The organism is Stenotrophomonas sp. Sm6012 (assembly GCF_030985895.1).
Lineage (GTDB): Bacteria > Pseudomonadota > Gammaproteobacteria > Xanthomonadales > Xanthomonadaceae > Stenotrophomonas > Stenotrophomonas forensis.
The window spans coordinates 56,760-113,533 of record NZ_JAPTFX010000001.1; the positions used below are offsets into that span (position 1 = coordinate 56,760).

The following is a 56,774-nucleotide window of genomic DNA, read 5'->3' on the forward strand; positions in this document are numbered from 1 at the left end:
ATGGCATCGCGCCGGACGGCACGGTGGACTGGCCGGCCGCCGGCATCGTTCGTGCGCTACGCGAGGCCGCCGCGCAGTTGGCCGTCGAGGGCTGGACACCGATCGCCGCCGCTGGCCGCTGGATCGCGGACCGGCATCCCGAGCAGCTTCCAGCCAATTACGGCTGCAGCAGTTGGCGGCAGGTGGTGCACGAGTGCCGCATGTTCGAGCTTCGCTACCGTGAGGTGGAGGGGCAACGGGCCGCCTGGTACAGACCTCGCGAGGCATAGCCCCGCGACGCGGTCTCACCTCCGCGCGAGTCGCGAACGACTCCGCCGAGCTATCCCCAGGGGATAGCCGGCACACACAGCCTTCCGCGCAGAACAAACCGGGCGCGCATGGGCTGCGGTTTGTTGACTGACAGCCTTCCGGCCGATGCCGATACTGGCGACTCGCCCCTTCACCGCGAGTCGCTCTCATGGCCAACGAACGCACAGAACCCCTGCAACTGAATCTCGGATCGCTGCGCAGCGCGATGTCGCTGACGCTGCACACGCACCACGCTTCGCGCATCTGGCACGGCCGTGCGCCGACCGAGGGGCGCCCCGGCATCATCGGTCTCAACGGCTTCATCGGCGCCATGAACAAGATGAAGCGCGGCGCCGAGCAGGACGACCCGTACTCGGACTCGTGGATGTTGCGGATCGAGGACAAGCTCGCCGACACCAAGACCCGTCTGCAGACCCTGCGCGAACAGGTGGATCAGGCCTTGGCCGACGTGCCAGCGGCGCTGTCCCTGGGCGAGAACATGAACGTGCAGCCGGTGAAGCTGCCGCTGTTCGTGAACGCCCAGCTCGGTTTCATGGCGGTGTATCTGCTGGCCGACTACGACGACCTGGCACGCAAGCTCATCCTGGCGCACCACACGGCGCTGATCGACCGCAGCACCTTGGAGCGCTGGCTCAATGATGGTGCGCACGCGCTGCGCAGCCTGTTCTCGCTGGCCCAGCAGTACCGCTACTCGGGCACGACGCGCGACGACTTCGCGGCGAAGAACGCGGCGGCGCGAGCGGCGCTGGAGAAGTTCGGCGAGTTGCCGCAGGACGTGCTGGAAGGCACGCGCCGCTCGCGCTTCGCGCCACCCATCGCGCGGCGGTCGAACAAGCCCGGCACGCCGCCTGCTGCGCCTGCCATCGTGCCCGATGCGCAGGCTCCCACGGGTGGCGCAGCCGATGGTGCCGCGGGCGATGAGGGTGCTGGCGCATGACAGCATCGCCCCCTATCAGCCACTCCACGCGCTTCGTGGCGCTGGAACAGGCGGACTTCCAGCGGCTGGAACACGCAGGCTACCTAAAAGGCCTTTTACAGCCTTTTAAGGGTAAGGGGAGTCTGGAGACCTGGGCCAGCCAGTGCGCAGCGCTGCGCGACGACGTGATTGGCCTGGCGCAGCGGCGCGTGCTGCCCCAGGCGCGCGCCTATCCATTCAGTCTGCTCGACGTGCAACTGGCCCAGCAGGCCACTGGCGCAGGGACGACCTTCCTGCGCTGGCGCAACCTCGACCGTTCCTCCATGGGCGTGGCGTTGTGGGAGGCCCTGCTGGCCAACCCCGCGACGCCGGCCTCGCTGATCGACGATCTGTACGCGATCGAACTGCAGCGCATCGTGCTGAACATGCAGATCAGCCTGACCCACAGCATCGCCCGCCAAGCCCTGGAATGCGCCAACAAGGCCGCGCAGGCCGAAGCGGCTTACCTGCGGCGCGTCCACGGGCATACCGCATCCGTTCCACCCACCACCAAGGAGTCTCCATGAGCACGCACTTCGTCGGCGAGGGCAACATCGGTTCTGCGCCGGACTACCGCGAATTTCCGAACGGCAACGACGAGCCACGCCGGCTGCTTCGCCTGAACGTCTACTTCGACAACCCGATCCCGAAGAAGGACGGCGAGTACGAAGATCGCGGCGGCTTCTGGGCGCCCGTGGAGCTGTGGCACCGCGACGCCGAGCACTGGAAGACGCTATACCAGAAAGGCATGCGGGTGCTGGTCGAGGGCCGCACCGTGCGCGACGAATGGGAGGACGCCGACGAGAACGAGCGCGTGACGTTCAAGGTCGAGGCGCGGCGCGTGGGCATCCTGCCGTACCGCATCGATTCGGTGGCGCTCAGCACCAAGCCGGCCGGCGGACAGTAATTCGCCCATCGCCGTTCCCCCGAGGGCGACTGTAGCAACCGTCATACGCCCGCGATGCACCAGCGAGCTATCCCAAGGGGATAGCTCCAAGGTCGTCCACGGAGTTCCAGCCGCCCTCCCGAAACGACGCTCTTGCTGTGCCAGCTCCTACGATCTATGCACACCGCTGCGGCAACGAACCGCCTGCCGATCACAAAGCGGTGTCTGCATCAATCGACTTCCTTGCTGCCGGCATCTCCTGGCCCCGCCAAGCTGACGCCCATCCGATGAACCGCACATTTCCAAGGAGGCTTCATGCGCCTTTTCCTGTGCGAGAAGCCGTCCCAGGGCAAGGACATCGCCCGTGTGCTGGGTGCCGGTCAACGCGGCAACGGCTGCTACAGCGGCGCGGGTGTCGTCGTGACCTGGTGCATCGGTCATCTGGTAGAGGCGGTTCCGCCCGAAGGCTACGGCGAGCAATACAAGCGCTGGGCCATCGAGCAACTGCCCATTCTTCCTGAGCGTTGGCGTGTCGAGCCCAAGGCGGCGACCGCAGCGCAATTCAAGGTCGTGCAGCAGCTCGTCGCCAAGGCGGGCGAGCTGGTGATAGCGACCGACGCCGACCGCGAGGGCGAGATGATCGCCCGCGAGATCATCGACCTGTGCGGCTACCGCGGGCCGATTCAGCGCCTGTGGCTGTCGGCGCTCAACGATGCGTCGATCCGCAAAGCGCTGGGTGCGCTCAAGCCGTCCGCCGAGACGCTGCCGCTGTATTTCTCCGCACTCGCCCGATCGCGCGCCGACTGGCTGATCGGCATGAACCTGAGCCGGCTGTTTACGCTTCTAGGTCGGCAGGCCGGCTACACCGGCGTGCTGTCGGTGGGGCGCGTGCAGACGCCGACGCTGAAGTTGGTCGTGGATCGTGATCGCGAGATCGCGCGATTCGTCTCCATGCCGTATTGGGCCGTGGATGTGCTGCTATCCCATGCCGGCCGGTCCTTCACCGCGAGCTGGATACCGCCCGAAGGCAGCACGGATGCAGCGGGTCGCTGCCTTCAGCAGCCGGTGGCGCAGCAGGCTGCGGATCGCATTCGCGCGGCACGCGATGCGCAGGTCGTGTCGGTGGACACCGAGCGCGTGCGCGAGGCACCGCCGCTGCCATTCGATCTGGGCACCTTGCAGGAAGTGTGTTCGCGTCAGCTCGGCCTCGATGTGCAGGAGACGCTGGACATCGCGCAGGCGCTGTACGAGACGCACAAGGCGACGACCTATCCGCGCAGCGACTCGGGATATCTGCCCGAAAGCATGCTCGCGGAAGTGCCGGCGGTGCTCGATGCACTGCTCGCCACCGATCCCAGCCTGCGGCCCTTGATCGGCCAGCTCGACCGCAACCAGCGTTCGCGCGCCTGGAACGACGGCAAGGTGTCGGCTCACCACGGCATCATCCCGACGCTGGAGCCCGCCAACCTGTCGGCCATGAACGAGAAGGAACTGGCCGTCTACCGGCTGATCCGCGCTCATTACCTCGCGCAGTTCCTCCCGCACCATGAGTTCGACCGGACGGTAGCGCAGTTCTCGTGCGGCAGTCAGTCGCTGGCGGCCGTGGGCAAGCAGATCGCCGTCACCGGCTGGCGCGAGGTGCTGGCGACGCCGGGGCCGGACGATGCCGACGGCGAGGATGCGCAGCGCAGCCAGGTGCTGCCGGCGCTGCATGCGGGCCTGTCCTGCCCGGTCGGCAAGGTGGATCTCAAGGCGCTGAAGACGCTGCCGCCCAAGCCCTACACGCAGGGCGAGCTGATCAAGGCCATGAAGACTGTCGCCAAGTTCGTGACCGACCCGCGGCTGAAACAGAAGCTGCGAGATACCACCGGCATCGGCACCGAGGCGACACGCGCCAACATCATCAACGGTCTGATCGGTCGCGGCTACCTGGTCAAGAAAGGCCGCGCCGTCCGCGCTTCCGACGCGGCATTCACGCTCATCGACGCGGTGCCCTCGGCCATCGCCGACCCCGGCACCACGGCGGTGTGGGAGCAGGCGCTGGACATGATCGAGGCCGGCCAGATGGCGCTGGACACCTTCATCGAGAAGCAGTCCGTGTGGGTCGGCCAGCTCGTGCAGCAGTACCGCGGCGCAACGCTCTCGCTCAAGCTGCCGCCGGCGCCGGCCTGCCCGCAGTGCGGCGCACCGATGCAGCAGCGCACGGGCAAGAGCGGCGCGTTCTGGTCCTGTTCGCGCTACCCGGACTGCAAGGGCACGTTGCCGATCGAGTCCCCGACGGGCCGGCGCAGCGCACCGCGCAAGCGGCGCGCTGCCTCCAAGGCGTCCTGATCCTCGCTTCCCCCTGCCGCGCCGGCCACTTCACTGGCGGCGAGGCAAACGTCCCGCACCGCGCGGGACTCCAAAGCGCGCGTCTCCTTCTGCAACGGTGTGCGCGCCCCGTCTGCCCGCCGTCGGGCGACGGGGCGAGAAGGTCATTGCTCCACGAATCGCGCCCGCCGCCATTCCCTTGATCGGTGTGCCTTGCCTCGGTCACGAGGGGCTTCCTGACGCCTTGCCGCCGCGCGAGCCGTGAGGAGGCCCCTTGGGCCGAGGGTATTCCGTGCCGGTGCCCGCCGGCGAAACATCGGGCTCCCTTTGTGTGTGGATGCACGCCAGAGGTTTCCGGCCCCAGCCACGAAACGGGCCGGGTGCGATTGCTGACGCAGCGAACGGCTTTGACGACGGCCTGCGCTGACGCAGCCCACAGGTGGTTTTCCATTCTCTTCAGCCGAAGGCCCGTGTGGCCTTCGGCGCCCTGGTCTTTGCCTTGTCCCGTGACGCGGGCCATTGCCCTAAAGCGGGCCGTCCGCGATTCGGTTTTCCCTGCGACGGCAGCCATGCTTCGCGCCCATCCTCACGCCATGCGTTGCTGACAGTCGTCAGCGGCATGCCCTGGCAGTCTCGGTCTTCAAGACTGCAACGCGGTTCGCCGCGTCGACCGATCCAGTCCGCTTCGCATCGCCCACCGCGGACGCTCGCCGGCCTGGCGACGATGCACTTTTCTCAACCACCCGAGGGGAACCCCATCCCCTGCGGGATGCGTGCTCCCCGACCCACCAAGGAGCACGGCATGTCTGAACCTTCCGCATCTTCCTCTGCAACCGCAGTGCGCAGTGGTGCGCTGGCGCTGACCTGGACCGGCAAGCGTTTGCCGCTACAGGTGCTGCGCAGCGCGGCCGGCCACTACATCGGCACACAAGACGACGAAGGACCGGTATCGCGGGAGTCCGTCGAGTATTTCCCGACCCACCTCGCAGCACAGCGCGCCCTGGATACCCATGCCTGGACACAGCGCGCTCACCCCTGATTCCCACCCTTCAAGGAGTTCTCTCATGAATCTGTCTTTACCCGAAGACGTGCTCGATCAGATGGCGCTGGAACAGGCGCACTTCGACGCTGCACCGCAGGCCTTCTTCGAGGCCTGGAAGCGCGGCGCGCAGATCGCCGGCCACGAGTGGTTCGGCGACGGCACACGCGAAGGTCTGCAGCGTGCCACCACCAAGTGGGACCTGCGGCCCAACATGCTGATGCTCAACGACGCCCTGGGCGTGCTGAGCAGCGGTCAACGCATGTTCCTGTCCGCGATGGTGAGCTTCTACAACTCCCGCGAGGGCGGCGCGATGCTCAAGCGTTGCGGCTTCGAGGGGCTGTCCGACTTCGGCGGCCTCGATCTGGAACGGCGCCAGGTCATCGCTGACCTCACGCTGCACTACAACGGCTGGTGAGCCGCGCCTGGCAACCCACCGTCTTTTCATCCCACCCCACGAGGGACATGCGTCCTCGTTCGGGGCCATGTCCCTCCTTCTTTTCGCAGGAGCGGCCATGTCCCGAATCACCATCTTCCACTGACCTGCACCGCCCGGCACCAGGGCGGCCCGACGCCGCGGCCGGCTGACCGGTTGCCACTTCATCCACTCGCTGGGGTTCAATCCCCGGCAGGGGATTGCCTCGGCCATCCTCTGCTGGAGGAATCCCATGTCCCATTCCAACAATCCCTTCGCCCGCGGCTACGATGGCCTGTCCGTGCAGCGGCTGCTGGCGATTTCCTACGACGACGACTGCCCGCTGAGCTACCTGCCGCTGCACGTCTCGCAGTCGCACCTGCCGGACAGCCAGGTCGAGCGCCATGCCTGCGTCTTCTGCGACGACTTCGCGCTGATCACCGAGGGCCAGAACGTGCCGCCCGAGCTGGACGCGCAGTGCCCCAGCCACGGTATCGCCCGAAACCTCGTCTACGCCGTCATGGCCGAAGAAGCCGGCCAGCCGCTGCACGTCGGCGATACCTACTCCGAGGAAGCCGCGCGCGAGGTGGTACGCCGCCTGCGCTTCGAGACCGGGTTCTACAGCCGTGCCTGGGAAATCAGTTCGGCGCACATCACCGAGGAGGCCGGTCGCTTCCTCGCCGAACTGGCGGACATCGCCACGCCGAGCGGTTTTCTGTTCGTGGCCTTCCGCATTCCCTACAGCCCGGCGGTCGGCGTGAAGCTGATCGCCACGCCCTGGACGGATGCGAACCTGCAGCATGTCGAGGGCATCACCGCCGAAGAGCTGCGGCAGGAGCACCGGGCCAAGGGCGTGCCGGAGTCCCTCGTGGAAGTGTTGCACCTGGCTGCGCTCGCCGACGTTCGCATGTTGGTGTTCGATGCCGACGCGCCAGTGCTGGACGGGCTGACGCTCTACGACGACGAGTAACCCGCAACCCATTCGAGCCCCCACGTCGGGGCTCTTCTTTTTCGCGGAACGCGGTGCCGGCGCATTGCCGATTCCCAACGGACGGTCGCCGCCATGTGCCGCACGCTGGCCGCATGTTCGCTGGCGTTGCCGGCAGCATGCCCAGGCAGTCGAGACCTTCAAGACTGCGGCGCGGTTCGCCGTGCTGGTTGCTTCGTTCTCCGGGCGCACCCGCGTCCATCCACCTCACCCTCAAGGGACAGACCTCCCTTGCGGGCGGGAGTCCCTTGGTTGCCACAAGGAGTCTCCCCATGGATACCCAAGCCATCCGCGCACAGATGCCGACGCTCGTTGTCGGTCATGTGCCTTCCAACGTCCGTTCGTTCAAATTCAACATCTTCGACGGCCAGCCCAAGGTTTCGACGCTGGGCTTTCACATCGACCCGAAGCCTTTCGAGGGCAAGGTCATCGCCACCACCGACGAGGCCATCGTCGTCAAGACGGGACGAGCCGAGTTCGCGGTGCTCGATCGCACGCTCGTGACCGAAGTGCCCGACGAGGGCGCCAAGGTGCAGGTCGAACCCTATGTCAGACGCCGCTTCGACGGTCAGCGGGCGGACACGCCCGAGGAGCAGACCGAGTTCACCGCCGACGGCCAGCCCTACACGGTGAAGCGGTTCGTGCTCGGGTCCGCACCGGCGAAGCTGCCGATCCCCGAGCCGCGCTGCCCCGAGCTGCAGGAACTGGTCGACCAACTGGAGCAGTTGCCCGCTCCCGACGGTTTCCGGCGCGTCACCCACATGCTGGTGGATGCCGGCGCGCGGGACATCACCTGGGTCGATCCGCTGCCCGCCGACATCATCCGCACGCCGCCGGCCATCGGCTTCACCGTCGCCACGACGAAGTTCCAGGGTCGCGTCACCGTGCTGTATGAGCGTGGCCTCGACCTCTACGCGGTGGAGCTGCACCGCGACGGCGAGCTGGTCGAACGGGTCGATGAGGTGTTCTTCGACACCCTCGGCGAGACGCTGGAACGGCTGATCGACGACGGGAGTTGGCGGCGCATCCGCGTGCAGTGCCTGTCGTGTCGTAAGGCTATCCGGCACTGATCTCACAGCAGCTTCCCGCCCTCGCGGCGGGAAGCCTCTTTTCCTGCCCCCTGGAGATCACACCCATGACTGTTCGATTCAAAGGCACGGAGCTGCGGCCCGTGCTCGCCGAAGCGGTGGCGAATCAATGCCGCGTCATCCTGGTCAAGGATCAGGGCGTGTACTTCCTGGCCGAGTGCGGCGAGCGCCGACCCGATGGTCGCCAGAAGACCATCGCCTATGCCGCTGGCTGCAACCCGGATGTCGATGCCTTCGATGACTGGTGGGAGCTGGCGCGCGCCGAGTTCGGTGGCGACGACTTCGGCGAGTTCTTCGATCCGCAGGAGGGCGTGTTTGCGCGCATCCTGCGCAGCGAGGACGACCTCGACGTGTCCGCCTCCGCGACACACCTATCGCTGCAGGCGGTTCCTCCCACGCCCAGCGGTAACTGACCGCCCATCCCTGGCCCCCGCTCCGGGGGCCTCTTTCTTCCCGGCAATGCGGACAGCCGCGAGTGCCGATTGCCGCTCGCCTGCGCGCCGTCCCGGCGCGACGCTTCCGGCCATGTTCCGCTGACGTCCGTCAGCGACATGCCCAGGCAGCCACGATCTTCAAGGCTGCGACGCGGTTCCGACCGTGTAGATCACCCCAGTTCGCACCGGCATCCATGCGCGAACGGCCATCGGTTCTCGATGGCGATGCCACCAAGCTGTTCCTTCAACCCACGCGGGGGTTCCACACCTTCCCCGCCTGGGTCGGGTGTGTCTCCGCCTCATTGTTCTCAGGAGATTCACCATGACCACTTCCACCGACAAGTCCTACTTCGATCTGCACATCACCGGCCTCGGGTATCTCAATCGCATCCGCGAAGTGAAGCCCAAGAAAGGCGATGCGTTCCTGGCCTGCGACATCGCGGCCCTGAACGGTCCCAGCGATGACGTCTCGTACGTGCGTTTCGACACGCGCGTATCGGGATCGGAAGCGCAGCACCTGGTGCGCCGCTGCATTCAGGCGGTCGACGCCGAGAAGAAGGTGATGATCGGCTTCCGCCTGGGCGACCTGTGGACCGACACCTTCACCTACTCCAAGGGCAAGCGTGCCGGCGAGCAGGGGGTGAGCCTCAAGGCCCGCCTGCTGTTCGTCAGTTGGATCAAGGTCGACGGCAAGCTCGTCTACAAGGCCGAACCCAAGCCGACCGAGACCGACGAGCGGGACCCGGAAGTCCCTGTGACGTCCGACGCGCCCGCCGCGCAGCAAGCCTCGGCACCGGAGCCTTCCAAGCCCCTCGCCGATGCTGCCGACGACGCTGCCGATGCCCCCGCATTGGCCGTTGCCGAGTCGTTCTGATCCGCAAGGCCCCATCCCCGGGGCCTTGTCTTCTCTTCGTCAGCAGGAGACCTTCATGATCACCATCCCCGGCCAACTGGCCATCAAGACCATCCACGGCAGGAACGGCGACTTCAACGTCGGCCGCCTGGCGACCTCGATCGGCGAGTTCGTCGTGAAGAACGCCGAGCTCGATCAGTACCGCGAGGGCAAGTACGACGGTGATTTCGTCATCGTCGAGATTCGCCCCTCCACGTACAACGCCAACGGCCGCATGGTCATCGAGATCCGCGCCCATCTGGGCGGGATGACGCTGTCCAACATCGACGCCCTAAGCCGCGACGAAGCCCGCCGGCTGAGTCCGCAGGAAGTCGATCCGATCGACGAGGAAGCGCAGGCGCCCGTGCCGGCAACGCCCCCGGCCAAGCCGAAGGCGAAGCCGCGCAGTCCGCGCGATCCCCTGGTCGATACCACGCCGTTCGGCAGCGAACCGGCTCCCGTGTCCGCTGCGGCCTCGGCCGAGGCAGACGACGCGGCGCTGTTCGGTGCCTTGTGGCCCCTGGGCGAGACCGTGAAGCTCGATGCGACCGTGGATCGTCGTGTGCTGCGTCAGCAGCGAGACCGTCTCGACAAGCTGGGCTACGAGTTCGCTCCGTTGTCCCAGGACTGGCACCTCAAAGCTGCCTGATCCATCCGCCGCCTTGCGCGGCATACCGCCGCCCGCCGGGGTTCTCCCCCGACGGGGAGGGCTCCGGCCTTTTCTTCAAGGAGACCCTCATGGGCTGGACCTTCGTTCGTCAGACGCGCGATCAGATGATCCGCGAGCTGCTCGCTCCGCAGGCGTCCGAACGCGCTTGCTGCGAAGTCATCGACCACACGCTGGACGGCGACGTTCTGTGGACCGTGGTTCGCGTCACCGCCAGGCAGGCGGGCGTCATGGGCCTCGCGGCCGGTGAGTCCATCTGCTACATCGGCTGCCATCTGCTGGAAAGCGCGGGCCTCGAGTGGGGCTACAAGTCCCTCGATGAGTCCGTGCATCCGTACTACTACTCGTGCCCGCTGCGCTATCTCGACATGGCGCCGGTGCAAAGCCCCGAGTGGCGCGAGCGGGTTCACCGCTTCCACGCGGGCCGCGCTGTCTAGCGGCACGCATCTTCCTTCACCCAACCGGGGCGAGCATGGCCCCGCGGGCTGTGGTTGCTCCTTCATTTCCAAGAGGACATCACCATGCCTGCACCTTCTTCCACGAAACCGCTGTACCGCATCGACGAATGCCCCGACCTCATGGCCGACGGTTGCGTCGGTGACGAGCAGGACAATCTCGTCTTTCTGTCGATCTGGGCGCGCGACACCGCCGTTCAGGAGTTCCTCGCCCGCCTGACCCTCAGCCGGGATGAACAGGGACTGGATCAGTTCCACGTCATCACCGAGCAGGGCGCATCCATCCCGGTCTTCGTCGGCAACGTCGAGAACCTAGAAAAGCGCATCACCCGCGCCTATCGGCGAACGCTGTTCGGTTCGCTGACGAATGTGTGGCTGTTCGATCGTCGCTGCGTGAAGCCAGACAAGGCCAACGCCAGCGCGCTGGCGCTTCTGCCCAGGGATTCCGCTCACCGGCTCGACCGGCTGTGGACGCTGGTGCAGGACACCTGCCCGCTGCCACTGCTCGACCACTGGCGCGACACCGTGCTGGAGCTGTTGCAGACACGGCGGATGCTGACCGGTCTCCCCTTGGCCCTCGGGCCGCTGGAAGGGCATCGGCTGGCCCTCGATGTCCCGGCGCTGACGAAGGCGTTGGGCGAGCTGATCCGCAACGGCACCCTCGGCGCCACGCAGTACGAACTGGCCGCGAACGCACCGCTTCGGCGTGTGGCGTGAGCCATCCCAACGGGCATGCGCGCCGCGCGTGCCCGCCTTCCCTCATCCATCATCAGGAGTAATCCATGGCACTCATGTTTCCGCGCCTGGCGCGCAATTTCATCCGTAACGGCTACTTCCCCACCGACGAGCCGACGCTGGAGCGGGCCTTGTCCGCACTGGCGCCGTCTCCCGGCTCCATGTCCATCCTCGATCCCTGCGCCGGCGAAGGCGTGGCGATTGCCGAAGCGGCCCACGCCCTCGGGCGCGAGCAGGTCCAGGCCTTCGCCGTCGAGTACGACGCCGAGCGGGCCCGCCACGCACGGCAACTGGTCGATCGCTGCATCCACGGCGACTTGATGGACATGCTGATCTCGCGCCAGTCCTTCGGGCTGTTGTGGCTGAACCCGCCGTATGGCGACCTGAGCAAGGACGTGAACGGCAACATCGGCTATCAGGGCCAAGGCCGTGCGCGGCTGGAAAAGCTGTTCTATCAGCGCGCGCTGCCGCTGCTGCAGTACGGCGGCGTGCTGATCTTCGTCGTGCCGTCCTACGTGCTCGACGCCGAGCTGGTCGGATGGCTGACGCGCCACTTTGCCGACCTGCGCATCTACCGTGCGGTCGAAACGCAGTTCAAGCAGGTGGTGATCTTCGGTCGCAGGATTCGTCAACGCGACCAGGCATCGGATTCGGTCAAGGCCACCCGCGGTCTGCTGCTGCAGATCGGACAGGGCGACGCCGAAGCCGAGGAACTGCCGCTCGAATGGCCGTTCCTGCCGTACACCGTCCCTGCCAGCCCGGCCGAGCCTGAGCACTTCTATCGCGTGACGATGGAGCCCGAGCAGTTCGCCGATGAAGTCGGCCGGCTGCAAGGACTCTGGCCGGCGCTCGATACCCACCTGGGCGCCGCGCAGCAATCGCTGCGTCCGCCCGCGCGGGCCTTGTCGCACTGGCATCTCGCCCTGGCCTTGGCCGCAGGCGCGATCTCCGGCGTGGTGACGTCCAAGAGCGGGCGCGTGCTCGTCGTCAAAGGTGATACCCACAAGGAGAAGATGCTCCAGACGGAGTACACCGAGCGCGACGACGGCTCCGTGGCCGAGACGCGCATCCTCACCGACAAGTTCGTGCCGGTCATTCGTGCATGGGACTTGACGCTGGGCTCGCCCACGTGGGGCGAAGTGCTGACTATCCGCTGATCGCTGTTCCCTGACGGTTCACCGTCGCTTTCATCCACCCACCGGGGTCACGTTGCCCCGATGGGGTGCCGTGGCCCCATCTTCCAGAAGGAGATACCACCATGGCACTCGCAGTCCTCAACCTCGCGTCCCAAGCACGCTTTTCGCCCGGGCAGGTGGTCATGACCGCCGGCGTCGACGAGCTGGTCCGACAAGGCCGGCTCAACCCCACGCCGTACCTGCGCCGCCATCTTCATGGCGAATGGGGCGACCTGAGCGACAGCGATCGGCGGCAGAACGACGCCGCGCTGAAGTCCGGCGAGGATCGTCTGTTCTCGTCCTACCAGGTCACGCGCGACCTGAAGCTCTGGATCATCACCGAATGGGATCGCAGCGTCACGACGCTGCTGCTGCCCAGCGAATACTGATCCGCATCCAGCGGTCTCGCGCCGCTTCATTCTTCCCACCCCGGGGCATGTCACCGCCCCGTGGGGGAGGTGCATGCCCCATTTCTTTGGAGCATCACCATGTCCATCGTTCTCGAAACCGTTCCCTCTACCGCTGATGACGCGCCTGTGCAGGGCGACCTGCTCGAAGCGGCCGCTTCACCCCTCACGCTCAGCCTGCAGGACTTCGTATCGGAGTTCGGCGACGAACTGCTCGATTCGCTCAACCGCGCCAATCCTCCGGTCTACACCGGCCAGGTGCGGGTGCATCGGCAACTGATCCTCGCCGCGCTCAAGCGCAAGCTGTTCCCGGCGCAAGCCGATGTGGTCCATGCCGTCACCGAGCTGTTGGTCGATCGTGGCGAACGCGCCGCGATCGTCAATGGCGAGATGGGCTGCGGCAAGACGACGGTGGGTATTGCCACCGCCGCCGTACTCAATGCCGAAGGCTACCGCCGTACCTTGGTTCTGTCTCCGCCGCACCTGGTCTACAAGTGGCGGCGCGAAATCCAGGAGACGGTGGCCGGCGCCAAGGTCTGGGTGCTCAATGGCCCGGACACGCTGGTCAAGCTGCTGAAACTGCGCGAGCAGTTGGGCGTGCCGGCGCAGGGCCAGGAGTTCTTCGTCCTGGGCCGCGTGCGGATGCGGATGGGGTTCCACTGGAAACCTGTCTTCGTTCGCCGGCGCACGCCTCACGGCGACGTGGGGGCCTGCCCAGATTGCGGGCATGTCATCACCGACCTCGACGGCGAGCCGATCAACCCGGTCGAACTCGAAGCCGAGGAGTCCCGCCGCAAGTGCAGCCACTGCCGTGCACCGCTGTGGTCGTTGATCCGTCCGAGAGGCCTGTCCGCCAGCGACCAGTCCTCGACCGTGCTCAAGGCACTGAAGCGTATTCCAACCATCGGGGAAGTCACCGCGCAGAAGCTGATGCAAAAGTTCGGTGACGCCTTCCTCGCGTCGATGCTCGGGGACAACATCCACGAGTTCATCAACCTGATGGATGGCAACGGCGAGCTGGTCTTCTCGGACCGGCAAGCCCATCGCATGGAACGTGCGATGGCCAACATGGAGTTCGGCTTCGGCGAGGGCGGCTACCAGCCGTCCGAGTTCATCAAGAGGCAGCTTCCCCAAGGCACGTTCGACCTGCTCATCGCCGACGAGGCGCATGAGTACAAGAACGGCGGTTCCGCACAGGGCCAGGCCATGGGGGTGTTGTCGGCCAAGGCGCGCAAGACGCTGCTGCTCACCGGCACGCTGATGGGCGGCTACGGCGACGACCTGTTCCACCTGCTGTTCCGAGCCCTGCCGGGGCGGATGATCGAAGACGGCTACCGGCCGACGAAGAGCGGCAGCATGACGTCGGCCGCGATGGCGTTCATGCGCGATCACGGTGTCTTGAAGGACATCTATTCCGAGAGCACTGGCACGGCGCACAAGACGGCCAAGGGCACCAAGGTATCGGTGCGCACGGTCAAGGCGCCGGGCTTCGGTCCGAAGGGCGTGCTGCGTTGCGTCCTGCCGTTCACGGTCTTCCTCAAGTTGAAGGACATCGGTGGCAACGTGCTGCCGCCCTACGACGAGGAGTTCCGCGAAGTCGCGATGGACACGGCGCAGGCCGCGGCCTACCGCGATCTGGCGGGTCGGCTGACCCAGGAGCTGAAGCAGGCCCTGGCGAAGCGCGACACGACGCTGCTTGGTGTAGTCCTCAACGTGCTGCTGGCCTGGCCGGACTGCTGCTTCCGGTCGGAAACCGTGGTGCATCCGCGCACGCGCAACACCTTGGCGTTCGTTCCGGCTCAGTTCAACGAGCTGGAGGTGATGCCCAAGGAACGCGAGCTGATCGAGATCTGCAAGCAGGAGAAGGCAGAAGGGCGCAAGACCCTGGTCTATTCGGTCTACACCGGCACGCGCGACACCACGTCGCGTTTGAAGGTGCTGCTGGAGCAGGAAGGCTTCAAGGTGGCGGTACTGCGCGCGAGCGTGGATGCCTCCCGCCGCGAAGACTGGATCGCCGAGCAGTTGGACCGCGGCATCGACGTGCTCATCACCAATCCCGAGCTGGTGAAAACCGGCCTGGACTTGCTGGAGTTCCCGACCATCGTGTTCCTCCAGTCCGGCTACAACGTGTATTCGTTGCAGCAGGCCGCCCGGCGCTCATGGCGCATCGGCCAGAAGCAGCCGGTGCGCGTGATCTACCTCGGCTACGCCAACTCCTCGCAGATGACCTGCCTGGGGTTGATGGCCCGGAAGATCATGGTGTCGCAGAGCACGTCGGGCGACGTGCCCGAGTCCGGACTCGATGTCCTGAACCAGGACGGCGACTCGGTGGAGGTGGCACTGGCACGGCAGCTTGTCACGGTCTGATCCATGTGCTCATGCCGGCGGCCCCTCGGGGTCGCCGGCTTCCTTCCACGGCCCTTCGGGGCCGTTTTTCTTGGGCGTATGACAGTCCATGGCGCCGCCCTCCATGTATTCGGGCGGGCGTCAGTGCGTTTTGTTTGCTGCCCGCAGGCCAAGCGGCGGCGATGGTGAGCGCTCCGTGTTCCAGGGAAGCGCCCTCCATGCAACCATCCATCCGCGCTGTTCACCGCCTGGCCCTCGCCGCTGGCTTGCTGGCCGGCAGCCTGTTCGCCGTCGGCTGCGCCACGACCGCCGCGCCGTCTGCGCCAGCGGTGCCGGCCGCATCGCCAACCGCCGTCGCGCCGGAGCCGGGTTTCGTTCCGGTGGCCCGCTACGGCCGCTACACCCTGGTCGAGCTGGTGCCGGAACCTGCGCAGCGTGATCTCTTGCAACAGGCGGTGGAGGTCTCGATTCCGCCCATGCTCGATGCCAGCGTGGGCGATGCCATGCGCCATGTGCTCCTGCGCTCGGGCTACCGGCTCTGCGATGCGCCCGAGGCCGCCGCGCTCTACGCGCTGCTGCTGCCCGCCGCACACCTGCGCCTGGGCCCGCTGATGCTGCGCGATGCCTTGCTGACCCTTGCCGGCCCCGCCTGGGAGCTGTCGGTCGATGACGTGACCCGCCAAGTCTGCTTCAGCCGGCACGGTGCTCCCGCCTTCCTTTCCGCCAACCCGCCCGGCACCGCCACGTCCGTGCCGGACGCAGATCGGCCCGAGGAGATGCAGCCATGACCTTTCCCCAAGCGCCATCCGAGCGCAATTCCCGCACGCGCTGGCTCAAGATCGCCGCGGCCTTCTGGCTGCTGCTCATCAGTGCTGTAGCACTCATCAACAGCGTCGGCCTGTCGCGGCTCGCCGAACAGACCCAGAGCAGCGCACAGGATGCGCAGGTCAAGGCGCTGGGCCTGCGCGTGGCCGATCTCGAACGACAGGCCGATGCGGACAAGCGCCGGCCGGCGCCGATCAGCCAGGCCGAATTCGCCAACGGGCGGCAGGCGCTGGACGAACGGATGACGCGCCTCGAAGAGGCCGACGAGGCGAGGGCCCTGGCCGTCGACCTGCAGACGCTGCAGGCGCGCGTGAACGGAATCCAAACCCGCCTGGAGAAGACCAGGCAGGTGGCATCCGCCGCTCGCCCGCACGCTCCGCTTGCGACGAAGCCCAAGGTGCCGGAGCCGCCGTTCCGGGTGCTCGGCGTGGAGCTGCGCGGAGGCGAGCGCTTTCTGTCGATCACCTCCACCGCCGCGGACTCGCTCGCGGGCGCCCGGCTGCTGCGCGAGGGCGATGCCGAGGGCGGCTGGCAACTGCGGTCTATCGAGGCGCAGGCGGGCGTGTTCCAGGTGAACGGCCAGACGCAGCGCGTCGCGGTGCCGTAGGAGGTGTCATGACCCCCACGCTCACTTCGTTCGCTGCCCCCCGGGGGGGCTTCAGCCTCCTTGAGGCGGCTCGGCGGAGGCTGACCATGAACCTGCGGCCGTTGCTCGCTGCCGTCGTCCTGTTCGCCGCTTTCGGCGCATCCGCCCAGCCGGCCCCGGTGACGAACTCGCGCATGGTGCCCGCCCAGGTGCAGCCGGGCGCCGAGGCCGCGCTCGACGAGAGGCAGGCACGGGAATGGGGGCTTCAGCCCGAGGAGTGGGCACGTTACCGACAACTGATGCAGGGGCCGCTCGGGGTCTATTCGCCCCAGCTCGATCCGCTCACGGCGCTGGGCATCGAGGCCCGCAGCGAGGAGGAGCGCAGGCGCTACGCAGAGTTGCAGGTGCAGGCCGAGGCCCGGCGCGTCGGCAAGACGCTGGCCTACCAGCGCGCCTACGACGCGGCGTGGCAGCGCCTGTTTCCCGGCCAGCCGCGCGTGAGCCTGCCCGGCGCCAAGGCGCAGGGTGCCGGCAACACCGGCTCCGGGCGCCTGGCGGTCTTCGTCAAGACCGACTGCGCACCGTGCGCGCAGCGCGTGCAGCAGTTGCAGGCGGCCGGTACGGCCTTCGATCTCTACATGGTCGGCAGCCGTCAGGACGACGCGCGCATCCGGCAGTGGGCCACCCAGGCGGGCATCGACCCGGCCAGGGTGCGCGCCCGCACCATCACGCTCAACCACGATGCGGGGCGCTGGCTGTCGCTCGGCCTGCCCGGCGATCTGCCGGCCGTGGTGCGCGAGGTGAACGGCCAATGGCAGCGGCAATAGGTACTCCGGGCCGGAAGCGTCGGCCATCCGGCATCGCCATCCGCTGCGCCAGCGCCGCGCTGTTGCTCGCCACCGGCGGCTGGGCGTTGGCCGCCCTGGCGCGGGAAGTGCCGCCGCCGGCCTATCAACTGGCGGCACATCGTGCAGACGTGCCGGCGACGGTGCTGTACGCGGTGGCCTTGCAGGAGAGCGGCGCCATGCTGCGCGGGCGCCTGATCCCCTGGCCGTGGACGCTGAACGTCGCCGGCACGCCACAGCGCTACGCCACCCGCGCCGAGGCCTGCGCGGGGCTGCGCCGGGCACTCGCCCGCACGCCGGCCAATCGCATCGACGCCGGCCTCGGCCAGGTCAATCTCGGCTACCACACGCATCGCTACACGCAGCCCTGCGAGCTGCTGGACCCGTACCGCAACCTCGCCATTGCTGCGGAAATCCTGCGCGAACAGCACATGCCGGGCGAGGACTGGCTGCTTGCCATCGGCCGCTACCACCGGCCCGCCGGCGGGGCACCCGCGGCGCGCTACCGGCGCAGCGTGCATCGGCACCTGACCCGCGTGCTCGACCCCGGCGTTCCCGTTCCAACCCTCCAGGCCACCACGCCATGAACCACATCGTCCACATCGCCGCCATCGGGCTGCTGTCCACGACCACCGTCTTTGCGCAGACCGCCTCCGCGCCGCTGATCGTCGTCGAAGATCGTGGCGGCGCCTCCGCGCTGCCGTACTACCGGCCGCTGAATCCCCAGCCGGACAAGGCCACGCCGCCGGCCCCGATGCCAGCCCCGCGCGCGGGCAACACGGCCGACGCCGAAGCCGCCATGCTGCCGGTGCGCTCGACGGAACTGTCGCCGGGCGACGTGCAGCGCCGCGTCATCCGGGCGCCGGGCCTGACGGCGCTGTTCCTGATCGGCGACGACGAGCGGTCGCGCGCCTGGCTGCGGCAGCGGCAGGCGGCGCTGCGAGAGCTGCAGGCCGTGGGCCTGGTGGTCAACGTGGAATCGGCGACGGCACTCGCAGAACTGCGCCGCTTGGCTCCCGGCCTGACCCTCTCGCCGGCCTCCGGCGACGACCTGGCCCAGCGCCTGGGCCTGCGCCACTACCCGGTGCTCATCACGTCCACCGGCGTCGAGCAGTAGGTGCGCAAATGGCCCAACCGCATGCGGTCGAGGTGCTGCTGCGGCCAGCGGTGGAGCTTTACACCGTGGCGGTCTGCACCGGCGCCGCGATTCTGTGCTTGGTGGCACCGTGGTCGCTCGCGCTGAACCCGCTGCTCGGCCTGGGCTCGGCGCTGGCCTTCCTGACCTTCGGCGCGATTCGCCTGCGCGATGCCGGGGCGATCCTGCGCTATCGCCGCAACATCCGCCGCCTGCCGCGCTACGTGATGACCAGCCGCGACGTGCCGGTGAGTCAGCAACGGCTGTTCGTCGGCCGGGGCTTTCGCTGGGAGCAGCGGCACACGCACCGGCTGATGCAGACCTACCGGCCGGAGTTCCGCCGCTATGTCGAGCCGACGGCGATCTACCGGGCCGCCCGGCGGCTGGAGGAGCGGCTTGAGTTCGCGCCGTTTCCCGTCTCGACGCTGGCGCGCGCGCTGGCCTGGGACAGCCCGCTCAACCCAGCGCGGCCGCTGCCGCCCGTCGGCGGAATGCCGCGCCTGCATGGCATCGAACCGCACGAGGTCGACGTCACCCTGCCGCTGGGCGAGCGCGTCGGCCACACCCTGGTGCTGGGCACCACGCGCGTGGGCAAGACGCGGCTGGCCGAGTTGTTCATCACCCAGGACATCCGCCGCAAGGTCCGCGGCGAGCACGAGGTGGTGATCGTCTTCGACCCCAAGGGCGATGCGGACCTGTTGAAGCGCATGTATGTGGAGGCCAAGCGCGCCGGGCGCGAAGGCGAGTTCTACGTGTTTCATCTGGGCTGGCCGGACATCTCGGCGCGCTACAACGCGGTGGGCCGGTTCGGGCGGATCTCCGAGGTAGCCACGCGCATCGCCGGACAGCTCTCGGGCGAAGGCAACAGCGCCGCGTTCCGCGAATTCGCCTGGCGCTTCGTCAACATCATCGCGCGCGCCCTGGTTGAGCTGGGGCAGCGGCCGGACTACCTGCTGATCCAGCGCCACGTCATCAACATCGACGCGCTGTTCATCGAGTACGCCCAGCACTACTTCGCCAGGAACGAGCCGAAGGCCTGGGAGGTCATCGTCCAGCTCGAAGCGAAGCTGAACGACAAGAACATCCCGCGCAACATGATCGGGCGCGAGAAGCGCGTGGTGGCCCTCGAACAGTACCTGTCCCAGGTGCGCATCTATGACCCGGTGCTCGACGGCCTGCGCAGCGCCGTGCGCTACGACCGGACGTACTTCGACAAGATCGTCGCTTCGCTGCTGCCGCTGCTGGAGAAGCTCACCACCGGCAAGATTGCGCAACTGCTCGCACCGAACTATTCCGACCTGTCCGACCCGCGGCCGATCTTCGACTGGATGCAGGTTATCCGCAAACGCGCGGTGGTCTACGTGGGGCTGGATGCGCTGTCCGACGCCGAAGTCGCGGCGGCGGTGGGCAACTCGATGTTCAGCGATCTGGTCTCGGTCGCCGGCCACATCTACAAGTTCGGCATCGACGACGGGCTGCCCGGCGCCGCGGCGGGCGCCAAGATTCCGATCAACGTCCACGCCGACGAATTCAACGAACTCATGGGCGACGAGTTCATTCCGATGGTCAACAAGGGCGGCGGTGCCGGCGTGCAGGTGACGGCCTACACGCAGACCTTGAGCGACATCGAGGCGCGCATCGGCAATCGTGCCAAGGCCGGCCAGGTGGTCGGCAACTTCAACAACCTGTTCATGCTGCGCGTGCGCGAGACCGCCACCGCCGAGCTGCTGACGCGACAACTGCCCAAGGTCGAGGTGTACGCCACGGCACTGATGAGCGGCGCCACCGACAGCTCCGATCCGCACGGCAATACCGCGTTCACGTCCAACACCCAGGACCGCATCAGCACGACCAGCGTGCCGTTGATCGAGCCGGCGCATGTCGTGGCGCTGCCCAAGGGGCAATGCTTCGCGCTGATCGAGGGCGGCAACCTCTGGAAAGTCCGCATGCCGCTGCCGGCACCCGACTCCGACGAAGCCATGCCGAAGGATCTGCAGGAGCTGGCCGGCTACATGCGACAGCACTACGTCGAGGCAGGAGACTGGTGGGAGAACCAAGGCATCCCCGGCCTGCAGGACAAGGCGCTGCCCGACGACCTGCTGGACGACTTCAAGCAGATGGCCGCGGCCGAAGAGGCCGAAGCATGAGCGATCCGGCCGTCGCGGCCCAGCGCCAGCAGCAAAGACAGCAAGGCCTGATCGCCGGCCTGGTCACGCTGCCGTTCCGCTTCTTCGGCGTGCTGTGCGGCGCGCTGCTGCTGTGCATCCTGATCGAATGCGTCGGCATGTACTTCTTCTGGCCCGATCAGGGCTGGCGCCACGCGCAGGGCATGCTGCACTACGAGCTGGATCAGCTCTCCACGCATTTCACGCGCAGCGCGCTGGTGCAGGAGCCGGGGCGCACCGCGCACCGGCTGGTCGAGCAGGGCTACGACTGGCTGTTCGTGAAAAGCGGTCTGCTGGACTGGATACGCGACGCCTCGGCGCAGGCCAGTGCCGGCAGCCATCGCCCGACCAAGGATTTCCGCTACTACATCGGCTTGCTCTACGTGAACGTGGAGAGCTACCTGATCGCGGCGGCCTACACGACGCTGGTCTTCCTCGTGCGGCTGCTGGTGCTGTGCCTGACCCTGCCGCTGTTCCTGATGGCCGCCTTCGTCGGCCTGGTGGACGGCCTGGTGCGCCGGGACATCCGCCGCTTCGGCGCGGGACGCGAATCGGGGTTCATCTATCACCGCGCCAGGGCCAGCCTGATCCCGCTGGCCGTGCTGCCGTGGGTGACTTACCTGGCACTGCCGGTCAGCGTGAACCCGCTGCTGATCCTGCTGCCCAGCGCCGCACTGCTCGGCGTGGCGGTGTGCATCGCGGCGGCGACGTTCAAGAAGTACTTGTGAAACACCCAGGAGCGTCACTCACGCCGGTTCAGTGGGGCGAACGCGCAGCGGTGCGCCGGGCGCACTGTTGCGCGTGTACCGGCTGGGCTGCGAACTGACCGGGGGATTCTTTCGCTAATTTCGCCGGACAAAATCAGCCGCAAGTGCTTGTCACGGCACTAATTTCACTGGTTCCGCTAGTTTCTCCTTGTGCTTTCGTCGAGTGCTGTACCATCTGAAATCAGCAGGGGTTGCCCAAGGCACGCGGCGCGACTCGCACCTACAGCTTCGGAGGCAGGCCAGATGCAGCAGCTGCGATGCTACGGCGACGACAGAAACAATGGGTTCTGCGTGCATTGCGGCGGGCCAAGCGAAACCGTCGATCACGTCCCGTCGAAAGTTCTCTTGGATGAGCCGTATCCAGAGAATCTCATGGCGGCTCCGGCGTGCCGTGAATGCAACAACGGCCTTTCACTCGACGAAGAATATCTGGCCTGTTTGCTCGAATGTGTCATCGCCGGGGACATCGCACCCGAAAAACTGCACAGGGCCAAGATTGGCCGTATCTTGCGTGCGAACTCCTCGCTGTTGACCCGATTGCAGCGGGCACGCACAGATGGTGCAGAAGGCCCTGTCTGGGCAGCCGAAAACGACCGCGTGAGTCGCGTCATCCTCAAATTGGCTCGATGTCATGCCGCATTCGAACTCAACGAGCCACAACTCCACGAACCATCACGCCTCGGATTCAAGCCGCTGTCGCTCATGACGGAAAAAGAGCGCACCGCATTCGAAAGCGATGACGACGCGTTCGATGTCTGGCCGGAAGTCGGGAGCCGTGCGATGCAGAGGCTGCTTGTGGCGGGCACCGACACTTTCACCGAGGGATGGTTGGCCGTGCAAGAAGGAAACTATCGCTTCCATACCAGCCAAGCCAATGGGCTGACCGTGAAAATCGTCCTTCGGGAATATCTCGGCTGCGAAGTCGTCTGGGACTGATCCGGCAGGACGCATTCGTTTCGGCAGGCAGATGGATTTCGAAGTAGCGATTCAGACGGGTGAAACCGTCTTCGTGTCTACCAGCGCCTGCAAATGGTCTAGTAGCAGCTTGGGAATCTGCCCGCCGGTGAGAAGCACACCGGCCTCCATGTTCTGCTCCATCGCGTGGCCGGTCAGGTTGGCGCTGGTGATGAAACACATCTTGCCATCGGCAACGGCGACTTTGGCGTGAACGCGCCCGTCAGAGAACGGGGCGGCTTTGTCTCGCCAGGAATAAAGCCTCGCAGCGGAGACCAGCGTGCTCATCTTGCCAATCGCGTCAAACGAGATGCTGCCGCCGTGGTCCTGAGACAATTCGAGCAGCATGGAGATGACCACTCCGCGATCACTTGCCGCATTCAGCGCCTTGACGATGGTCGAGACGTTGTAGGCCACGAAGCTGGTGATGAACAGGGTCTGCTCAGCGGCGTTGATGACCTGCAGTAGCGTCTGCTCGGTTCGTCGAGCCGAGACGAAGGGTGTCGTCGGTCCCGTCCACACGAGTTCGGTGGATTGTTGATTCGTAGCCTTGGTGAAAACATGGCCGGCGGCGAGCAGCATCGATGCAAGCTCATCGGCGCTGACCTCACTGGCTCGCCAAGCATCGATGAGCTGATCCACAACCTCAGCAGCAACGGGGGTGCTGACCACGCCCGACAGCGCACCGGCTGCTTTGCTGGCATCGGTCCGACGAATCCGGCTAGCTATGGCCTGTACCTTCTCAGGAGAGACCAGACAGACCACGGCTGCGACGGCGTCCAAGAGCCTCTCCATGTCACAAGCCCTTGAAGAAAGCCGCGTCGATACGTTCCAGGGTCGGAACCAGCAATGACCGATCCAGGTAGCGATTGCCGCGCTCGCAGGAGGTCTCAGCCACCAGGCTACAAGCGTGGCACGCCGCAGCATGAAGTGAGCGATCTTTCTCGGGATCGTGCTCGGAGCAAAGCGGGTCAGAGGAGCAGATCTTCGAGCGATTCAAGGCTTGCTCCAATAGGCGACCCAGATTCTCCGGCTTGCCGAGATCGACGAGACCGCCCAGCGTTCCATCGGAGTCCGCCGCTGCCGTGTAGATGAGGATACCGGCCTGCGGACTCTCGCCCGAGGTGTCGGCATAGATTCGCTCGCGGATACTCGCTGCGTTGTAGCCGCACTCCAACGCCAGCTCACGAATCAGCAAGTGCGATAGCGTGTGGAGCATGGCGTAGCGAATGCCGGGGTAGCCCTCGTCAGGATCGAGATGACGTGAATTGCGCCATCCCCTGTGGCCGCCCCGGAGCATCTTGTCGACCTGCGCGACGGCAGGTAGTGCTTCCCAAGCGACGAGCGCCGGTTCATCGAACTGGATGAAGATACCCTCACCATGTACCTGGTTCGCGGGAACCCAATCCGGTTTGCTTCGTGAGAGGTTGGCCATCTGGGGCCGTTCGTTCGGGTCGCCAGTTTCTTCGGGCGCCTCCACCCGAGTAAAACCGAGCAAGGCATTGACCTCTCGCAGTCGCTCCAGAAGCAGCACTCTGCCGATGTGCTTCGCAAAAGCCGGTGGCGTGCCGACCTTCTTGCTCATGAAGTGCGGGTAGTCCGTGGGCGGATTCGCTTCTGTCAGCACGTCCCATTCGGGGCCCTTGATATCGGCCTCACCCACGACCTCCTGTACGCCACCGCTACGGTGCGCCTCGATAGCCGACCAGATCGACGCCGCAGGATATTTGTCGATCCCTGGCAGCGCTCCGGTCTTTTTAAGCGTCTTCGCCGTCACCAACACTTCCGCTTCGGACTCCAGCTCTTCAAAGAACTCCCAGCCATCCTGGATCAGTTGACTGAGTGGGTCCTTGGTCTGGGGAATCGCGAGCGCCGAAAGTGTGATTGGGAACCAACTGTTCGTGGCGCCCAACAGAACCGCCCGCGCTTCCTCGTCACATTCGTTGTCGAAGTGGTCGAGGTGGGGATGTCGTCCTCGGCAACCCGGCAGATTCTCTTTTCCGGCCTTGCCGAAGGCGTGGGCCATGCTCCTCGACGCACCACACGTATCGCATTTCGCCCATAGATTCTCCGTCTGCAGCGAGGCGCCGCTCTCGAAGAAGCGTAGCGTGCCCTTGCATGAACTGTTTCCACCGTGGACGAAGTAGTGCCAAGGGAAGTCGTCGAGGTGACCATCGCGACAGGCCAACAGGAAACGTGCCGGTACGGCATCGGCGTCCTTGGCGGGTTGATCGCCCTTCGAACCCCGACATCCTTTGTGGACGAACCGGGTTCGCTCGGGCCTGAAGCGGTTCTCCTTGATCTCGAACAGTCCGGCATCGAAGGGGGACAGCAGGCCGCATTTCACGCAGCGCATCCAGCGCGGGAATGGCCGGACGGGAACGCCGATGTTGGCCTCGGCCGACCAGACATCGACGAGCTCGCTTTTCTGGAACGGCGGCATCCGCAAGTTCTCGACCTGTGCTCCAAGCACCTTCCGAACGGCGGCCAGCAGTCTGGCTTCCTGGATCGGTTGGCAGCGGTCCTTTTCCCATCGGTCGATGCCAAGCGTCACGACGGACAGGCTCGGCAGATCGATCAACGCCCCTGGCCCGTAGGTCCAGAGCAACTGGCTGGGTCTTACTTCTCCGACTGGAGTCTTATTACTCGTCGTCATGTTCAGTCCTCATCCTTCGTCGCGGGACGAGGCTTCCAATCGTGGTCGTCCGTGATGTGGCTTGTATTCATGATCAAACGCACGCCGGGCTCCACTTCGCGCATCGACATTGGTACGGTCCAGTTGTCCCAGGCCTGGATGCCCGGTGACCTGATCAATGCAACTGTCTTGTCCTTCTCGGGGCCGCGCTTCTCATAGGCCAGGATGCGGCCACCTTTGCCTACTTCCTTGGCCCACTCATCTGCGCGCTCCTTGAGTTCCTGTTCGGCCAGGCCCTTGGTGCTGGACAGCTCGCTGACATTCCAGGCTCGTCTGACGAGCACATCGATGGCATCGGTGATCTCGGTCTGGTCTGACTTGTCCAACTTGCCTGCCCCCTCGTTGGGGCTGAAAACATCGTTCTCCAGACGCATCAGGCTCAGCAGCGAGCCGGTCAGGCCACGGTCCATCGCGCGCGGCGAGAACGGCGTCACCGACTGCGCTTCGACGTGCTTGTAGAAAGTGGCGTGGTAATGCTCGAAGGTTTCGTAGTGCGAGAGATCTCGTGGTCGTGCCCAGGTGAGCACTGTGCAGACCAAGCCGGGGAAGGAACGACCCACTCGGCTGGTGGCCTGGATGTACTCCGCCGTGCCTTTGGGCTGGCCGTTGACCGCCATCAGTCCCAGCCGATTGACGTCGACCCCCACCGACAGCATGTTGGTGGCCAGCACGACATCAATCGCCCGGGTGTCGCCCTCTTGCCACTTGGTCACGTACTTGCCGGCTGCGGCATCGAACTCGGACTTGAACTTCACCTCGAGGTTGTCGAGGTACTTCGGGATGTCTTGGCTGGAGACCCGTGAGGTCAGCTCGCGGATGTTGCTGACGCTGCGTTGCGCCAACGCGGGCCGCTCGACCATGCTCATCTGCACCCGGTAGGAACGCGTCTGCACGTCGTCCTCGGCCAAGCGCTTCATGCCCCCCAGCTCGCGCAGCGAGTTGAAGTAGCCGACCATGGTCATGTACGGATCTGCTGGCTCGCCGAAGTGATCGAACAGTGCCTGAGCAGCAGTCAGGAACGCCGTGTAGACGCGGATCAGCATCGCAGGTCGTGAACTTCCGGGAGAGCAGACCCCGAGGTAGCGCCGTCCCGGCTTATCCTCGATCGGTCGCTGGACCGAGAAATAGTTGTCTTCCACGTCCAGCCCGTGCGGCGGGAACACCGACACACGCCGCATGAAGACGTTGTTCACCTGCTCGCGGGCCTTACGCACCGTGGCGGTCGACGCGATGATCTTCGGCTTGACCATATGTTCGCCGAGCTTCCAGCCGCACAGCTCGTCCACGGCCGTCTCGTACAGGCCAACCATGGTGCCGAGCGGCCCGCTGATCAGATGAAACTCGTCCTGGATGATCAGGTCCGGCGGTCGGATCGGGCTGATGTTCTTGACCTTGGTGGCAGCGAGCCCCTTTCCGGCCTGGTGGTTACCATTGCAGTCCGCGCCTTGCCATAGCAGGCCGTGCCGCTCGCATTCCTGGCCGACCCGACCGAACAGCGTGCGCACTTGGCCCCGCCACGCCATCATGGCGAACTTGTCCACGGTGGCGATCATCATCGTCGGGGGACGGTGGTAGATCTCCTCGTCAACGACCAGTACCGGAATGCCCGCGTGCGGGAGCTTGCTGGACTTGCCTTTCGAGAAGTCGCAACGGCCCTTCTTGTCGCCGCAGTAGACGAAGGTGCGCCCACGCCCCTTGTCGACCTCCACGTCGCGCCCTGGGGCGACTTCCGAGCCACACCAAGGGCAACTGGTCAGTTGCGCAGGAGACGCCGCGCCGGCGTTGTACTTACCGGGATTGCGGATGTCCTCGATGGCCCGATGACTGTCCTCGGTCGTGCCAGGGGTCACCTTGTTGCCCACCCACAGTCCGATGGTGAAGGGTTCGATGCCGAGCGATTCGTCACCCTTGGCCAGCGCCTCGCGACGCAGCACCTCCATCGCACAGATCAGTGCCGTGGCACGCTGAAACTGCTGCAGCGTCAGCAGGCGCAGGGTGTAACGCATGATCACGGCCAGACCGCGCGAGCCGTCGTAGCCGCCCAGGTTGCCCTGCATGCGCCGAATGGCCATGGTGAAGGCGGCTACACCTAGGTACGCCTCCGTCTTGCCACCGCCGGTAGGGAACCACAGCAGATCGGCATAGGCTTCGACCGGTTGCACACGATCCGGGTGCGTCGGGTCGGCCAGCGATGGGATCGACAGCAGCAGGAAAGCCAACTGGAACGGGCGCCAGCTGCGGTTCTTCAGTACGTCGAACTGGTCGACGGTGACGTCCTTGCCACGCCGGATTTCGAGGGCGTATTGGCTACGCACGCGCTGCGTGGCCATTGCCCGGTTGGCGAAACGGAAGGCCGCCAGGGCATTCGCGTCGCTCTTCAGCGTATCGATACCCTGCTGCAGGCGAGTGTGGATCTCCTGGCATCGATCCATTGCCTGTTGCGACTGCGCGTCGTAGCCAAGCACGTCGATGCCGACCCGAGCACGCTGCTCATCGATCCACGCGGCGTAATCCTTGGTCAACAGGTTGAGGGCGTCGACCAGCGGATCGATGTCCAGTGTGGCGAGGCGCTGCATGTCGAGCAGGCCACTGCTCACCATTTCCTTCATCGCCGGCCGGTCGGCGGGGTCCAGCCCCGGTGTCTCGGTGACCTGCACCTCGTACTGCGGCATGACAGTGATGCGCACCTCGGTGGCCAGCGTCACGTCATCCGCCGCTTCGGCATGGACGGCGACGCCGTGCCCCACCGCGAACTCCACCCGGTTGCGGTAGATCATCTCCAGCGATTCACGCTCCGGGTCCATACCGTCCGCATCCAGCACAGGCCGGCGGCGGAAGATTGCGCGCTTGGGTGCTTCAGCTTCCGAACGCACGATCAGCTCCGGCTGGAAGACCCAGGCGGTATCGCGGTTGGTCTCGGGTTCTTCCTGTGCGTTGACCAGGAACAGCGTCACCAAGCGATCGCCATTCGCGTTCTTGGCGCGCACGGAGCCCTGCACCCGCACTTCGGGATAGGTCTTGTCCGGCGCCTGATGAGGGATCACGCCTTCGGTGAGCGGCAGCACCAGCTTGCCGCCACAAGGGATGCGTTGCCAGACCTTGGCCTTGGTCTGCTCCTCGGCGCCGGTCTCCTTGTTCTTGCGGATGCGGAAGATCTCGTGCTCATCGCTGCGCTCGTAGCGACCCCAGCGCACCTCGATTTCGATCCGTTCGGCGTCACCATCCACACAGAAGGTCATGCCCAGGCTGCTCGGTACCAACGATTGATTGCTGGCAGCGTCGATCTCATCGGCGGCGTCAGACTCGGGCTCGACACGCCCCGTCGCGGTGCCGAACTCCGCACCGGGTTCATGCTGGCCGGGCGCCTTCGGGTCGGTGGGCTCTTCGACCTCGTCGTTCGCCAGTGGCCCTTCGAGCCCTTCGATGCCACCCTGTGCCGCCTCACGCGGGGCGAGCTTGCCCACCAGATAGCGATCCCGCACACCCATGTCGACGATGCGCTCATGAGGGCCGCCAGCCGGGCCGAGCAAGTCGTCCATCACGGCCAGTTGCAGCAGTTCGCGGATGTAGGCGAGTTCCTGCTGATGCTGGGGAGATCTGGGATCGGAACCGACCGTCGGCACTTCGGCGATGGTCTTGTGCAATGCCTTGGGCAGGGCTTCGACGAAATCGGTCCACTGGACCCGACCGATGCTGCTCGAAGACGGTGGCGTGAGTGCAGTGATGCCGATCGAGACGGGGTCGGTGAACGACAGCAGTCGGTCGAAATAGAGCGTGGTGGTTTCGAGATCGGAACGAACCCGCAGCACACGCCCGACACGGGTGATGCCGCCAGTGGGGTTCAGGACCAGGACCCAGTCGTCCTCCTCAATGGCATGGTAGAGCGCGCGCTCCCCCTTCAGAACCAGAATGTAGGGCGCGAGCCTGTGGTCGGTGCCGAGGCCATGATCGGTGGCGATCCATGCATTGGAAGTTTTCGTCATACCTTGGCTACCTCAAATCCTGTCCACGATCTTTTCGAGCTTGTCGAGTGACTTGCTCTTTTCAATGTATGCCGAATACGCTTCTTGAGCGCCCCGAATCAGAGTGTCGTAATGGACGATGCGGCTCCCCGGTGAGATCGACGTCATCGATGACTTGAGGCGGTCGGGGTTTGATGCCTCTTCGTCGACAGTTTTGCCAAGGACGAAGATCACCTCAATGTCGGGGCTGGTCTGGTTCTGCTCACGCAAGATCTTCGTCAGCTTGTCGACGTAGGTCTGGCCTTGCTCCACCAGTTCGAGCAATCCCATCTTGCGGCCGACCTTCTTGAGCTCGACGATGACGTGCTTGCCCGCATTGGTGCGATAGGCGATGTCGACGCGGCCCAGGCGCTCTTTCTCGGTCATGTCTTCGATCAGCACGCCTTCCGTCGTCAGGCGCGATTCCATGATCGGGCTGCCCGTGGCACGCTCCCATGCCGGGTCCAATAACCAGAGGTGATCGAACAGGTACTTCTGGAGCACCCGTTCCTTTGCGTCCTCATCGATGATGGTCTGGAAATCCCGGATGGCATCCAGACGCGATTTGACGATGTCCCGGTAGAGAGATGCCTCCAGTGAGTCTCTGTCCGCGAGCACGGCCAGCAGCCTGTCGGCACTCTCGATGCTCGTCACGAACTCCTCGGTCGATCCGCGCAATTTCATGCGCTCGAAGGCCAGGATGCCATGCCGGTACATCAGCTTCCGGTCCTCTTCTTCATCGACCGGTAGCGCACTGAGCTTGGCGATCAGTGTCTCCGCGCTCTTTTTGTATCCGTCGGGTAGCGTATCGAGCCATTCGGCGAGGGCTGGCGAGGTTTCCTTCGCCTTCTCGACCTCGTGTTTTTTGCGCCACTCCGTCCAGCGTTTCTCGACCTGCGTCAGGCGTGACTTGAGGAAGGCGATCAACTGCCCATATCGGGGGTCATCCTCCTGCACGCGCTGTCGGTCGCTGGTCGCGATGTCCGGCGCGTCGTCGGCATCGAGGAAATCGGCCTCGATCTGTCCGGTGAGGTACTTCGTGTAGAGCCGCCCGTCATTGAGCTTGTCGAGGATGTTCTCGTGGAACAGTCGGCCACGGGCGAACACGACGATGCCATTCAGGTTACCGGCATCCTCACTGTCCAGTTGCTTGGGGAACCTGGCCGTGCCGATCCAGCCGCTGACCTTCCAACCCGTGTCCCAGCCATCGAAGCGGTTCGGCAGCGATTCCTGTTCCAGGAGCTGACTGGCGGGAGTCAGGTCGAGCGCGTCATCACCGAACTGCCAGAGGAACTGCACCATCGGCAGGTCGCCACGATCGGAGGGCGTGATGGGCTGTCCGTCGAGATCGATCTTGAAACCATGGGCCTCTCCGATCACGGAGAAGCGGCGAGCCAGGCGCTTGCGCAGGGCCAATGCTCCACGGCCGAGACGCTGGCGCTTGATGTCGCGCAGGACGATTCGAGTGCCTTTGGTGACTGTGATCTGTTCGGCAAGCAGGGATTCTGGGCTATAGCACGGTTCCTTCTTCTGAACCGACTCATGGATGCCATCCACGGTCATGCGAAGACCGTGAGCGGCGCCATCCCTGGCCGATTCGACCTCGATGACGTTGGCGATCGAGAACAGCGAGAGCTTGCCCAACCCTTTGCGGCCCATCACCGGTCGACCCTTGGCAGTCGTCTTGCCATGCGCGACATCTTCATCTCGCCGCCGATAGCCGACCCGTAGGTACTTGCCATTCATATCGTCGACCGACATACCGATGCCGTCATCGATGATCTCGATCCAATTGCCGTCCGCGTCGATCTTGATCTCGACGGTCTCGGCATCAGCATCCCAGGCGTTCGCGACGGCCTCGGTCAGCACGGCAGCGATGTTGCTATAGAGGTTGATCCCAAGGTGGTCGAGCACGTTCAGGTCGACCGTCATTCTGTATTTGTCGCTCATAGCTCTCCTTCATCGAACAGCCCGTCGCCGATGACGGAAGGGGCAGCCTTTGGTCGGCGCCCGCGCTTGGACTTCGTGGCTGTGGACGGTCTGCTGCTGCTCGCCGCCGCTTCAAAGCGCTCACGATTGAGTACTGTCAGTCTCTTGAGAATTTCCGACCGAGATGGTCCATCTACCCCATATCGCGTTCCACGCTTTGTCTCGAAAAACGCATGGTTCAGTTCAATGTCCTGCCACCCATAGCTATTAATGACAGCGCGATCAAGCTCTCCGATTAACTGCCGGAACCGAACAACGTCTTCTGATGTCTCGTCCGGCGAGTGGACCAAGTTGTAGATGGCAGTAAACCCCTCTTGACGCGATTCGCAGATGGCGGCGCGGTGATCAAAATACGCATTCCCAACAACCTCAAGGACCGGATCAGTCGCGTCGTGAGAGAGATTGCGGTCGATCAAAAGACTTGGTGGGAAGGAGAACGTGTCAAAGCAGCTCCCTCCAACATATGCAGGTGTCTCGCCCGTTGTAGAACCCCACAACAGTGCCCATTCAGTGTGTGCGACGGATTGAAGAACGGCGAAAGCGCTGTAGGTTGCGAAGTCAAATAACTTGACCTTTTCGGAGTAGATGTTTCGCGGATCTCCGAACGTCAGGCAGAAATGCTTGGACAGCTTGGAAGCCATAAGCGCCTTCCCATGCTGACGAATTCGTTCATGGAATGCTTCTCTACGATCCCAGAACTTCCAGAAGCAGCTTTCGTGGACTTGACGGGTGAGTGATTCCCGGTACGGTCGCACCCGCTCATCTACGATATCCCACGCCCTCGCAAACTTTTCAGCTTCATGTCTTTCTCTCGTCCAAAAATTGATGACCCATCGAGATCCAGTTTGACGAGGGCAGTTGTTTATGTCGTCACCAACTATGTACTTGGTGATCACTTCACGTGACGCCGGTTCACTCTTGAGAATCGAAGCTGCTTCAGCTTCGTCCAAGACGAAGCCAATACCCTGGACCTTCACGCCGTCCGAACAGAAGCCCACGTTTGACGGGAGAGAATGTGGAGAGGGGAGCTCCGAGCCGGGTTCAAGCATCGTCGAAATTGAGTCGACTTGCTCCCCATCCAGCATCACGGTCCCATTCCATGTTCGGAGGCTAAACACGAGTACGGAGACGTAGACGCCAGCCGTTCCTGGCCAAGGGAAAGACGAGAACGCAAAGAACGTCGTTGCCTGCTCGAAAACACGCGTCAGCGCCTGAGTTCGAGTATCGCTCTCGGTAATCGAGTCCGTTGCAATGAAGCCGGCAACGCCAGTACTCCGAAGCAGTCGGAGTGAGCGGACGAGAAAGTAGGCAACCAAGTTCACAGAACCCTTGGCGCCGTCGAGTAAAAGCCTCTTTAGCGCCTTCTCGTAGGTGTCGCCCAAGTTCGATGATATTTTTCGCCCCCCCATGAAAGGCGGATTGCTGACCCACGCATCGAACCCCTCGCTTTCACGCTGGAATACTTCAGGGAAATCAAGTGGCCAATGGATGAGGCGGCGCGGCGGTTTGCCAGGGGGCAGGTCTGTAGCCAGGTCTTGAGCGGCTTGGCGTTTCGCGCCCTCCAGCACTTCTGCATCGCCGCGCGCGATGCGATCGGCCTGGACGCTAAGCGCCGAAAGGCGTGTCTCTAACTTGCGAGCGGTGTCTGATGCGAAGCAGATACCGATAAAGGCGTCAGCCAGTCGTTCTGCGACATCAAGCCTTTGCCGCGCTTCGGCATCCAAGCATGCCATGGCCTCGACGTCACGGATGTCTCGGATCGGCATCGCGCGGAGCCGTTGCCGCAATTCAATCGCCTCATGAACCGCCCGCTCGATGTTCTGCCCGAACAGGCGTTGCTGACCTTTTCCGGTCGGCGTCATCGAAAGTTCGGTAAGCTGATCCAACCGGTGTATGCCGAGCAGGCTGTCGCCGCAGCGCAGGTTGTGATCGAGGAAGCCGAACGGACGCCCCTTGGCCAGCGTCACCAACCAGATGGAGAGCTTTGCGAGTTCGACCGCCAGTGGATTCAGGTCCACGCCGTAGAGGCAGCGCTCGGCGATCAGGCGGCGGGCGATCACGGTGCGGGCCTCGGTGTCGCGGGGCAGTGGCTCCTTGGTGTCCGGCGCATCCAGCACTTCGCCATCCACACTCACCGTCTTTCCGCTGCCTTCGGCCTGCGACCAGGCCTCGACCAGGCGATCGGCCAGCCAGCGGCAGGCCTGCACCAGGAAGGCGCCAGAGCCCATGGCCGGGTCGCAGATCTTGAGGTCGAGCAGTTCGGCGGGGGATTTCAGCACCCACTGCTCAGGCGGGGTGCCTTCTGCCGGCCCCACGTAGACGATCGGCGTCAGGGTCTCGGTGACGATGGCCTCGGTGAGCGATTTCGGGGTGTAGTGGGTGCCGGTCTCACGCCGGTCGGAACCGGTGGTGACGATGAAGGCCCCAGCGGGATAGACCAGCGGATAACCCCAAGGGTCAGTGCGCACCAAGTGGGCAAAAGGCTTGATGCGGTTGCGAAGGCTGGTGTCCCCATGGCAGGCAGCCAGCAGGCGATCGGCGAGCATGTCGTCGATGGGTTTCGCCAGATCGTTGCGTACACGGCTGGCGGAACTGCCGGAACGCTCCTGGAGCAACTCGGCGAGGCGTACCGCGCCGTCCATCCGGGCAGACTCAAGCTCGGCCAATCTGACCCAGGGGGCCTTGGCATTCTTGGTGCCGTCGAGTTCCAACGTGACCTCGGCGGTACGCTTGACGGTACGTTCCAGCAGGCCCTCGTAGACGTAACCGATCTGCTCGACGTCCAGTGCCCGGTAGGACAACGTCCGACCTTGGAACTGCTGGATAGCCTCTAGCAACAGCAGCACGGTGCGGTTGTCGATCGGCAGCGGTTTGGCCGTGTCGGTGCGCCAGTCGGAGCCCTTGGCGCGGCCCTCCAGGAAAGGGAATCGATCCGGGTCGAACAGTGAGCCGCCCAGCGCGGGCAGGCGCAGGTTCTCATGTTCGATGCCGCCGAACACGGCTCGGAAGATCGCCAGCAGGCGCGACCAGGCATCCCAGCGGCGTTCGAGGATCTCCTCGGATTCCTTGCGCAACTGCATGCGCAGGGTCGAGAGCGCATAGTTGGTCTCGTAGCGCTCGTCTCCGAGCAACAGCAAGCCGCGTTCCTCGGCGGAAAGCAGGAACACCAGCCGCATCATCACCGTCAGCGCGGCTTCGTAGAGCACCGGCTCTTTCACGTCGCGCAGCAACTCGCGGTCGCGGTCCTGGTCGGCTTTGTCGAGGGCCTGGATCAGCACTTCGACGGCGCGCCGCACCTGCTCACCGAGGGCGTCGGTGACCTCGTCCTGATACTTCTGGGAGCGGTCGAACAGGGCAGGCAGTTGCTCGGCTTGGTCGACGAAGAAGCGACGAATGCCCAGCAGATGCACGAAGGCCTGCAGGGTGATGGGCTCCTGGCTCCAGATGCGGGCGTACCAGCTGGCGAAGGTGGTGATGGCGCCCACCGGGGCGTCGACCAGCATCCAGCGCTCGCCATTGGTCACCAGCCCGAGGCGGCAGCCGGTGGCGCGGCACAACTGAACCATGCGATCGGCCGGGGTGGCGGCCCATCCGTCCAGCTTCAGAGTGGCATCGAGATCGACATCCTGTCCGTAAGTGTGGATGAGCATCTGCGGCTTGTCGGCCCGTTGCTCGTCGATGACGGCGAGGTCCGGGGACAGCGTCACGCCGTGTTCTGGCAGGCTCACATTCAGTTCGGCCGCGCACCAGTCGGTGCGCTTCAGAACGTCGCCTTTGCCATCCTCGTCGAGTTCGAGCCCGCGCGCCAACACCTCATCGATCCACGCAGCGTGCAATTCGGCAAACTGCGGATCGTCCGGCTCCAGCGCCTCGCGCCATTCCTCGTAGGCCTGACGCAGCCGTTTGCGCTTGGTTCCGTCGAGTTCTTCCAGACCTTGGGGAAAGGCCTCCTTGAGAACGGGAACGGCGAGGAACGGGCCGGAGATCTCGATGAGCGCCAGCCAGTCGTGGTGCAGGTCGTGATTGCTCATGCTGCATCCCCTTGCATGGCTGACTCGGGAACCAAGAAGACGACGGCAACAGGGAAAGTGCGATCGTCGAGCTTGGAATAGCGGGTTTCGATGGCCTGGACCTCTTGGATGCGCTCGGCCGGGATGCGCGCGAGGCGTGCCTCCAGCGCGGCGGTATCGCGTCTGAGCTGAGTGCGCTCGTCCTCGGTGAACAGCGAAAGCTGCTCGGGCTGTTGGTCTTTCTTCAACTCGCTCTGGATAGCCTTCTCCAACTCGTCGAGCACGGTACCGATGTCATCCATCTCTTGTTGCTTGCGGGTCTGCAGAGTATTGGCCAGAAACTTGAGTCGATCCTTCGAGCGGGCGTCGACCGCTTGCAGGATGGCGGGCTGGGCGCGATCGAAGCGCACCCGAATGGCATCGAGCAGCGAATCGCTCGCAGTGACTGGCTGCGCCTCGTCCAGCCACTGCTGGACACGCGTGACACCCTCTTCGCGCCGGAACGACTGATCGCGCAGGTAGCCGCCCGAGATGGTCAGTTCCTCGTGAAGTCGATGGTGGTTGCCGCCGGTGATGACCAGCCGCGAGATGACGACCACGGCCGGGCCGTCGATGCTGCCATCCGGCAATGTGCGCACGGTGATGCGATGCAGCTTTTTCACGTCGTCCTGCGCCCAGACCTCGGCACGCAACAGGCGCAGGCACATCTGCACCAGTCGATGGTTCAGGTGGACCAGCACGACATCGTCTCGTCCCTTCGCCACGGCATGGTCGAAGGCGATGGGACGTATCTGTTGGGTATGGGGGTGGCGCAAGCCTTCCAGGCAGCGCGCCCATGAGCCTGAAAGGGGTGGCATACGGAACACGCTGCCTTGGGGAGCATCTGCGAGGGCGACGGGTTCAAGTGGGGGGCGGCCTGCCAGCGCGAGGCCGGTCTTCACCGCCATTTGGATGTGATCGGGCGTGAGGTGGAAATCCTGCTGGGTGGCGAGAAGCCGTTCGTGGAGTTTGGCGACGCGCTCTTTCAGTTCACGTTCGGCGCGCACAAAGCGCCTGGCTTTGGCGATCTTGGCGTCTGCGAGGCGCGTGTCCAGATCCTTCAGCGAACCTTCGATGAGGCCGGACATCTGGGGCGCGATCACCGGATTGACGCTGCCCATGTCGGCGCGCATCGACTCCAGTTTGCGCAAGGCACGCAGGATGTCTTCGCCGTGGCCACCGACCGATGCATGGCCTTTGTCCCCGCCGTCGACCGGGTGCCAGATCAGCACCTCTTTCTCGCGTTGCCCGTGACGGTCGATACGCCCGTTGCGCTGCTCCATCACGTTGGGGTTGTAGGGGATCTCCAAGTGGATGAGGCAGTTACAGTGGTTCTGCAGGTCGATACCTTCGGAGGCCGCATCGGTGGCGAGCAGGATGCGGACAGGGGAATCCTTGGGGGATGCCTGGAAGGCGGCTTTGATGGGTTCCCGTTCATCCTGAGTGAGTCCGCCGTGGAGCAGGCCGAGACGTTCGCCGCCGAAGCCGTGGCTGGCGAGGATCTCGTGCATCCATTGGTGTGTGGTGCGGTACTCGGTGAACAGGATCACGCGGCGATCGTTCCACTGGCCGCCAGCTTTCAGGTTGGCCGAAAGCCATTCGATGATGGCCCTGGCCTTGGAGTCGGTCTGGTTCTTGGCTCGCTGCGCCCATTGCCTCAGATCGGCCAGCATCCGCTGCTGTTCCGGAGTCAGAGGCTGGGCTCGGCGCGAAGCCTCTTCGACAGCCTCCGATTGGGAGTTCTCGACCTCCTGATCGTTGGCGTAGTCCTCGTCGACCTTCAGGATGGCCTTGCGCAGGATGCGCTCGGCCATCGCGTCCTGCGCTTTGGGTTTGGCGCCATGCGATAGCGAGGCGATGTGTTTTTCGAGCGTAGAAGCGAACGCAGCGGGTGACGAGAACAGGCGCTTCTTGAGCAGTTGATTGACAAAAGAGGTGCCGAACGTGCTGCCGGTCTTCTCCGCGTCTTTCTCGCGAGAGGTGCAGTAATCGTTGAGCTTCTGGTGGATCTCCCGTTCTTCATCCGTATACGGAACCGCCAGCGCCTGTAGCTTGCGTTGGGCATACAGCGGCTTGCCGTCGGCGTCGAGCAGATCGCTCTTCAGGCGCCGGATCATCACCTGGCTCAACTGCTTTTCGTCGGGAAGGATGTTACGGGCGAAGCGCTGATCGTCTAGCAGCTCCAGCAGCGAGGTGAATGACTCGGTGTAGCCGTTGTGCGGTGTCGCCGTCAGGAACAGCCGATGCTGAAAGTGCGGGCTGATTGCACGAACAAAACGCGTGCGTTGGCTCTCCAGCGCGTAATGCGCGCCGGCGGCTGGGGCGATGTTGTGCGCTTCGTCGACGACCAGGAGATCGAACTTGCGCGGATGACCTGCATGGGGCGGAAGAACGTCGCGCATCGCGCGCAAACCCTCGCCACTCTTGACCCAGTCCATCGAGGCGATGAGTCGTGGGTGGGATGTCCACGGGTTGGCATGGATGCCACGTTCGCGCCGCAGTTGTTTGATATAGGCGGTGTCGACCACGCGGAATTCGAGGCCGAACTTCTCAAGCATCTCGACGCGCCATTTCTCCTGGAGCGAAGCGGGGCAGATGATCAAGACGGTACGGGCGCGGTGCCGGAGCAGCATCTCCTGGATGACCAGTCCGGCCTCGATGGTCTTGCCCAAGCCGACGTCGTCGGCGATGAGCAGGTTGACGCGCGCCATGTCGATGGCGCGCACCAAAGGATCGAGCTGAAAGTCCTCGATGCTGACGCCGCTACGGAACGGCGCCTGCAGAAATCCCCTGTCGGCATTGGTGGCAGCACCCCAACGGACGGCATCGAGGAAAGCTTCGAGCGTGTCCGAGTCGTCCTGACCGGTAATGGATGGCAAGCCTGCGCGCTCAATGACTTGTGCGCCGGGTTCGATCTCCCAGATGACTTCCAGTTCTTCGCCGAGGCCGTCCTCGTCGATGGAAGAAAGCGTCACGCAGTTCTGCGACGCCGAAGCCGATTCCAATTTCGAGGAGGCGACATCCGCCACGACCCACTGGCGCCGGCGAACCTCGACCAGCTGGCCGGGCTCCGGACGGGTACGGTAGGTGTGGTGCTTCTGATCGTTCGAGATTTCCATGCGGTCTGCCATCTTCCTGTTCAGTTCTTCTTGTGCGCGCCAGCAGGCGATGTGCAGTGCTTCGCTCTCGCCATGGCGACCGCCTGTGCGACGGTTTCCGTGGCTTCGATCGGGGACTCGTGTTCCCAGAATCGCAGTACCGTCCAACCGACTTCGAGAAGCCTCGAATTCGTGTCGGCGTCCCTGAGGCGATTCGCCTCGATCTTCTGCCGCCAGAACTCGGCGTTCTGCTTCGGCCAGGTGGCATGCTCGGGGCACCCGTGCCAGAAGCACCCGTCGACGAAGACGGCGATCCTCAAACCCGGAAATGCCACATCTGCCACGCGGCGAGGTTTCTTCATGACCTCGTAGTCGATCCGGTAACGCAGGCCCCTTCGGTAAAGCTCTCTTCGCAATGCGATCTCGGCATCGGTTCCCTTCTGCCGAACCTTCGCCATGCGGCGACTGGTCTCGGGGGACGAGGGCTGAATGCGCGGCATCGGAAGGCCCTCATCAGCTCGTCATCGGGCCGCGACCGACGCGATATGCGTGTTGATGCTGCGCGCGATGGCACGACCGAGATCGACGGGAACCGCATTACCGATGAGTCGCCCCAGTGCCTTGAAGCTCACTTCGCCGTCATTCGGCACGAAGGCGTAGTCGCGCGGAAAGCTCTGGAGGATCGCGGCCTCCCTCAATGAGATGGCTCGATCTTGCTCCGGGTGCCCGAAACGCCCATTGCCGAAGCCGTAGCACTGCGTGGTCATGGTCGGGGCTGGCTTATCCCATTCCATGCGGCCGTAGACGCCCGGGTAGGTGCGTCCGCTCTCGGCGCGGTGACAGTCGGCGACCAGATCATCCGGCCAATCGCGCCAGGTGCCACCGGGTTTCGATACCTTGATCCGTTTGAGATTCTTTTCCGATAGCGTCGAAGTGACGTGCAATTTGTCCCTCGGAGCCGCTTCACCAGCACTCAATGGGCGCAAGCGGCCAATGGCTTGACGAACCGTCTTCGGTTTTTCGTGGGTCGGTTCGATCATCGTGATGTCACCATGTTTTGATGCCAGCAGCACCATGCGTCGCCGCATCTGCGGCACGCCATAGCGGGAGCTGTCCACGACATCAAACCAAACGTTGTAGCCGAGCCGTTTCAGCGTATCGACAAAGTCATGAAACACTTCGTGCTTCGCGACGGTAGGGACGTTTTCCATCGTGATGACATCGGGCTTGGCGCCTTTGGCGAGACGCGCGAACTCATACAGCAAGCCCCACTTGCCATCCTTTCCGTCGAGTTCGTAGCGCTGTGCGTAGGTCGAGAAAGGTTGGCACGGTGCGCAGCCCGCGAGAATCGTCAAGTCGGCGTCGCCGAACAGCGCTTTCAGTTCAGACGCGGTGACCTTGCTGATGTCACGTTCGACGAATCGGGCCTGGTTGTTGGCTTCATAGGGAAAGCGGCAGGCCGGGTCCAGATCGATACCGGCAACCACGGGCAGCCCCTCCAGCACGAAGCCGTGCGTCAGCCCGCCCGCTCCGCAGAACAAATCCACACAAGAAATCGTTGTCACATCAAATCTCCTGCTTCCACTTCGATACTTGAACGAAGTAGGCGAAACCCATGGCAAACCAGTACCTCATTCCTTGCCCTTGCTCTCGGCATCCGCCGCCCCTCCAGAACGGACCCATTCATCCACTTCTTCGGTCTTGAATTTCCACAGCCGGCCGATACGGTGAGCCGGCATGTTCCGCTTGCTGATCCATGCATAGACGGTGTCCTTGCTGACGCCGAGATACTCTGCGATCTCCTCGACCGACAACCAGCGATCTGACATGACATGAGCTTCCATCACAGGGTGGGGCGGAGTACGGGCAATGTTGAGATATTACATTAGCCGGCCCACTTGAACAGCCAAATTAGCCCGATTGGACCTGGTTTGAGCGGATTTCATCGGACTTGACGGCCTCATATCTCACCCGGGCTCAGCATGTAGACGCAGCCAGTCATGACGTGAAGCTTCGGGCCTGACATATGGAGGTGAGACCGGGAATCCGGTACGGCACCGGTTCCGATTCTTTGCAGCATGGACATCCGCTCTTCCACACCATCACGCCATTGCCTTAGCTGGAAGGAATGGCACGATGGGACAGACCAACCGCCGCGCATCCGCATGGCCTTCGCTGGTCGTGCTGCTGGCCGTGTCGCTCTCGGCCCTGCAGCCCGCCATTGCCGACGACGCTCCTGAGCGTGAGCAGCTCGCTGCGCTCGCCCGCCAACTCGACCTGATCGACCGCATCGCCGAGCACGCCGCCAGTACCGCTCCCCAGGAACGCGCCCGCTACCACTTCGACTACGCCCGGCTGCGCGCAGACTTGAAGCGCGTTCGCGCCGGCCTGCAGGACTACCTCGTGCCCCAGCGCGCCCAGCCGCGCGATCCCGTCCCGTTGGCCGGCGATTACGTCCGCCACGACCGCGCCGACGACGAGGAGCCGTCGCCATGACGCCCTCTGCCGATCAGGTCGCCGCCTTCCAGGCCAACGGCGGCTTTGCGCCTTCGGCCGTCGCTGCCGTGGTGCTGGGCTTCGTGTTCGCCGTGTTGCTGCTGTGGGGCGTGTGGGCCATGCGCACCGCCTACGTCGGCTGGGCCGAGCACCGCATCACCGAACGTCAGTTCCTCGCCGTCGTCGTGCGCTTCGTGGCGATGTACCTGGTGCTGACGTTCTTCCTCCTCTCCTGACCGTCACGAAGGGCCATACGCCATGAACACGCCAACGACATCCCATCGCATTCCGTCCCGCATCGTCGCACCGCTGCTGCCGCTGGCGCTCGCGGGCCTGCCGCTGTCGGCCTTCGCGCAGGGCCTGCCGACCATGGAGGACCCTTCGCGCGGCCAGGGCAGCGGCATCCTGCAGACCTTGCAGAACTACGGCTACGACATCGTGCTGCTGATCGCGCTGCTCGTGGTCGCCTCGATGTTCGTCGGTGTCTGCTATCACGCCTACACCCGCTACTCGGAGATCCACACCGGCCGCGCCACCTGGGGCCAGTTCGGCCTGACGGTCGCCGTGGGCGCGATCCTGCTGGTGGTCGGCATCTGGCTGCTCACCAAGGCCACCGGCGTGCTGTGAGGGCGGCAAGCGATGGCCGTCCCTCCGGAGACCCCGCGCGACACGCTGGTGACGTTCCTGCCGCACCGGCTGAACCGCCAGCCGGTGGTCGTGCGCGGGCTGACCGCCGATGAGTTGTGGATCTGCACCGGCCTGTCGGCCGCAGCCGGATTCGCGCTCGGCCTGCCGCTGGCCTGGCTCACGCACAGCATCGCCATGGTGCCGACGCTGATCGTCGCCGGTATCGCGCTGGGCGTCTTCGTCGGCGGCGGCTTCCTGCGCGCGCAGAAGCGCGGCCGGCCCGACACCTGGCTGTACCGGCAGCTCCAGTGGCGGCTGGCATTGCGGCACCCGGCGCTGGCGGCACTCCTGGGCGGGCAGCGCCTCATCACCCGCTCGGGCTACTGGACTACCCGGCGCAACGCCGATCGAGGTGCGCCATGAGCCGTTTCAAGAACGAGGTTGCGCACCTGCAGGCGCACGTGAAGACGCTGCGTCTGGGGGCCGGCGCGCTGTTCGTAGTGGCGCTGCTGCTCGGCTTCGGCTGGTGGAGTGCGCCGAAGAGTCTCACCATCCATGTGCCGCCGGACCTGCGCTCGGGCAGCACGCGCAAGTGGTGGGACGTGCCGCCCGAGAGCGTGTATGCCTTCTCGTTCTACATCTGGCAGCAGGTACAGCGCTGGCCCACGAACGGCGAAGAAGACTATCCGCGCAACCTGCGCGCGCTGTCGGCCTACCTGACGCCGAGCTGCCGGGCCTTCCTGCAACAGGACTACGAGTACCGGCGCGCCAGTGGCGAGCTGCGTCAGCGCGTGCGTGGCATCTACGAGATTCCCGGCCGCGGCTACGGCGATGATCCGGCCACGCGCGTCAAGGTGGTCTCCGACCGCGATTGGATCGTCACGCTCGACGTGAGCGCGGACGAATACTACGGCTCCGAGCAGGTCAAGCGCGCCCTGGTGCGCTACCCCATCAAGGTCGTCCGGCTGGACATCGACCCCGAGCGCAACCCCTTCGGCTTGGCGCTGGACTGCTACGCCGGCGCACCCCAGCGCATCGAACCGCCGCCGACGCCGACCCAGGCCGGCGCGCCCGCCAACGCCTCCGGCCATCTGCAGGGAGACTCCCCATGAAGCCCATTGCCTTGTCGGCCCTGGCCGGCGTCCTGCTGATCCTCGGTGTCGTGCCGGCCAGCCAGGCCGTGGAAATCCTGCGCTGGGAGCGGCTGCCCCTGCCGGTGCCGCTGGTGGTCGGCCAGGAGCGCGTGGTCTTCATCGACCGCAATGTGCGCGTCGGCGTGCCGGCCAGCGTCGGCGACCACCTGCGCGTGCAGAGTGCCGGCGGCGCGATCTACCTGCGGGCGAGCGAGCCGATTCCGCCCACGCGGCTGCAACTGCAGGACGTGGAATCCGGCGCGCTGATCCTGCTCGACATCGCCGCCGAGCCGGCGAAGGACGGCCAGGCGGCGCTGGAGCCGGTGCGCATCGTGGAAGCGGAAGCCCCCGCGAAGCGCTACGGCGGCGGTGCAGCAAGCGGCGCGGACGAACAGGCCGATGTGCCCGCAGACAAACCCGTTCCCCGGCGCGAAACGCCGGTACCGGTCGTGCTGACGCGCCATGCCGCACAGAACCTGTACGCGCCGCTGCGCACCGTCGAGCCGGTCGCCGGCATCGGGCGCGTAAACCTGCGCCGCGACCTCGCGCTGGACACCTTGCTGCCGACGTTGCCGGTGCATGCGCGGGCGCTGGGCGCGTGGCGCCTGGAAGACCAGTGGGTGACGGCCGTGCGTCTCACCAATACCTCGGCGCGCTGGCTCGACCTCGACCCGCGCGCCCTGCAGGGGAACTTTGTGGCGGCGACCTTCCAGCATCCGAACCTGGGGCCGGCCGGCAACCCGTCCGACACCACGGTGCTCTACCTGGTCACGCGCGGCCACGGCCTGGCCGAGTCGCTGCTGCCGGCGCTGAGCCCGATCGACGCCACCGTGAACCTGCCGCCGGCCGCCGCGGCCGGCTCGACCGGAGGAGCGCGCGATGAAAAGTAATCCGCTGCTCAAGTGGCTGCTGATCCCGATGGCGCTGCTGCTGGTGTTCGTCGGCATCAAACTGTTCTCTGGCGCCCCCAGCGGCCAGCCCGCCCCCAAGGGCGCGACGCTCACGCCCGAGGAGATGAAAGCCCTGGGCATCGCCGGCGACACGCCGCGCGATACCGTCGCCACGCTGGTGGCCCAGGTGAAGCAGTTGCGCACCGAGCTACAGAGCGCGCTCGGCGACAACAAGCAGCACAAGGCCGAGAACGAGCGCCTGCGTGCGCGGGAAAGCGCGATCGACCAGCGCATCCAGAGCGCGCTGGAAGGCGAACGCAACCGCCTGGAGCAGGAGCGCAATCAGGTGGCCAGCGACAGGCAGCAGACCCAGGGGCTGCTGCAGGATCTGCAGCGGCAACTGGACGGCCTTTCCGGCAAGGGTGGCGCGTCCGACCTGCCCGTCGGGCTGGGGCTGGAAGAGGGTGACGGCCAGCGCTTCGACCGCGGCGTCGGTGGCACGCAGTGGGTCGAGCCCGACGATGCCAAGGTCGACGCCAAGAACGGCAGCAAGGAGCCGAGCTTTCCCCTGAGCTTCGGGCCAGCCCAGAAAAGCCTGTCGGCCGCAGTGGAATCCGTCGCCGACGTCGGCAGCCGCGCGGTGGGCGCATCCACGAAGGCGGTCTACACTGTGCCGTCGAACTCGACACTCATGGGCTCGATTGCCATGACGGCGCTGATCGGGCGCGTGCCGATCGATGGAACCGTCAACGACCCGTACCCGTTCAAGGTGCTGATCGGCCCGGACAACCTCACCGCCAACGGCATCGACATTCCCGATGTGGCCGGCGCCGTGGTCAGCGGCACGGCCTCGGGCGACTGGACGCTCTCGTGCGTGCGCGGGCAAATCCGCTCGGTCACGTTCGTGTTCCAGGACGGCACCATCCGCACGGTGCCGGAGGACAGCAGCAAGGGCGGTAGCAGCGGCGGCAACTCGGGTCACAACGGCGCCAGCATCCAAGGCGGCCTGGGCTGGATCAGCGACCCCTACGGCATTCCCTGCGTCAGCGGCGAGCGGCGCAGCAACGCCCAGCAGTACCTGGGCAGCCAGGCGCTCATCACCGCGGCTGGCGCCGGCGCGGCCTCGCTCATCAAGTCCGACAACGGCAGCGTTGCCGTGGTCGCCAACAGCAACGGCTCGCTGGGCACCGTCGGCATCAGCGGCAACGAAGCGATGGGCCGCATCCTCGCGGGCGGCGTGCGCGACATGGCCGATTGGGTCAACAAGCTCTACGGCCAGGCCTTCGCGGCGGTCTACGTGCAGCCCGGCGCCAGGGTGGCCGTGCATCTGGAGCAGCCGCTCGACATCGACTACGACGCCAAGGGGCGTCGGGTCCACCACCGCACTGGAGAAACTCATGCCTCGGATCTGGATTGACGCGGCCGCCGTGCTGCTGGCGGCCAGCCTGCTCGGAGGCTGCGCCACCAGCAAGGAGAAGCTGCTGCCGCACGGCGACAGCACCATGCTCGACATCTGGCATCAGGAGACCGGCGGCGGCGCGGGCGGCGGCCAGGCCGCGCGGCAACTGCTCGATGCGCGCCAGGGCCTGCGCCGGCCGCTGGCCGAGGCCGATGTGCAGGCGGCGCCCGGCGTGCAGGCGCGCTACACCCGTACCGCGCAGAACGAGATTTACCGGCAGTTCCACCGTCTGCCGAACCCCGACCTGGTGATGTACGTGTTCCCGCACCTGGCGGGCACCGACCCGGTGCCGGTGCCCGGCTACAGCACGGTGTTCCCGCTCTACCAGCGCGTGCAGTACGCGATGCCGGGCGAGCGCGTGGAGGACTACTGATGGCCTGGTCGCTGCCGTGGTCACGCAAGCCCGGCGCATCGCCTGCTGCCGCCGTGGATGCGGCCGATGATGCCTGGGCACGGCACGTGACGGCCCTGGCGGCACAGGGTGTCGCCGAGCCGGGCAGCGCGCTCCGCCGGGGCCGGCGCAGGCCGGCCACTCAGGCCGACCACGATGCGCTCTATGGCGTCGCGCCGTCGTTCGCTGACTTGCTGCCCTGGGTCGAGTACCTGCCCGACACCAAGTGCATGTTGCTGGAAGACGGCCAGTCGGTGGCGGCCTTCTTCGAGCTGGCGCCGGTCGGCACCGAGGGCCGCGAGATGGCCTGGCTATGGCAGGCGCGCGATGCGCTGGAGAACGCCCTGCAGGACTCCTTCGACGAGTTGGACGACAACCCCTGGGTGGTGCAGCTCTACGCCCAGGACGAGGCCGACTGGGACAACTACCTGCGCTCCCTGGCGAACTATCTGCAGCCGCGTGCGCAGGGCAGCGCGTTCAGCGACTTCTACCTGCGCTTCTTCGCCCATCACCTGCGGGCCATCGCCAAGCCGGGTGGCCTGTTCGAGGACACCACGGTGACGCGCCTGCCGTGGCGCGGCCAAGTCCGGCGCGTGCGCATGGTGGTCTACCGCCGCACGTCCGCGGCGCCGACCCCACGGCGCGGCCAGGCGCCCGAGCAGGCGCTGACCACGATCTGCGACCGCCTCGTCGGCGGGCTGGCCAATGCCGGTGTGAGAGCCCGACGTCTCGGCGCGGCGGACATCCACGCCTGGCTGCTGCGCTGGTTCAACCCGAATCCGACCCTGCTCGGCGCCACTGCCGAAGATCGGGAACGCTTCTACGCGCTGACCCGCTACCCGGAAGAACGGGAGGAAGGTGAGATCGAACTCGCCAGCGGCACCGACTTCGCGCAGCGCCTGTTCTTCGGCCCGCCCCGTTCGGACGTGCCCAACGGCCTGTGGTTCTTCGACGGCATGCCGCATCGGGTGATCGTGATGGATCGCCTGCGCACGCCACCCGTGACGGGCCATCTGACGGGCGAGACGCGCAAAGGCGGCGATGCCATGAACGCGCTGTTCGACCAGATGCCCGAGGATACGGTGATGTGCCTGACGCTGGTCGCCACGCCCCAGGACGTGCTGGAGGCGCACCTCAACCACCTCGCCAGGAAGGCCGTCGGCGAAACCCTGGCCTCGGAGCAGACCCGCCAGGACGTGCAGCAGGCGCGCGGCCTGATCGGCAGCGCGCACAAGCTCTACCGCGGCGCGCTGGCGTTCTATCTGCGCGGCCGCGACCAGGTCCAGCTCGATGCGCGCGGCCTGCAGCTCGTCAACGTGATGCTCAACGCCGGTCTGCAACCGGTACGCGAAGAGGACGAGGTGGCGCCGCTGAACAGCTATCTGCGCTGGCTGCCGTGCGTGTTCGATCCGGCTGCCGACAAGCGCCAGTGGTACACCCAGCTCATGTTCGCGCAACATGCGGCGAACCTGGCGCCGGTCTGGGGCCGCAGCCAGGGCACGGGGCATCCGGGCATCACGTTCTTCAACCGCGGCGGCGGTCCGATCACCTTCGATCCGTTGAACCGCCTCGACCGGCAGATGAACGCGCATCTGTTCCTGTTCGGCCCCACGGGTTCGGGCAAGAGCGCGACGCTCAACAACATCCTGAATCAGGTGACGGCGATCTACCGGCCGCGTCTGTTCATCGTCGAGGCGGGCAACAGCTTCGGGCTGTTCGGCGACTTCGCGGCACGGCTGGGCCTCACCGTGCATCGGGTGAAGCTCGCGCCGGGCGCGGGCGTCAGTCTGGCGCCGTTCGCCGACGCCTGGCGCCTGGTCGATACGCCGAGCCAGGTACAGACGCTGGACGCCGATGCGCTCGACGAAGACCAGACCGATGCCGGCATGGCCGTGGAAGGCGATGAGCAGCGCGATGTGCTCGGCGAGCTGGAGATCACTGCACGACTGATGATCACCGGCGGCGAGGACAAGGAAGAAGCGCGCATGACGCGCGCCGACCGCAGCCTGATCCGCCAGTGCATTCTTGATGCGGCCCAGCATTGCGTGGCGGATAGACGCACGGTGCTCACGCGCGATGTGCGCGACGCGCTGCGCGAGCGCGCCCGCGACGCCACGCTGCCGGAGATGCGGCGCGCACGGCTGCTGGAGATGGCCGACGCCATGGATATGTTCTGCCAGGGCGTGGACGGCGAGATGTTCGACCGGTCCGGCACGCCGTGGCCCGAGGCGGACATCACCATCGTGGATCTCGCCACCTTCGCGCGCGAGGGCTACAACGCCCAACTCTCGATTGCCTACATCTCGCTCATCAACACCGTCAACAACATCGCCGAGCGCGACCAGTTCCTGGGCCGCCCGATCATCAACGTGACGGACGAAGGCCACATCATCACGAAGAACCCGCTGCTCGCGCCCTACGTGGTCAAGATCACCAAGATGTGGCGCAAGCTCGGCGCCTGGTTCTGGCTCGCCACGCAGAACCTGGACGACTTGCCGAAAGCGGCCGAGCCCATGCTCAACATGATCGAGTGGTGGATCTGCCTGTCGATGCCACCCGATGAAGTCGAGAAGATCGCGCGCTTCCGCGAACTCAACGCTTCGCAGAAGGCGCTGATGCTCTCGGCCCGCAAGGAGGCCGGCAAGTTCAGCGAGGGCGTCATTCTGTCCAAGTCGATGGAAGTGCTGTTCCGCGCCGTGCCGCCCAGCCTCTACCTGGCGATGGCGATGACCGAGCCCGAGGAGAAGGCCGAACGCTTCCAGTTGATGCAGCAGCACGGCATCAGCGAGCTGGATGCCGCCTTCCGCGTGGCCGAGAAGATCGACCGTGCGAGGGGCATCGAACCCCTGGCGCTGGACACGCTGGCCTGACGGGAGCGACACGATGCGCCTGCCTTCATTCGCCCGCCGTCATCCCTGGATCGGTCTACTGATCGTGGCGACGATTGCGATGGCCTCGTGGATGCTGCTGCGCGCGCCGCATCCGGCAACCGAGTCGATGCCCCTGGCCGCCGCCGGGTCCGAAGCGCCGAAACCGGCCGGCCCGCCCTGGCTGTATGGCCGTGCCGATGCGCGCTTCACGGTGGTCGGGTACGCCGACCTGGAGTGTCCGTACTGCCGGGCCTACTTCCCCGCGCTCAAGCGCTGGATCGACGCCCATCCCGAGGTGAACTGGCAGTGGCACCACCTGCCGCTGTCCATGCACGAGCCGGCCGCGACTGCCGAGGCACGCCTGGCCGAGTGCGCGGGAGAGACGGGCGGACATGCCACGTTCTGGCAGGCCGTGGCGTGGCTCTACGCGTACACCCGCGGCGACGGCCAGGGCCTGCCGGAGGGCCTGCGCTATCCCGACCTCACGCCAGCCATGCAGGCTTGTCTCGACAGCGAGCGCCCCGATGCGGTCATCCGTGCCCAGGCGGTGGAAGCCGCACAGCAGGGCATCGCGGCCACGCCGGCCCTGCAACTGCGCGACCGCGAGTCCGGCAAGACCCTCCTGCTGCACGGTCCCGTCGAAGGCGATGCCTTGCTGTCGGCCATCGACCTGCTCGCCGCCGGCAACACGACCGCAGCCGAACCTGCCCATTCCCCAGACATGCCCGCCGGCGTTGCCGGTGACATGCCCAGGTAGCCATCGATCTTCAAGGCTGCGGCGCGGCTCGTCCGCGTTGATCGAAACCCGTTCGCATCGCATCCCTTGACGCGAACAGCCACCGCATCCGCGGTGGTGGATGCCCGCTCGTCACCTGTTCCATCCCCATCGTCCCCAGGAGGGTTTGCCCTCCAGGGGCAGGCGCCCTCCGATCTCATCCATTGGAGGTTCGCCATGTCTCTCGTCATCGCCGACTCCCGCCCGGAGTCGCTCACCCTGATCGCCGCCCAGCACGAAGACTGGATCATCCGGCAGGCCATCACCCTGCTGGAGAACCGCGTGTTCAAGGCCGGTCCGGCGCTGGGCAGTCCCGCCGCCGTGCGCGACTACCTGCGCCTGAAACTGGTCGCGGAGCCGAACGAAATCTTCGCCGTCGTGTTTCTCGACAACCAGCACCAGGTGCTCGCCTTCGAGCCGCTGTTCAAGGGCACGGTCGACCAGACTTCGGTGTATCCGAGGGTGGTGGTCCAGCGTGCGCTGGCGCTCAACGCTTCGGCGCTGATCCTGGCGCATCAGCACCCCTCGGGGAACACCGAGCCCTCGGCCGCTGATCGTGCGATCACCGAGCGGCTGAAGAGCGCCCTGGCCACCGTCGATGTCCGGGTGCTGGACCACTTCATCGTCGGCAAGGGCAGCCCGTACTCGTTCGCCGAAGCCGGCTTGTTGTAGCAGCACCAGCCGACGCGCATTCATGTCATCACCACGGGAGCCCTTTGCTCCCGTTTCCTTTCGCCGGCCCGCAGAGAATCGGGACTGACCGGTTTCGGTTTCTTTGTCGTCCCCTGATCTGCGTTGCGCTCGACTACGAGTCTGCATCGACTCCGCGGAGGCGCGACATGCCGGCTCATTCCCTCAACCTTCCTGCCGCCTCGCGGCGCCCCCTGGCCGCCCGGCTGGCCGCTGGACTGTGCGCCGCGCTGCTCGGTCCCATCGCAGCGGCCGCCGATGTGCTCGTCGTCACCGACAGCCGTCATCCGGTGCTGGCCCCGGCCGGCGTGCGGATCATCGAGCTGGACCAGGCCACGCGCATCGAGGTCGAACTCGCCGCGCGCCTGCCGGCCGACCCGCAACAGGCCGCAGCCGTGGTGCGGCAGCGGTTGCATGACGGCGGCGAGGCGCTGCAGCGCCGCATCGGCCACGCCTATCAAGGTGTCGCGGATGCCTGGGGACTGGGCATCGCCAAGATTCCCGCCGTGGTGGTCGATCGACGCTACGTGGTCTACGGCGAGCCCGACGTGGCCCGCGCCGTCGCGCGCATCAACGCCTACCGGAGCACGCAGCCATGAGCCTCCTGCTGGCACGCCGGCGCCTGCGCGCCACCGCCGCCTCGCTGCTGCTGAGCGCGGCCACGTCGACGTTCGCCCTGGACACCGCCACCATCGTCTCGTCGGCGCTGTCCCCCGACTGCCTCGAATACCGCGTGGTCGGAATCTGCTACTGGCTGTACTGCACGCCCTTCGGCTGCTCGGTTCGCACCTCCGTCAAGGTGCGCCACTACGTCCCCGATGCGGTGGTGTCGAGCTACTCGAACACCGGAGAAAACCCGTGGCAGGAAGTCAGGGCGATGAGCATGCCCAACCCGACCGCCAAGGCTGGCGGTGACGGCACGACCAATCACGACAACGAGAACAACCTCGCCAAGTTCAAGAACGCCGATGTCATCGGCCATCCGGCCGGGCTGGTGTTCAGCCAGTTCGCCAGCGCCTCCGGCTACACCTGCGAAGGCGCTGGCACGGCCTTCATGCCGTATCTGCTGAGCACGCTCGACACGATCGCCTGGCGCTACAACATCCCGGAAGCGTTCTACCCCGAAGCGCTCATCCCCGGCCGGCGCGAAATCGGTACGCGCACCGGCCTGAACCTCTGGGGCAACGTGTATCCCCGCGGTGGCTTCCTGCACCAGACCGACGACCACAAGAGCGGCGCCGTGGTCGCGCAGCGCGCGGGCGACATCGTGACGCGCCGCAACCAGATTCACGTGTATCAGCCCCTGCTGGCCAACGCCCGCGACGGCTACTGGCCGGCCGGCGCGCTGATGGAGACCGACGCCTCGACGGGCAAGTGGCAGGAGCTGACGCCCACGCTCTCGAACAGTTGCGTGGTCTTCCCGCACAGCCGCACCCGCGTGCAGGCCCAGCAGGGCGACTACGCCTGGGCCTTGTGGCGGCCGTACTCCTGCTGCCGGCGCCGTGGCCAGGTCTTCCTCGGCAGCGTCGATTTCATGTGAGGAACCCACGATGAACGCCTCCCTCCCTGACTTCCTGCACCGCGCGAAGTCGCCCCTGCGGGCCACGCTGCTCGTGGCGGCCATCACGCTGGTCGTCGGCGTCGCCTGGGCGCAGACCCGCATCGACCCCAATGGCGTGAACGTCAGCGGCAGCGTGATCGGCGACGACGTGCTCTACAGCATCGGCGGCGGCCGGGCCGTGTCGATGGGTGGTGCCGGCAACATGCAGAGCATCGGCGTCGGCGTCGGCTGGAACAGCAACCTGATCTGCGGCGACATGAGCATCACCACGACGCTGCAGAACCAGCTCAACGGCATCACCAACGGCTTCCAGACGATCATGAGCAACGTGATCCAGAACGCCACTGCCGCGGTGGCGTCACTCCCGGCGCTCATCATCCAGCGCGCCGACCCGGGCCTGTACAACCTGCTCACCAACGGCATCCTCCAGGCGCGCCTGGATTTCGACCGCTCGAAGATGACCTGCCGGGCCATCGCCAATCGCATGGCGGACATGGCCGGCGGCCAGGCCGGCTGGGACCAACTCGCCGAAGGGATGGCGCTGCGGGATGCGGTCAGCAGCACCGATGCCGTCTCCGCCATCGAGCAGGCCGAGTCCAACAAGGGGAACAACGGCGTGCCCTGGGTCGGCGGCGGCAACGCGGGCGGCTCCGGCCAGAGTTCGATCAAGGTGGTCGGCGACGTGACGCGAGCGGGCTACAACCTGCTCAACGGGCGCAGCGCCACCGATACCTCGTCGATCGCGCGCAGCGCCTGCGGCAACCGCCTGACCTGCCAGACCTGGTCGTCGCCTGGCGCGGCCGCGGCCTTTGCGAACCGCGTGCTGGGCGAACGCGAGCAACGCACCTGCGAAAACTGCACGAAGACCCAGACCACGCCTGGCGTCGGGCTCACGCCAGTGATCCAGGAAGAGTACGAGACCAAGCTGCAGGTGTTGCAGGAACTGGTGACGGGCGCCCGGCCGACGACACTGGCCAATCTCGACGCGGCCGGCAGCAGCTCGCTGCCGATCACCCGCGGCGTGATCGAGGCCCTGCGTGACGAGCCCGACCAGGACGTGCTGGGCCGGCGCCTCGCGTCCGAGGCTGCGCTGTCCAGCGTGCTGGAGAAGGCCCTGCTGCTGCAACGCACGTTGCTGACCGGCAAGAAGGAGCCGAACGTCGCCGCCAACGAGCTCGCCGTGCAGGCGGTGGACCAGGAGAACAGCGCGCTGGAGCAGGAGATCAACAACCTCAAGACCGAGCTGGAGCTGCGCCGCACGCTGGCCGGCAACTCGGCGATGGCGATCATCCAGCGCCACAGTACCCGCGCTGCCGGCTCGCGCGGCGTCTTCGAGGGCGACACCACGCGCGACCGTCTGCGGGAAGTCCAGAAGCCGCGGAGCGGTACGCCATGAGCCGGCTCGCCTGGCTGCGGCTGTCATGGCTGTTCAACCGCCGCGTCGGCGTGGCGCTGCTGTGGACCTTGCTGGTGGTCGCCGCCGCGGTGGCGGTGAACATCGCCGGCATCCACGTGGTCGGCGGCGTCGAGGGCTGGCAGCACTGGCTGCAGGCGCACGCCGGCCACTTCTTCGTGTGGCGTCTGTGCCTCTACGGAGCGACGGCTTACGGCTGGTGGTGGATGCGTCGGCGCCTGTTGCGGCGGGAGCCGTCCCGCGAGACGCATCAGCGCCTGCTGCGCACGGAGATCGCGGCCGTCATCGCCGTGGTCGCGCTGGAAGCCAGCCAGCTGCTGCGGCACGGCTGAGACCGGGAGGCAGGCATGACGCTCTACACCACGGACTACTTGGAGTATTACCTGACCCTGGTGGCTTGGGTGGTCAACAACGGCATCTGGAGCATCCTCGTGGCCAGCGGCGTGTTCGCGCTGCCGTTCGTGGCCATCGTGATCCAGGAATGGCTCAAGGCCCGCAGCGAAGGTGCGGACGAGGGCAACAAGGGCGTGCTGTCGTCGATGCGCATCGAGAACCGGGTGTGGGTGGCGATCGTGGTCATCATGTTCGCCGGCATCCCGTTCATCCCGGTGGATCTCGCCACGATCAGGTTCGACACCACGCGCTCCGCGCAATGCCAGGTCAGTGTCCCGCTGCCCAACGACACGGGCTGGTCCAACGTCTACACGGCGCTCAACGACCAGAGCGCGCTGGTGCCGGTGTGGTGGTTCTTCATGCACGCGCTGTCGAAAGCCGTGACGGGCTCCGCGGTGGCGGCGATTCCCTGCGGCACGGACCTGCGTCAGATTCGCATGGATGTGGATGCCACGCGCATCGACGATCCGGTGCTGGCACAGGAGGTCGCCGACTTCACGCACGACTGCTACGGGCCGTCGCGCGCCAAGCTGTTCATGAACCGGCCGACGCTCTCCGACGAGCAAATGAACGACGTCACCTGGATCGGGTCGAGTTACTTCCTCGACACGCCCGGCTTCTATGACACCTATCGCGCCAAGACCCCACGCACGGCCTGGCCCTACGACGCGACCCGCGATGCAGGGTTGGCACAGGTGGACAGCGGCGGCGGCTATCCGTCCTGCCGGCAGTGGTGGGCCGATGGCGGCCAGGGACTGCGCAGCCGGCTGCTGGCACAGGTCGACCCGGACCTACTGACCCGCATCGGGCGCTGGGCGGGCTTCCTGTCGCAGAGCGAGGTCAATGACTCGGTGATCCGCGCCGTGGTCTCACCGCGACAGCAGAAGATGAACCAGGGCGCCGTCTACACCGACTACGGTGGCCAGATCGACAAGACGCTGCCGAACGTTGTCACGCGCGGCGCAAGCGACCTGGGGTTGACCGTCGGCTCGCTGGCCTTCTTTCCCGCGATGGACGTGGTGCGCCAGGCGCTGCCGATGGTGCTGACGATGCTCAAGATGGCGCTCGTCATCTGCATCCCGCTGGTGCTGCTGATCGGCACCTACGACCTGAAGACGGTGGTGACGGTGAGCTGCGTCCAGTTCGCGCTGTTCTTCGTGGACTTCTGGTTCCAGCTCGCGCGCTGGATCGACAGCACGATCCTGGACGCGCTCTACGGCTGGGGGTTTGGCGCGGACAGGCCGCACACGAACTTCGATCCGTTGATCGGTTTGAACAACGCCTTTGGCGACATGCTCCTTAACTTCGTCATGGCGATGATGTTCATCGTGCTACCGGGTTTCTGGGTAGCTGCGCTCGCGTGGGTTGGTGTCCGCGTAGGCAACATTTCGCAGATGCTCTCAGCAGCCACCGATGGCGCCAAATCTGCGGGAGGCAAAGGCGCTGACCTTGCAATCAAAGCAGCGAAGGCGAAGTAGCGCCGAGAGTGGCGAGCTACTCGTCGTCCGCGCTGCCGCCGTCAATGCGTACCTCGCCCCGGTAGAGACCGTATCCGTCCAGGCCGTTTCGCCATTGAGGCTCGTCATCATCACTGCTTTCGTCGGCATCGACGTTGCGTACCATCCAGGCAGCGATCCCTGCAAAGGCCAGCAGCAGCGCCAGCCAGAACGCGGAGTAGAGCAGCACACCAAGCACGGCCAGCTTCACGATCCAGAGCACCGCCGTCGCCGCGCTCGCGGGCACCCCGCGCGTCACCAGCCAACCGGCGACACGCTGCTCGCGGCGCAGGTATCCACGCCAGGCACGGCCAGCCCCCCGGCCCAGCCGGTGGCTCCAGCGCCCGTTGTGCGTGTTGGTGGTCATGCTCATGTGCCTCGGTTTCAGTGGTGCCTCACCTCAAGAGCGGCCGGTTGGGGCTTGCCCTCCAGCATAGACCGCGATCAGGAGGCCGGGTTGCGGCTGGCAGAGCGGTCGCAGGTCGATTAGATTCTGCACTATAAATCAAACGTTATGCTACTTTCCCTGCACGTTCTTGCGATAGCTCTAGAGGCTGATTTGATTCCGTGCTATTTTTACAGCATGGATGGAAATTCTAGGCACCAGGTAATCAAGCGGCTGCAGGCGGGACTCCCCCGCGGGGCGCCGTTCGACCTTGCCACCCTGAGCCAGTTCGGGGTGTCGCCCCAGCTCGCCGCCCACTATGCCGACGGCGGGTGGCTCGTGCGCCTGGCCCATGGCGTCTATGCCTTCCCGAACGATGAGTTCGGGGTCTACGGTGCGCTGAAGTTCCTGCAACAGCGCGTGCCCGGCCTGCACGTCGGCGGCAAGAGCGCCCTGGCCCTGCAGGGCGTGCGGCACAACCTGGGCAGCCGGGAGACGCTGGTGCTGTGGGGCGACGGTCGTTTCGCGTTGCCAGCCTGGTTCACCTCGCGCTTTCCGGCCCGCTACGTCCACGCCCGCCTGTTCGACTGGCCGGACACGGCGCTGGCCAGCAAGACCCTGACCACGCCGCCTGGCCTGCCCGAGGATCTGCGGGTGGCTGCCTCCGAGCGTGCCGTTCTGGAGCTGCTGTACGAAGCCGGCGTCAAGCAGAGCCTCGAAGAGGCTCGCAACATCTTTGATGGACTGCGTTCCCCCCGCAAGGACTTGCTCGGGCAACTGCTGTCCTGCTGCACCAGCGTGAAGGCCGTGCGCCTGTTCCTCACCTGGGCGCGCGAGACCAGCCTCGTGGATGTCGATGCCCTGCTGGAGCAGTACCCGGTTCGCACCGGCAGCAACACGCGCTGGATGAGCCGGCTCGATGACGGCACCTTGCTGAGCCTGAGACCTCATGGATAAGACCTACGCGGACACCGTTCGCCTGCTGCTGGCCGTCGCGCCCGACGTGTTCGCCAACGACATCTTCGCCATGAAGGGCGGCACGGCCATCAACCTCTTCGTGCGGGACATGCCGCGCCTGTCGGTGGACATCGACGTGGTGTACCTCCCGTGGCAGACGCCGCGCGACGAAGCGCTGCAAGCCATCAACCAGGAGCTGGCCGCCATCGCCACGCGCGTTGCACCACTGGGCGTGCAGACACGCCTGGTTCGCGCCAAGGATCTGGGGGACACCAAGCTGATCGTCGAGAACGACGCCAACCAGGTGAAGATCGAGGTCAACGTCGTGTTCCGAGGCAGCGTGCTGCCCGTGGAGCGGCGGCCGCTGAGTGCCAAGACCAGCGATCTGTTCGGCGTCGAGTTCGAGCTGCCGGTTCTGGCACCGGACGAGCTGTACGCCAGCAAGCTGGTGGCTGCGCTGGATCGGCAGCACCCCCGCGACCTATTCGACGTGTGGCAGCTCTACGAATCGGGCGACATCAGCGACGGCATGGTCGAGTGCTTCGTGATCTATCTGGCGGGCCACAACCGGCCGCCCCACGAAGTGCTGTTCGGCAACGACAAGGACATCGCCGGCGAGTACGAGAGGGCCTTTGTCGGCATGACCGAAGTGGACTGCTCCCTGGAGACACTGCTCGACGCTCGCGCCAGGATGCGGCGCGAGCTGCCACAGCGACTGAGCACCGCGCACAGGCAGTTTCTGAGCGGGCTGGCGCGCGCAGAACCGGACTGGTCGCTGGTGCAGTGCCGGCACGCCGCGCAACTGCCGGCACTGCGCTGGAAGCTCGCCAATCTCGAAACCTTCCGCAAGCGCCGTCCCGACGACTTCGCAGCGCAATCCGCCGCCCTCGACACCGGCTTGGGCCAGAGCTGACGAACGTCCCGCAGCGCCCCACTTGCCGGGGTTGCCCCATGCCGCATTCATCGTGGCAGCCGCGAAGCAGCGGCCCTATACCCAAAGGCTTCCGACAAAGGCCAAAGGGCTGGG

General features: G+C 65.5%; 53 protein-coding genes (1 of these 53 only partly in view). 43 read left to right on the plus strand and 10 right to left on the minus strand.

What is annotated here, in order from left to right:
• The 25 genes from O0J73_RS00275 to O0J73_RS00395 form a co-directional block, all read left to right on the plus strand.
• A protein-coding gene (locus tag O0J73_RS00275; protein WP_019484523.1) for an OST-HTH/LOTUS domain-containing protein crosses the window boundary here: on the plus strand, positions 1-269 show its final stretch. The gene continues 484 nt to the left of window position 1, outside the view; 269 of the gene's 753 nt are visible here — the last part of the coding sequence; the start codon falls outside the window, past its left edge; the stop codon is at positions 267-269.
• A 188-nt stretch (positions 270-457) separates the two neighbouring features.
• Positions 458-1,246 (plus strand): PFL_4669 family integrating conjugative element protein, encoded by a 789-nt coding sequence (locus O0J73_RS00280; protein ID WP_019484524.1) that lies wholly within the window; start codon positions 458-460, stop codon positions 1,244-1,246.
• Positions 1,243-1,791, plus strand: a complete 549-nt coding sequence (locus tag O0J73_RS00285) for a DUF3158 family protein (protein WP_019486762.1) — start codon at positions 1,243-1,245, stop codon at positions 1,789-1,791. The genes O0J73_RS00280 and O0J73_RS00285 overlap by 4 nt, the downstream gene beginning before the upstream one ends.
• Positions 1,788-2,171 (plus strand): single-stranded DNA-binding protein, encoded by a 384-nt coding sequence (locus tag O0J73_RS00290; protein WP_023083180.1) that lies wholly within the window; start codon positions 1,788-1,790, stop codon positions 2,169-2,171. The genes O0J73_RS00285 and O0J73_RS00290 overlap by 4 nt, the downstream gene beginning before the upstream one ends.
• Positions 2,172-2,465: 294 nt before the next feature.
• Complete coding sequence (locus O0J73_RS00295; protein WP_018076215.1) at positions 2,466-4,481, plus strand: DNA topoisomerase III; 2,016 nt, start codon at positions 2,466-2,468, stop codon at positions 4,479-4,481.
• A 781-nt stretch (positions 4,482-5,262) separates the two neighbouring features.
• Positions 5,263-5,499, plus strand: coding sequence for a hypothetical protein (locus O0J73_RS00300; RefSeq protein WP_016446173.1), 237 nt, complete (start codon positions 5,263-5,265; stop codon positions 5,497-5,499).
• 25 nt (positions 5,500-5,524) lie between these two features.
• The gene (locus O0J73_RS00305; RefSeq protein WP_003141051.1) at positions 5,525-5,917 is read left to right on the plus strand and encodes a hypothetical protein; all 393 of its coding nucleotides are present in this window, start codon (positions 5,525-5,527) and stop codon (positions 5,915-5,917) included.
• Positions 5,918-6,167: 250 nt separating this feature from the next.
• On the plus strand, positions 6,168-6,884 hold the full coding sequence (locus O0J73_RS00310) for a hypothetical protein (RefSeq protein ID WP_016446172.1): 717 nt from the start codon (positions 6,168-6,170) through the stop codon (positions 6,882-6,884).
• 290 nt (positions 6,885-7,174) lie between these two features.
• Entirely contained in the window at positions 7,175-7,972 is a 798-nt protein-coding gene (locus O0J73_RS00315) for a hypothetical protein (protein WP_003141039.1), read from the plus strand.
• 65 nt (positions 7,973-8,037) lie between these two features.
• Positions 8,038-8,403, plus strand: coding sequence for a DUF3085 domain-containing protein (locus O0J73_RS00320; RefSeq protein ID WP_010792167.1), 366 nt, complete (start codon positions 8,038-8,040; stop codon positions 8,401-8,403).
• Positions 8,404-8,746: 343 nt separating this feature from the next.
• Positions 8,747-9,298, plus strand: coding sequence for an STY4534 family ICE replication protein (locus O0J73_RS00325; RefSeq protein ID WP_018076217.1), 552 nt, complete (start codon positions 8,747-8,749; stop codon positions 9,296-9,298).
• A gap of 55 nt (positions 9,299-9,353) precedes the next feature.
• Entirely contained in the window at positions 9,354-9,965 is a 612-nt protein-coding gene (locus O0J73_RS00330; RefSeq protein ID WP_003294141.1) for a DUF3275 family protein, read from the plus strand.
• An 89-nt stretch (positions 9,966-10,054) separates the two neighbouring features.
• Complete coding sequence (locus O0J73_RS00335; protein WP_023121158.1) at positions 10,055-10,420, plus strand: hypothetical protein; 366 nt, start codon at positions 10,055-10,057, stop codon at positions 10,418-10,420.
• 84 nt (positions 10,421-10,504) lie between these two features.
• On the plus strand, positions 10,505-11,155 hold the full coding sequence (locus O0J73_RS00340; RefSeq protein ID WP_023121157.1) for a hypothetical protein: 651 nt from the start codon (positions 10,505-10,507) through the stop codon (positions 11,153-11,155).
• Between the two features lie 65 nt (positions 11,156-11,220).
• Positions 11,221-12,330: a DUF6094 domain-containing protein gene (locus tag O0J73_RS00345; protein WP_018076221.1), complete on the plus strand. Its 1,110-nt coding sequence runs from the start codon at positions 11,221-11,223 to the stop codon at positions 12,328-12,330.
• A 101-nt stretch (positions 12,331-12,431) separates the two neighbouring features.
• Positions 12,432-12,737: a hypothetical protein gene (locus tag O0J73_RS00350; RefSeq protein ID WP_016851994.1), complete on the plus strand. Its 306-nt coding sequence runs from the start codon at positions 12,432-12,434 to the stop codon at positions 12,735-12,737.
• Positions 12,738-12,836: 99 nt separating this feature from the next.
• Positions 12,837-15,122, plus strand: a complete 2,286-nt coding sequence (locus O0J73_RS00355) for a helicase-related protein (protein WP_023121155.1) — start codon at positions 12,837-12,839, stop codon at positions 15,120-15,122.
• Positions 15,123-15,319: 197 nt separating this feature from the next.
• Entirely contained in the window at positions 15,320-15,889 is a 570-nt protein-coding gene (locus O0J73_RS00360; protein ID WP_023121154.1) for an integrating conjugative element protein PilL, PFGI-1 class, read from the plus strand.
• Positions 15,886-16,533 carry a hypothetical protein gene (locus O0J73_RS00365; RefSeq protein WP_023121153.1) on the plus strand — a complete coding sequence of 216 codons (648 nt, stop codon included), beginning with the start codon at positions 15,886-15,888 and terminating at the stop codon, positions 16,531-16,533. The genes O0J73_RS00360 and O0J73_RS00365 overlap by 4 nt, the downstream gene beginning before the upstream one ends.
• 86 nt (positions 16,534-16,619) lie before the next feature.
• Positions 16,620-17,339 carry a TIGR03759 family integrating conjugative element protein gene (locus tag O0J73_RS00370; protein WP_031654451.1) on the plus strand — a complete coding sequence of 240 codons (720 nt, stop codon included), beginning with the start codon at positions 16,620-16,622 and terminating at the stop codon, positions 17,337-17,339.
• Complete coding sequence (locus O0J73_RS00375) at positions 17,324-17,944, plus strand: lytic transglycosylase domain-containing protein (RefSeq protein ID WP_212181380.1); 621 nt, start codon at positions 17,324-17,326, stop codon at positions 17,942-17,944. Before O0J73_RS00370 ends, O0J73_RS00375 begins: the two co-directional genes overlap by 16 nt.
• Positions 17,941-18,474, plus strand: coding sequence for an integrating conjugative element protein (locus O0J73_RS00380; RefSeq protein ID WP_212181381.1), 534 nt, complete (start codon positions 17,941-17,943; stop codon positions 18,472-18,474). The genes O0J73_RS00375 and O0J73_RS00380 overlap by 4 nt, the downstream gene beginning before the upstream one ends.
• An 8-nt stretch (positions 18,475-18,482) precedes the next feature.
• Positions 18,483-20,639: a type IV conjugative transfer system coupling protein TraD gene (gene traD, locus O0J73_RS00385; protein WP_058176028.1), complete on the plus strand. Its 2,157-nt coding sequence runs from the start codon at positions 18,483-18,485 to the stop codon at positions 20,637-20,639.
• Positions 20,636-21,385 carry a TIGR03747 family integrating conjugative element membrane protein gene (locus tag O0J73_RS00390; RefSeq protein ID WP_174217420.1) on the plus strand — a complete coding sequence of 250 codons (750 nt, stop codon included), beginning with the start codon at positions 20,636-20,638 and terminating at the stop codon, positions 21,383-21,385. The genes traD and O0J73_RS00390 overlap by 4 nt, the downstream gene beginning before the upstream one ends.
• Before the next feature lie 282 nt (positions 21,386-21,667).
• Complete coding sequence (locus O0J73_RS00395; protein ID WP_212181382.1) at positions 21,668-22,360, plus strand: hypothetical protein; 693 nt, start codon at positions 21,668-21,670, stop codon at positions 22,358-22,360.
• A 51-nt stretch (positions 22,361-22,411) separates the two neighbouring features.
• Here O0J73_RS00395 and drmC read toward each other — a convergent pair whose 3' ends face one another.
• The 9 genes from drmC to O0J73_RS00440 all read right to left on the minus strand — a co-directional run bounded on the left by drmC (position 22,412) and on the right by O0J73_RS00440 (position 40,039).
• The gene (drmC, locus tag O0J73_RS00400) at positions 22,412-23,161 is read right to left on the minus strand and encodes a DISARM system phospholipase D-like protein DrmC (protein WP_223194972.1); all 750 of its coding nucleotides are present in this window, start codon (positions 23,159-23,161) and stop codon (positions 22,412-22,414) included.
• Positions 23,162-23,174: 13 nt separating this feature from the next.
• Positions 23,175-25,034, minus strand: coding sequence for a DUF1998 domain-containing protein (locus O0J73_RS00405; protein ID WP_212181383.1), 1,860 nt, complete (start codon positions 25,032-25,034; stop codon positions 23,175-23,177).
• Positions 25,035-25,036: 2 nt separating this feature from the next.
• Positions 25,037-29,056, minus strand: coding sequence for a DISARM system helicase DrmA (drmA, locus tag O0J73_RS00410; protein ID WP_212181384.1), 4,020 nt, complete (start codon positions 29,054-29,056; stop codon positions 25,037-25,039).
• 12 nt (positions 29,057-29,068) lie between these two features.
• Positions 29,069-31,024 (minus strand): ATP-binding protein, encoded by a 1,956-nt coding sequence (locus tag O0J73_RS00415; RefSeq protein WP_219771358.1) that lies wholly within the window; start codon positions 31,022-31,024, stop codon positions 29,069-29,071.
• Entirely contained in the window at positions 31,021-35,094 is a 4,074-nt protein-coding gene (locus tag O0J73_RS00420; protein ID WP_308307735.1) for a type IIL restriction-modification enzyme MmeI, read from the minus strand. The genes O0J73_RS00415 and O0J73_RS00420 overlap by 4 nt, the downstream gene beginning before the upstream one ends.
• On the minus strand, positions 35,091-38,231 hold the full coding sequence (gene drmD, locus O0J73_RS00425) for a DISARM system SNF2-like helicase DrmD (protein WP_212181386.1): 3,141 nt from the start codon (positions 38,229-38,231) through the stop codon (positions 35,091-35,093). The genes O0J73_RS00420 and drmD overlap by 4 nt, the downstream gene beginning before the upstream one ends.
• Before the next feature lie 20 nt (positions 38,232-38,251).
• Positions 38,252-38,710, minus strand: coding sequence for a very short patch repair endonuclease (locus O0J73_RS00430; RefSeq protein ID WP_212181387.1), 459 nt, complete (start codon positions 38,708-38,710; stop codon positions 38,252-38,254).
• Positions 38,711-38,731: 21 nt separating this feature from the next.
• Complete coding sequence (locus tag O0J73_RS00435; RefSeq protein WP_212181388.1) at positions 38,732-39,775, minus strand: DNA cytosine methyltransferase; 1,044 nt, start codon at positions 39,773-39,775, stop codon at positions 38,732-38,734.
• A gap of 66 nt (positions 39,776-39,841) precedes the next feature.
• A complete protein-coding gene (locus O0J73_RS00440; protein WP_212181389.1) occupies positions 39,842-40,039 on the minus strand; it encodes a helix-turn-helix domain-containing protein in 198 nt (65 codons plus the stop codon).
• A 307-nt stretch (positions 40,040-40,346) separates the two neighbouring features.
• On the opposite strand from O0J73_RS00440, the gene O0J73_RS00445 reads away from it, so the two are divergent.
• The 16 genes from O0J73_RS00445 (at position 40,347) to O0J73_RS00520 (ending at position 54,387) form a co-directional block, all read left to right on the plus strand.
• The gene (locus O0J73_RS00445; RefSeq protein WP_274496000.1) at positions 40,347-40,706 is read left to right on the plus strand and encodes an RAQPRD family integrative conjugative element protein; all 360 of its coding nucleotides are present in this window, start codon (positions 40,347-40,349) and stop codon (positions 40,704-40,706) included.
• Positions 40,703-40,942, plus strand: a complete 240-nt coding sequence (locus O0J73_RS00450) for a TIGR03758 family integrating conjugative element protein (RefSeq protein ID WP_003294214.1) — start codon at positions 40,703-40,705, stop codon at positions 40,940-40,942. Before O0J73_RS00445 ends, O0J73_RS00450 begins: the two co-directional genes overlap by 4 nt.
• A 22-nt stretch (positions 40,943-40,964) precedes the next feature.
• Positions 40,965-41,333, plus strand: coding sequence for a TIGR03745 family integrating conjugative element membrane protein (locus O0J73_RS00455; RefSeq protein WP_011805412.1), 369 nt, complete (start codon positions 40,965-40,967; stop codon positions 41,331-41,333).
• A 12-nt stretch (positions 41,334-41,345) separates the two neighbouring features.
• Entirely contained in the window at positions 41,346-41,756 is a 411-nt protein-coding gene (locus O0J73_RS00460; protein WP_019484538.1) for a TIGR03750 family conjugal transfer protein, read from the plus strand.
• Complete coding sequence (locus O0J73_RS00465; protein WP_023085008.1) at positions 41,753-42,445, plus strand: PFL_4703 family integrating conjugative element protein; 693 nt, start codon at positions 41,753-41,755, stop codon at positions 42,443-42,445. The genes O0J73_RS00460 and O0J73_RS00465 overlap by 4 nt, the downstream gene beginning before the upstream one ends.
• On the plus strand, positions 42,442-43,356 hold the full coding sequence (locus O0J73_RS00470) for a TIGR03749 family integrating conjugative element protein (protein WP_308307738.1): 915 nt from the start codon (positions 42,442-42,444) through the stop codon (positions 43,354-43,356). The genes O0J73_RS00465 and O0J73_RS00470 overlap by 4 nt, the downstream gene beginning before the upstream one ends.
• A complete protein-coding gene (locus tag O0J73_RS00475; protein ID WP_033959609.1) occupies positions 43,346-44,773 on the plus strand; it encodes a TIGR03752 family integrating conjugative element protein in 1,428 nt (475 codons plus the stop codon). Before O0J73_RS00470 ends, O0J73_RS00475 begins: the two co-directional genes overlap by 11 nt.
• Positions 44,754-45,188, plus strand: coding sequence for a TIGR03751 family conjugal transfer lipoprotein (locus tag O0J73_RS00480; protein WP_033959611.1), 435 nt, complete (start codon positions 44,754-44,756; stop codon positions 45,186-45,188). Before O0J73_RS00475 ends, O0J73_RS00480 begins: the two co-directional genes overlap by 20 nt.
• A complete protein-coding gene (locus tag O0J73_RS00485) occupies positions 45,188-48,076 on the plus strand; it encodes a conjugative transfer ATPase (protein WP_033959614.1) in 2,889 nt (962 codons plus the stop codon). The genes O0J73_RS00480 and O0J73_RS00485 overlap by 1 nt, the downstream gene beginning before the upstream one ends.
• Positions 48,077-48,089: 13 nt before the next feature.
• Entirely contained in the window at positions 48,090-48,833 is a 744-nt protein-coding gene (locus tag O0J73_RS00490) for a thioredoxin domain-containing protein (RefSeq protein ID WP_023121127.1), read from the plus strand.
• 195 nt (positions 48,834-49,028) lie between these two features.
• A complete protein-coding gene (gene radC / locus O0J73_RS00495; protein WP_003292123.1) occupies positions 49,029-49,523 on the plus strand; it encodes a DNA repair protein RadC in 495 nt (164 codons plus the stop codon).
• 167 nt (positions 49,524-49,690) lie between these two features.
• The gene (locus O0J73_RS00500; protein ID WP_023121126.1) at positions 49,691-50,140 is read left to right on the plus strand and encodes a TIGR03757 family integrating conjugative element protein; all 450 of its coding nucleotides are present in this window, start codon (positions 49,691-49,693) and stop codon (positions 50,138-50,140) included.
• On the plus strand, positions 50,137-51,081 hold the full coding sequence (locus O0J73_RS00505; protein WP_033959618.1) for a TIGR03756 family integrating conjugative element protein: 945 nt from the start codon (positions 50,137-50,139) through the stop codon (positions 51,079-51,081). The genes O0J73_RS00500 and O0J73_RS00505 overlap by 4 nt, the downstream gene beginning before the upstream one ends.
• A gap of 10 nt (positions 51,082-51,091) precedes the next feature.
• On the plus strand, positions 51,092-52,498 hold the full coding sequence (locus O0J73_RS00510) for an integrating conjugative element protein (RefSeq protein WP_013721901.1): 1,407 nt from the start codon (positions 51,092-51,094) through the stop codon (positions 52,496-52,498).
• Positions 52,495-52,848 carry a hypothetical protein gene (locus tag O0J73_RS00515; protein ID WP_308307740.1) on the plus strand — a complete coding sequence of 118 codons (354 nt, stop codon included), beginning with the start codon at positions 52,495-52,497 and terminating at the stop codon, positions 52,846-52,848. The genes O0J73_RS00510 and O0J73_RS00515 overlap by 4 nt, the downstream gene beginning before the upstream one ends.
• 15 nt (positions 52,849-52,863) lie before the next feature.
• On the plus strand, positions 52,864-54,387 hold the full coding sequence (locus O0J73_RS00520; RefSeq protein WP_011805401.1) for a conjugal transfer protein TraG N-terminal domain-containing protein: 1,524 nt from the start codon (positions 52,864-52,866) through the stop codon (positions 54,385-54,387).
• A gap of 16 nt (positions 54,388-54,403) precedes the next feature.
• On the opposite strand, the gene O0J73_RS00525 is transcribed toward O0J73_RS00520, so the two are convergent.
• The gene (locus tag O0J73_RS00525; RefSeq protein ID WP_031754974.1) at positions 54,404-54,778 is read right to left on the minus strand and encodes a DUF3742 family protein; all 375 of its coding nucleotides are present in this window, start codon (positions 54,776-54,778) and stop codon (positions 54,404-54,406) included.
• Positions 54,779-54,988: 210 nt separating this feature from the next.
• On the opposite strand from O0J73_RS00525, the gene O0J73_RS00530 reads away from it, so the two are divergent.
• A complete protein-coding gene (locus O0J73_RS00530; protein WP_308307743.1) occupies positions 54,989-55,747 on the plus strand; it encodes a type IV toxin-antitoxin system AbiEi family antitoxin domain-containing protein in 759 nt (252 codons plus the stop codon).
• Positions 55,740-56,660, plus strand: a complete 921-nt coding sequence (locus O0J73_RS00535) for a nucleotidyl transferase AbiEii/AbiGii toxin family protein (protein WP_016446144.1) — start codon at positions 55,740-55,742, stop codon at positions 56,658-56,660. Before O0J73_RS00530 ends, O0J73_RS00535 begins: the two co-directional genes overlap by 8 nt.
• The last annotated feature ends 114 nt before the right edge of the window (positions 56,661-56,774 follow it).

Coding starts and splice junctions, on each gene's coding strand:
- O0J73_RS00280 (WP_019484524.1), top strand. CDS start 458: ATGGCCAACGAACGCACAGAACCCCTGCAACTGAATCTCGGATCGCTG.
- O0J73_RS00285 (WP_019486762.1), top strand. CDS start 1,243: ATGACAGCATCGCCCCCTATCAGCCACTCCACGCGCTTCGTGGCGCTG.
- O0J73_RS00290 (WP_023083180.1), top strand. CDS start 1,788: ATGAGCACGCACTTCGTCGGCGAGGGCAACATCGGTTCTGCGCCGGAC.
- O0J73_RS00295 (WP_018076215.1), top strand. CDS start 2,466: ATGCGCCTTTTCCTGTGCGAGAAGCCGTCCCAGGGCAAGGACATCGCC.
- O0J73_RS00300 (WP_016446173.1), top strand. CDS start 5,263: ATGTCTGAACCTTCCGCATCTTCCTCTGCAACCGCAGTGCGCAGTGGT.
- O0J73_RS00305 (WP_003141051.1), top strand. CDS start 5,525: ATGAATCTGTCTTTACCCGAAGACGTGCTCGATCAGATGGCGCTGGAA.
- O0J73_RS00310 (WP_016446172.1), top strand. CDS start 6,168: ATGTCCCATTCCAACAATCCCTTCGCCCGCGGCTACGATGGCCTGTCC.
- O0J73_RS00315 (WP_003141039.1), top strand. CDS start 7,175: ATGGATACCCAAGCCATCCGCGCACAGATGCCGACGCTCGTTGTCGGT.
- O0J73_RS00320 (WP_010792167.1), top strand. CDS start 8,038: ATGACTGTTCGATTCAAAGGCACGGAGCTGCGGCCCGTGCTCGCCGAA.
- O0J73_RS00325 (WP_018076217.1), top strand. CDS start 8,747: ATGACCACTTCCACCGACAAGTCCTACTTCGATCTGCACATCACCGGC.
- O0J73_RS00330 (WP_003294141.1), top strand. CDS start 9,354: ATGATCACCATCCCCGGCCAACTGGCCATCAAGACCATCCACGGCAGG.
- O0J73_RS00335 (WP_023121158.1), top strand. CDS start 10,055: ATGGGCTGGACCTTCGTTCGTCAGACGCGCGATCAGATGATCCGCGAG.
- O0J73_RS00340 (WP_023121157.1), top strand. CDS start 10,505: ATGCCTGCACCTTCTTCCACGAAACCGCTGTACCGCATCGACGAATGC.
- O0J73_RS00345 (WP_018076221.1), top strand. CDS start 11,221: ATGGCACTCATGTTTCCGCGCCTGGCGCGCAATTTCATCCGTAACGGC.
- O0J73_RS00350 (WP_016851994.1), top strand. CDS start 12,432: ATGGCACTCGCAGTCCTCAACCTCGCGTCCCAAGCACGCTTTTCGCCC.
- O0J73_RS00355 (WP_023121155.1), top strand. CDS start 12,837: ATGTCCATCGTTCTCGAAACCGTTCCCTCTACCGCTGATGACGCGCCT.
- O0J73_RS00360 (WP_023121154.1), top strand. CDS start 15,320: ATGCAACCATCCATCCGCGCTGTTCACCGCCTGGCCCTCGCCGCTGGC.
- O0J73_RS00365 (WP_023121153.1), top strand. CDS start 15,886: ATGACCTTTCCCCAAGCGCCATCCGAGCGCAATTCCCGCACGCGCTGG.
- O0J73_RS00370 (WP_031654451.1), top strand. CDS start 16,620: ATGAACCTGCGGCCGTTGCTCGCTGCCGTCGTCCTGTTCGCCGCTTTC.
- O0J73_RS00375 (WP_212181380.1), top strand. CDS start 17,324: ATGGCAGCGGCAATAGGTACTCCGGGCCGGAAGCGTCGGCCATCCGGC.
- O0J73_RS00380 (WP_212181381.1), top strand. CDS start 17,941: ATGAACCACATCGTCCACATCGCCGCCATCGGGCTGCTGTCCACGACC.
- traD (WP_058176028.1), top strand. CDS start 18,483: ATGGCCCAACCGCATGCGGTCGAGGTGCTGCTGCGGCCAGCGGTGGAG.
- O0J73_RS00390 (WP_174217420.1), top strand. CDS start 20,636: ATGAGCGATCCGGCCGTCGCGGCCCAGCGCCAGCAGCAAAGACAGCAA.
- O0J73_RS00395 (WP_212181382.1), top strand. CDS start 21,668: ATGCAGCAGCTGCGATGCTACGGCGACGACAGAAACAATGGGTTCTGC.
- O0J73_RS00405 (WP_212181383.1), bottom strand. CDS start 25,034: ATGACGACGAGTAATAAGACTCCAGTCGGAGAAGTAAGACCCAGCCAG.
- drmA (WP_212181384.1), bottom strand. CDS start 29,056: ATGACGAAAACTTCCAATGCATGGATCGCCACCGATCATGGCCTCGGC.
- O0J73_RS00415 (WP_219771358.1), bottom strand. CDS start 31,024: ATGAGCGACAAATACAGAATGACGGTCGACCTGAACGTGCTCGACCAC.
- O0J73_RS00420 (WP_308307735.1), bottom strand. CDS start 35,094: ATGAGCAATCACGACCTGCACCACGACTGGCTGGCGCTCATCGAGATC.
- drmD (WP_212181386.1), bottom strand. CDS start 38,231: ATGGAAATCTCGAACGATCAGAAGCACCACACCTACCGTACCCGTCCG.
- O0J73_RS00430 (WP_212181387.1), bottom strand. CDS start 38,710: ATGCCGCGCATTCAGCCCTCGTCCCCCGAGACCAGTCGCCGCATGGCG.
- O0J73_RS00440 (WP_212181389.1), bottom strand. CDS start 40,039: ATGTCAGATCGCTGGTTGTCGGTCGAGGAGATCGCAGAGTATCTCGGC.
- O0J73_RS00445 (WP_274496000.1), top strand. CDS start 40,347: ATGGGACAGACCAACCGCCGCGCATCCGCATGGCCTTCGCTGGTCGTG.
- O0J73_RS00450 (WP_003294214.1), top strand. CDS start 40,703: ATGACGCCCTCTGCCGATCAGGTCGCCGCCTTCCAGGCCAACGGCGGC.
- O0J73_RS00455 (WP_011805412.1), top strand. CDS start 40,965: ATGAACACGCCAACGACATCCCATCGCATTCCGTCCCGCATCGTCGCA.
- O0J73_RS00460 (WP_019484538.1), top strand. CDS start 41,346: ATGGCCGTCCCTCCGGAGACCCCGCGCGACACGCTGGTGACGTTCCTG.
- O0J73_RS00465 (WP_023085008.1), top strand. CDS start 41,753: ATGAGCCGTTTCAAGAACGAGGTTGCGCACCTGCAGGCGCACGTGAAG.
- O0J73_RS00470 (WP_308307738.1), top strand. CDS start 42,442: ATGAAGCCCATTGCCTTGTCGGCCCTGGCCGGCGTCCTGCTGATCCTC.
- O0J73_RS00475 (WP_033959609.1), top strand. CDS start 43,346: ATGAAAAGTAATCCGCTGCTCAAGTGGCTGCTGATCCCGATGGCGCTG.
- O0J73_RS00480 (WP_033959611.1), top strand. CDS start 44,754: ATGCCTCGGATCTGGATTGACGCGGCCGCCGTGCTGCTGGCGGCCAGC.
- O0J73_RS00485 (WP_033959614.1), top strand. CDS start 45,188: ATGGCCTGGTCGCTGCCGTGGTCACGCAAGCCCGGCGCATCGCCTGCT.
- O0J73_RS00490 (WP_023121127.1), top strand. CDS start 48,090: ATGCGCCTGCCTTCATTCGCCCGCCGTCATCCCTGGATCGGTCTACTG.
- radC (WP_003292123.1), top strand. CDS start 49,029: ATGTCTCTCGTCATCGCCGACTCCCGCCCGGAGTCGCTCACCCTGATC.
- O0J73_RS00500 (WP_023121126.1), top strand. CDS start 49,691: ATGCCGGCTCATTCCCTCAACCTTCCTGCCGCCTCGCGGCGCCCCCTG.
- O0J73_RS00505 (WP_033959618.1), top strand. CDS start 50,137: ATGAGCCTCCTGCTGGCACGCCGGCGCCTGCGCGCCACCGCCGCCTCG.
- O0J73_RS00510 (WP_013721901.1), top strand. CDS start 51,092: ATGAACGCCTCCCTCCCTGACTTCCTGCACCGCGCGAAGTCGCCCCTG.
- O0J73_RS00515 (WP_308307740.1), top strand. CDS start 52,495: ATGAGCCGGCTCGCCTGGCTGCGGCTGTCATGGCTGTTCAACCGCCGC.
- O0J73_RS00520 (WP_011805401.1), top strand. CDS start 52,864: ATGACGCTCTACACCACGGACTACTTGGAGTATTACCTGACCCTGGTG.
- O0J73_RS00525 (WP_031754974.1), bottom strand. CDS start 54,778: ATGAGCATGACCACCAACACGCACAACGGGCGCTGGAGCCACCGGCTG.
- O0J73_RS00530 (WP_308307743.1), top strand. CDS start 54,989: ATGGATGGAAATTCTAGGCACCAGGTAATCAAGCGGCTGCAGGCGGGA.
- O0J73_RS00535 (WP_016446144.1), top strand. CDS start 55,740: ATGGATAAGACCTACGCGGACACCGTTCGCCTGCTGCTGGCCGTCGCG.